Genomic DNA, 56,017 nt, shown 5'->3' on the forward strand with positions numbered 1-56,017 from the left:
TCCGGTTGGAGTCATCTTGGCCCGCTGCAGCCTGGGGCGCGGGTGCAGGTGCTCCTTCACCATTGGACTCACCAGCCGCCGAACCGGATACTGTGCGGCCGGGCTGGATGTTCAGCACGGCGGAGACCAGCTCTGACAGCCGGGCCGCCTCTGAGTACTGGGCTTCGTAAACAAATCCGCGCCGCGCTTCGGACCGCGCTGCGGCGCGATCAAGATCCTGGGCGATGGACAGCGCGTGTTGCGCCCCCTCGCGGGTCAACGAGAAGATCAGCAGCTGGTTGGTCTGGCGCACGGGCAGAAGCGTGATGGCGCGCATCGCGTTGGTGTTACTGGCGACCATAAGGCCTTCAGCCGTCATGATCTCCTGCATCGTTGTGACCAGCTCTGTCACGACCCAGTTTCGCGGCTCGAACTGAATGACGTCAGTACCGGCAAAGCGCGGCCGGTCCATTTGCTCGACAATCGCCAGCGCCGCGTCCACATCGCCCGGAAGACCGAGCAGGGTCAGGTAATTGTGCCGGCGGTTGGCGGTGATGGAGACCGCCTCGCGATCGGGCAAGGCCAGCTGAATGATTTGCTGCATATCAGCAGCATCAATGGCGTAAAGCTCAACAAACTGGATAACCGGCCGCATGCTGGCCGGTGTCGCGCGCCGTGCGCGGCTTGTGATGAGCTGGGGCAGCTGGCTGCGCAGCTCGCTGCGCGTGGTGACGGAGAACCGTCCATCCCGGTGGGTTATGGCAAGTCCATAACCGTCCAGTGCATCGCGAACCATGTCGAGAAAGACGGTGCGGTCCATTTCCTGCACGGTTCTGAGCGAGATCATGGCCTCCATTTCGGCAACGCCCGGACCGAGCACGAAAGGCTGCTCGAGAACTTCTCCGAACACGACGTTGATGAAGGCTGGTACCGACAGGGGCGGCACGGTCACGCTGACAGGCGAGCCCTCCAGCAGGGGCATTTGAGCGCCACCCTGATCAAACGGGCGCCCGGATGCCGCTGTTCCCACGGCGGGACGGCGGCTGACCCGGCCCGTCTGCTCAGGCTCTGTGATGGTGGGGAGGGACTCGGTGCGGTCATCCCAGTTCATGGCACCGGTCACGCGTTCACGTGGCGCGTCAACATCGCCGAACTCTTCCCAGAACGTGTTGGGAGAAGACGTGCTACAGCCTGCGAGCAGGACAATTGCCGGCAAGATGGTCCGCAGATGCGTGCGTCTCATATCAATCGTCCAATGTTGGGAAAACCGGTAGTTCGCGGGTTTCGTCACCCCGTCTCAGCAGCACATTGACTGAGGTGATATTCGCAACCAGCCAACCGCCCTGCAGCTCATCCCCGCGCTGCAGCTTTGTGAAGCGACTATTATCGGCAAAGAGCAGGATTGTCCATTCTCCGCCTTCGCCTACAAGCGCCGCCAGGCGGGGGTCGGAGAGCGCGGTTTCGATCTGATCCACGCTCATCGGCCGGGAGGCGGACAGCCCGGCTCCTTGCGTGATGTCGGCATCGGGAAACAACCCGGCAGCGAAAATCCGCCTGACATAGCTGCCCACATCACTGCTACCCTCCAACTCGAAGGTGGCCGCGTTGCTCAGGTTATCGCGGGACGTCAGGCCGGAGGTGCTTTCACCCGTCGTCAACCCGGCAACAAACGCAATGCTGGCCAGAAAAATAGCAATCAGTAGACGCAAGGACGATGTCATGGCACTTGCCCCGCCTCAGTTTCCAGGATGGCTGGTGCCAGCAGCTGGATGCGGATCGTGCCATTGGCGCGCTGCCACTCCACCCCGGATGGCACCAACAGGTTCTCGTAGGTGGCGAGATTGTCAAACAGCGCCAGGAACTGCCCATTCCGGTCTTCCCCGGTCAGGCGGAGCTCGAAATACACCGCCTCGTCGCCCAGCGGCAACGGATCGGGACGGATTTCGACATTCACCCTTTCGAGACCCGAGGCGATGGCGAGGCGCGTGACCTCGCCCTGGAGTTGGGCCGAGACGATGCCGGGGGTGCGGCCCCGCCAGAATGCGGCCTGCGAGCGCTCCAGACTGCGGCTGATTTCTGCGGCCCGTTCAGCCCAGTTGCTCTCGGCCGCCAGTGCCCGATAGACGCGCAATTCACGCTGCATCTGCTGGGCCTCCACACGCTGGGTGGCGACATGCTCTGACAGATTGGCAATAGCCACCACCAACAGCAAAGCAGCCAGCATGGCGAGGCCAAGCCGCGCGCGCGGGGTCAGCCGGGCGGACAGGCGGGCACCTTGATCACGGGCCTGGGCGATGAGGTTCACCGGTTCGCTCCCTCGACATCAGCCTCGACGCGCCAGAGATTCTGCTGGCCGAGCGGCGCAAAGCGCACCCGTGACAGGGCAGGGTGGCTTTCGAGAAGTTCGACCAAGGCCGCCGGGCTCAGCGCCTCGCTGGACTGCAAAACCATCTCCAGCCTTGCGTCGGTGATGTTGGCGCGTTCCAGCTGGGTTTCGGCATCTTCCGCGGCCTCGGCGAAGACGGCCAGTATCTCCATCGGATGAGGCTTGCGCAGGACGTCGCTGTAGGCAGCTATCTGGCTGGCACCATAGCGCGCCTGTGTGCGGGCCTCGACCACCTCTCCGGTCACATCCTGAAGCGAGGCCAGTTCGCTGTTGGCGCGGTAGATCGAGGCTTGCAGATTGAGCGATTCCCCGCCCAGAAACAGAACCGGTAGCCCGAGCAGCAAGATCGCGAGCGCGGCAATATCCTTGCGCGCCGGCCGCTGGACCAGCTCAAGAAGGCGATAGGCCGCTGGCTGGGACGGGTTCACCGCAGCGGCGCGCATGGGTACAGGCACGTCTGTGGGATGCTCGCCTTTCAGGCCGCGTACAAAAGCCGTCCATTCGTGCGCCGCGGGCTGGTAGGGCCACCAGCGGCTGGCCAGAAGCTCTGAGTCATCCCAGAGCTGACCTTCGAACCCGTCCAGACAGGCGCGCAGAACCAGACCCTCGGCCGGGGCATGCAGCACGGTTTCCGGGATGGCGCGATACTCGCCGGTACCGACGGCGTCGAGCGTGGATTTCGACCAGCTCCAGACCCCGACCTGCGTCTTGCCCCAGACCAGATACATGTCGGCGTCGCGAAACGGGGTGCGAGCCTGCGCAGCCAGTTGGGCTGCCTTCACCGTGCGCGGCGAAATGGCGCCGGGCGGGCGGGTGACCAGTTCAAAATGCGTCAGCGCCCGGCTGATGATAACCCGCTCGCCCCGAATGAAGCGGTCGACGGGGCGGCCACCCCGTTCGACGCGCGAGTCCGCGAATACAACGGACCTAACCGGGCTCAGGAAGGCGCCTGGACGTTTCAGCATCGGGTACCTTGAGCGCATTGCGAACGTACTCTCCCCCAATACGGTATCTTGAGCGGATGACATAGGGTCTGGCGTCAGTCCCCGGCGTAAGCTCGAACGATGTGCGCCGGACCAGCACGCCATCCATGCCCTGCGTGATCAGGACGAACTGGTTCGACGGCGGGGAGGGCAGGTGGAACACATCCGTATGCACATCAAATTCCGGCCAGCCAATGGCACCAAAGCTCTCAATGATACCGTCCTCGCTTTCCCAGCCCTGGCGGCCAAGCACATCGGCCTGCCCGGCAAGCGCATCGAGCATGAAACGTGACACCACCCGGACATTCAGCTGGGAAGAAAACCGCGGCTCTGTGAGCAGCAGCAAGCGGCCCTCATCGGTGCAGATCTCCAGCCCGGCGAGGACAGGCGGCACGCACGCCTCCAGCGGCGACGTGATGATGCGGTTGGGCGGCAGACCCTCTTGCGCGTACGCATCTGATTCCGCGCCCCCCACCCGCGTCAGGTCATCCTCGTCCTGAAAATCGCCCAGTTGCGCGTAGACCGTGCGGTGCAAGGAACGGTCTATCCCCAGCACATCAAAGCGTGCCTCAAGATATACTGGCTCGGTTCCTGTCAGGTTGAGAAAAGCCTGTTGATCAAGATAGCGTAGCACGACGGGCGCGTCGCCGAACAATACAGGGACGCCATTTGCCGGGACAAGGGAGGCGCGCTCCGGCTCCAGCGAGGGCAAGGACAGATCTCCGCCAGGACCGCGCACGGCGCCGACTTCCAGCCCCTCAAAGCCGGCCGGCGAAGTGAGGGCCAGGTAGAGAAAAGTTTGCTCGGCAGAATGGAAGGCCCGGTGCGTAGTTTCCCGGCCGATCATGTCGGCCATGCGCGCATTGCCGAGCCTGACTTGCGTGGAGGCGATAGCGGTGACCAGCGTGATGAGGACAATTGCGGCCAGGACAAGCGGAAAGACATAGCCCTCGCGCACCCCTGCGCGCCCGCTTGGCTGGCTGGCGATCGCGCGCGTCTTCATATCTGCACCATGTCACTGGGCCGCGCCGGCGGGCACGCATTGGACGCGGGCGCCAGAATGAGTCCGTAAACCGGCTCGCCGGCGGCTTCCACGGTCAGGCGTATCGCGGCAGGCAGATAGGCGCAGAACGGATTGCGCCGCAAATCTGAAAGCCCGGGCGGGCCTGGCAATCCGGCGCTCACGCCTGGCTGTGTCAGTCCGGGGGTCATGCCAACGCCCCGCACGATGGGCCAGGTGTCCACCCACGCTCCGGTAAGGTCATCACGGTATTCAAACCGCGCGGCATCGGCTGGCCAGCTTCTGACATGCCAGCTGGTGTCTTCATCAGCTTCGCCGGCAAGCTCACGGTAGATGAGGGTGATGGTGCCCGAGCTGTGCGCAAGTTCAGCCGTGTAACGGGCCGAGCCCGCACTCCCCGGGAGGGCCGAGCGTGTCGTATAGCCGCTGAAGGAGTTTTCATCGCCACTGAAGGCATACGGGGTGTCGACATGTTCGGCGCGCGACGCACCGATTGCGTCGCGCAGAGCCAAGAGGTCTATGCGCGCGCCCAACTCGCTGCTGACAAACCGCTCGATCCGCACTGCGCCGGTGCCCGCCAGCCTGACAGCGTCCAGTACAAGGACGGCCACCAGGGCTGTAATTGCGAGGCAGACCAGGGCCTCCAGCAGGGTGAAGCCCTCTGTCAGGCGGATGTCCCGAGGCTGCGACCGTCCCTCCTGTTCCAGCACGCCTTGCATCCTACTGCCTGCGGAAAACCGCCATTTTTTGGTTGCGAGGATGATCCCAGTCGCCCATCCACTCGATCCGCCATCCTGACCTCGCCGCTGCAATGAGGTCGCGGGCGCGGTAATGGTAGGGGTCCTGATCGGGATGGGTGATCATGCCGCCGCGCTCATGGAGCAAAGGCTGGTCAAAATCATGCCAGGGCGGGCAGTCGAAATAAGTCGCAAAAAACAGGCCGCCCGGCTTCATTCGGCTCCGGATTTTCGTCAGGCATTGCTGCAGGTAACGCACCGGCAAATGGCTGAAGACCGACTGGGCGATGGCGTAGTCGAAGCGGACCCCGAATTGCTGGATGCCGAAATCATCTGAAACCTGCAGGTTGGCGGTCGGGAAGCGGGTATCCAGGCCGCGCTGAACAATTTCCCGCTCATAACCTGCAGTCATTATTTCGTTTGAAATATCAATACCATAGTAATTCCCCGGATTGAGATACTCAATAAATTTCACACCGCCGCGGAACGACCCGCACCCGATATCGACCAGGGTGTGGCCGGGCATCAGCCCGCAGCGTGTCAGAAAATCGAGTTGCAGCAGTCCGAGCACGTCCCACATGCCGCCGATGATTGACCGGTGCCCGTCATCACTGCCGGACAGGGCCAGTTCAACAAACGCCTTGTCATAATAGAAGGATGCTTCGGACATGAATCCATTTTTCTGCAAGTGGCCGTGCCGGGGCACCTCAACACGGCGTATCTTAATTAGCTGCGGGGGTCGTGTTAAGGCCGTTGGGTGTGCGCCGGTTTGGTTGTCACGGGCATCCGGCGCGCGGGCCGCACCTGTCGCCGTCCGGCATGACCGGGTCAGAGCCCGACACCAGCCGGGGGCCCAACGGGTCCCGGACCAACCGCCTCGTGTCATGAACTGAAATGTTTTGTCGACGTGCACGCTCTGGCACCGGGCGTGCAGGGCTGACTATAACCGGTCCGGGTCCGGACTGCGTTGGGAGGCGAATTTCGATGTGTGGCATTGTCGGTGTGTCGGGGCGGACGGATGCCGCAGACGTTCTGGTGGAGGGTCTGCGCCGGCTGGAGTATCGCGGTTATGATTCGGCCGGTGTATGTGTGGCCGGACCGGACGGCGTCCTGGCTGTCGAGCGTGCCGCCGGCAAGGTGGCCGCATTGTGCGACACGCTGACCGCGCGTGGCGGACTGACAGGCCTCAGCGGCATCGCCCACACGCGCTGGGCCACCCACGGCGCGGCGGAAGTGCGTAACGCCCACCCCCACCGTGCCGGACGGGTCGCACTGGTCCATAACGGCATTATCGAGAACCATGCCGTGCTCAAGGCCGAGCTGGCCGCGCAAGGCCGGGTGTTTCTCTCCGACACCGATTCAGAGGTCGTCGCCCATTTGTTCGACGCCGCGCTGGACGCCCATGACGATGCCCACATGGCCTGGCGCACGGTGGTCGAGCGGCTGCAGGGTGCCTTCGCGCTCGCCGCAGTCAGCGAAACCGCGCCGGACCTCGTGTTTGGCGCGCGCAAGGCCGCGCCCTTGCTGGCCGCACTGGGGCCGGCGGCGGGCTATGTTGCCTCGGATGCCATGGCGCTGCCTGAAGATGCGGCCACGCTGATCTACCTCGAGGACGGCGACACGGTCGTGGTGGGGCCGGGCACGGTGGATGTGCGTGACGCCGGGGGCCGGCCCGCCCAGCGCAAGCAGGCCGCCGGCCCCGGTGCATTCGGGCGCGTGGACAAGGGTCCGTTCCGCCACTTCATGGAAAAGGAAATCCATGAACAGCCCGAAGTCGTGGGCCGCACGGTCGCGGCGTATGTGAATCTCGCCGACGGTACAGTGAACCTGCCCGCCGCGGTGAATTTCAAAGCGATGAACCGGCTGCTGATCGTGGCGTGCGGCACCGCGGCCTATGCGGGCATGGTGGCGCGCTACTGGTTCGAGAGCCTCGCCGGGCTTGCCACTGAAGTCGATATCGCCTCGGAGTTCCGCTATCGCGACCCGGCGTTTTCGCCTGGCGATGCGGCCTTGTTCATTTCCCAGTCGGGCGAGACCGCCGACACGCTTGAAGCGCTGCGCCTGTGCAAGGCGGCGGGTATGGTCACCATCGCCCTGACCAATACCGCCCATTCCACCATGGCGCGCGAGGCCGATATCGTGCTGCCGACCCTGGCCGGGCCGGAGATCGGCGTGGCCTCCACCAAGGCCTTCACCTGTCAGCTTGCGGCGCTGGCGGCGCTCTCGGTGGCAGCGGGCACCCAGCGCGGCCGCATGGATCCGCCTGCGGTTCAGGCCGCTATCGCCGACCTGTCTGCGGCGCCGCGCCTGATGGGCGAGGCGTTGAGCCTGCGCCAGAGCGTGGACACGCTCGCGCTGGATCTGGCGCGCAGCGCGATTGTTCTGTTTCTGGGCCGCAACACGCTCTTCCCGCTGGCGCTGGAAGGCGCGCTGAAGCTCAAGGAAATCAGCTATATCCATGCCGAAGGCTATGCCGCCGGCGAGCTCAAGCATGGGCCGATCGCCCTGATCGAGGAGGGGGTGGCAGTGATCGTGCTGGCACCGATGGACGCGTTGTTTGACAAGACCCGTTCCTCCATCGAGCAGGTGCGCGCGCGCGGCGCGCGGGTGATCGCGGTGACCGATCCGGCGGGTGCCCAAGAACTGGCAGACCAGGGCGCGCTGACCCTGGTGACGCCGGCTGCAGGCCGCTTGGCCGCGCCCATTGTGATGGCGGTGGCTGTCCAGCTGATCGCCTATCTGACGGCGGTGCACAAAGGCACCGACGTGGACCAGCCGCGCAATCTCGCGAAGTCGGTGACTGTCGAATAGGGCAATGAAACGTGACTTAAGCGCGCGCGCGGGCCCGGCTATACGCCGCACCATGCCCCGCCTTGCAACAGGATGACGCCCCGCATGATTTCCTTCATTGATCTGGCCGCCCAGCGCGCCCGCATCCAGGACCGGCTCGACGCTGCTATCGCCAAGGTGATCGAGGAGGGCAAATACATTCTCGGGCCCGAGGTCACGGAACTGGAATCCCGGCTCAAGGTGTTTGGCGAGACGCGCCACGCGCTGACCTGCGCCAATGGCACCGATGCGATCCTGTTGCCGTTGATGGCGTGGAAGATCGGCAAGGGCGATGCGGTGTTCGTACCGAGCTTCACCTTCGCCTCCACCGCTGAAGTTGTGGCGCTTGTGGGCGGCACGGCCGTGTTCGTCGATATTGATCCGGACACGTACTGCATGGATCCGGCGAGCCTGGAGCGTGCGATTGACTGGGCCAAGCGCGAAGGCGGGCTGACGCCGCGCGTGGTGATTGCTGTGGATCTGTTCGGCCAGCCGGCGGACTATCCTGCGCTCAGCGCGATCGCCAGCGCCCATGGGCTGAAGCTGATCTCCGACAGCGCGCAAGGCTTTGGGTGCACGCTCAATGGCTATCACCCGGCGCGCTGGGCGGATGTGGCGACCATCAGTTTCTACCCGGCCAAGCCACTGGGCTGCTATGGCGATGGCGGGGCCGTGGTGACCAATGATGATGCGCTGGCGGCGCTGTTCGCCTCCCTGCGCAATCACGGACAGGGTGCCGAGCGCTATGCCTATGACCGCATTGGCCTGAACTCGCGCCTGGACACGATCCAGGCCGCGATCCTTCTGGAGAAGCTGGACATTTTCACCGACGAGATCATTCAGCGCAACGCTGCCGCCGACGCCTATGCTGCAGCGCTGTCCGATGTGGTGAAGGTGCCGGTGGTGATCGAGGGCGGAGTGTCGACCTGGGCGCAGTACACGATCGAGGTCGATGACCGTGAGGCGTTCCGCGCGGCATTGGCTGAAAAAGGCGTGCCCACGGCGGTGTATTATCCCGTGCCGATGCACGTGCAGGAACCTTATCAGCACTTCGCGCTGGCACCAGGCGGTCTGCCCGCGACCGAGCGGGCCATGGCGCGCGTGGTATCCCTGCCTATGGACGCCTATCTGGCCGGAGAGCGTCAGGAGCAGGTGATCCGGGCCGTGCGCGCCAGCGTGTAAAGCGCCATCTCGCCAGATGGCCAGCAAGCCGTTACAAACAGGGCTGATTTGACCTCTCGCAACGCGGAGCGGCCCGGTGCGTCATCTGCAGGCCAGCATCATCACCCGGCGCCTGAAACGGCCCTTTGTCATCGCCACCGGCGCGCGCACCGAGCAGGCCTCCGTGTCCGTTACCATCAGCCAGGGCTCGGATGTGGGCAATGGCGAGGCGGTGGGGGTCAGCTATCGCGCAGAGACCGCCCAGACCATGCTCTGGGAGATCGAAGCGGTGCGCAGCGCCATCGAGGCGGGTGCTGACCGCATGCGCCTCATGAGCCTCCTGCCGCCCGGCGGTGCGCGCGCGGCTCTGGATGCAGCGCTGTGGGATCTGGAAGCGCGCCGGGCCGACACCACCGTCGCCGCGCTGTGCGGGCTGACGGAGCCAGTCGGCGCGGTCGCCACTGCATTCACAATCTCTCTGGACACGCCCGGCGGCATGGAAGCGCAGGCGCGCGACGCCGCGCACCGCCCGGTGCTGAAGGTGAAACTCGGCCGGCGTGACGGGCTGGACGGTGCGCGCGCCGCTGCCGTGCGCCGGGGCGCGCCGGATGCGGTGCTGATCGCCGACGCCAATTGCGGCTGGACGCGCGAGGACCTGCCCCACCATGCCTATGAGCTGGCGGCGCTGGATTTCAAATTGCTCGAACAGCCCCTGCCGCCTGATCAGGATCATCAGCTGGATGATTTCCGCTCGCCTTTGCCTTTGTGCGGGGATGAAAGCTGTCAGTCCATGGCCGAGCTCGACACGGCTGCGCGGCGCTATGACATCATCAATATCAAGCTGGACAAGTGCGGCGGGCTTACCCATGCGCTGGAAATGCGCGCCCGGCTGCGCGCGTTGGGAAAGGGCGTGTTTGTGGGCTGCATGATCTGCGGGGTGCGCGCGATCGCGCCCGCGCTGATTCTGGCCCGGGACGCCGATTTCGTGGATGTGGACGGGCCGGTCTGGCTGGCTGAGGACATCGCCCCGATGGAGCTGGATGATCAGGGCCGGCTGTCGCCTGTGCCCGCCGGCGTATGGGGCGGCATGGGAGAGAGTGTGTCATGATTGCGCTGCCCTATCTTGTGTTTCTGGGCGATGCGGACCGCGAAGTCGGTGTGAAGACCGCCCAGGGCGTGCTGCACTGGCGCCCTGAACAGGTGGCGGGCCAGTTCCGTCTGCCGGGCTGCGAGCTGGATCTGGGCATTCCTGACATGGACTACGAGACGGCCGTGGCGGCGGGCGCGCGCACCGTGCTGATCGGCATAGCCAATCGCGGGGGGATTCTGCCCGAGCGCTGGATCGAGCCGCTGCGCCAGGCGCTGGAAGCCGGGCTCGACATCGCCAGCGGGCTGCATCAGCGCCTGAGCTCGTTTCCTGTTCTGAAGGAGACCGCCGACCGGCTGGGCCGCCAGCTCCACGATGTGCGCCACTGGTCCGGTCCTCCCATAAAGCTCGGCACCGGTGAGAAGCGGTCTGGCAAGCGCGTGCTGATGGCCGGCACCGACTGCAATATCGGCAAGAAATACACGGCGCTGGCGGTTGCACACGAGATGCAGGCCCGCGGTCTCAACGCCACCTTCCGCGCCACCGGCCAGACCGGGGTGCTGATCGCAGGCCAGGGCGTCGCCATTGATGCGATCCCGGCGGATTTCGTGTCCGGCGCGGTGGAGATGCTCAGCCCGGCCAATGCCGAAGACCACTGGGATGTGATCGAGGGGCAGGCGAGCGTGCTGCATCCCTTCTTCGGTCAGGTCACGCTGGGTCTGGTGCTCGGCGCCCAGCCCGATGTTCTGATCCTCTGCCACGAAGCGGGGCGGACCCATATTCGCGGCATGCCCCACCGGCCCTTGCCGGGCCTCACCGACACGCTGGAGGCTCATCTCGCCGCCGCGCGGATCAACAATCCGCACGTGCGCGCCGCAGCAGTGAGCGTGAATACAGGTGCGCTGTCTCCCGAAGCGGCAGAAGCGGCGCTGGACGCGGCAAGGCGCGAGACCGGCCTGCCGGCGACCGACCCGGTGCGTCATGGGGCCGGCGTGCTGGTGGACGCGATTGTGAGCTGACGCCGAGCCCTATTGGTCGTCCGCGCCCTCCACGTCCAGCAAGTCACCAGGGCGGCAGTCCAGCGCGGCGCAGAGCCGGGCCAGCGTGTCAAAGCGCACGCCCTTCACCTTGCCCGATCTGAGCAGCGACAGATTGGCCTCGGTGATTCCGATCACGGCGGCCAGATCCTTCGCCTTCATCTTGCGCCGCGCCAGCATGATATCCAGCGTCACCACGATGGCGGGCGGTTCGCCGCTTGGATCGGGCTCAGACAAAGGCATCATGCTCGCTCTGCAGGGCGTGGGCGCGCTGCATGGCGTAGGCCATGGCCGTGGTGAATATGCCCCCGGCGGCGAGCGCCAGTCCGGCGGCATCGATATTGAAATCGATCCCGCGCGATGCCCCGCTGATCCAGTCCAGCAGGGTCGGCTGGATCACGATCACCGCTGCCGCCGCCCAGGCCAGCGCCTCGCCGAAGCTGCGGATGCGCCTGGCGTTCTGGGCTGAGAACATCTCGCCGCGTCCGTAGGCCGCGCCGAGGGCAGCCATGGCCGCCAGCCCGGTGATCAGGAAGAGCAGCGGCATGGCATCCACAAAGCCGAGCAAGACAGCATTGAGCATGCCCAGCGGTCCCTCCGCCCCCACAGGACCGGCCGAGACCCGCTCGGCGAGATGCATGGCGGAATGAATGAGGCAGAGCATGAGGGCGAGATAGCCGCCCACCTCCATTGCCCGTCCGAGAGTGCGCATTCGATTGTCAGCGGTCATGTGTCATCTCCAAAAGACCATGCCGTCTTATAACAAGAAATTTCTGTATGACAATAATTTTTTATCGCAATTCAGTATTTTTCGTTAAGCCCCGGATTTCCTTGAACCCATTCGCCCAGCACCGCGCGCCAGCTTTCAGGCAGAGGTGCGGGCCGCCGGGTCTCGCGGTCGACATAGACATGGACGAAGAAGCCCTCAGCGATGGCCGTATCCTCACCGGCGCGGAAGATCGCCAGCTCGTAGCGCACCGAGCTTGTCCCGATGCGGGCCACCCTCACGCCAGCCTCCAGCGGCTCGGGGAAGGCGGCGGACGCGTGGTAGCGGCAGCCGGTCTCCACCACGAGGCCGATTGTCGCCCCGCCCGCGATATCGAGCAGGCCCGCCCGCGCCAGGCGCCGGTTCACCGCCGTGTCGAAGAAGGCGTAGAAGACCACGTTGTTCACATGGCCATAGGCGTCATTATCCGCCCAGCGCGTCTCGATGGGTTCGAAGACGGGGTAGTCGGCGCGGACGGGGCGGGCGGGACGCACGCTCATAGAATCTCCTCGAACATCGCCACGATGGACGCATAGTCCATGTCGCGCGGATTGTTGGGCAGCAGCCGGTCATTGGCCGCCACGTCTGCGGCCATGGCCGGGATATGATTGTGGCTGATGCCCAGCTCTGACAGGCGCCGTTCAATGCCCACCTCCGCCGCGATGCGGTCCATCTCCGCGATCAGGCCGTCGGAGGAGGCGTGCAGGCCCAGATGGGCGGCGATCTCTGCATAAAGCCGCTCCGCCGCTGGCGCATTGAAGCGTAGCACGGGCGGCAGCACGACGGCGTTCGACAGGCCATGGGGCACGTGGAACATCCCGCCCAGCGGATAGGCCATGGCATGCACGCCCGCGCACGGGCTGTTGGAGAAGGCCTGGCCGGCCAGCATGGCGCCCAGCAGCATGTCGCCGCGTGCTTCCCTGTCGGACCCGTCCGCGCAGGCGCGCAGGATTGAACCGTGCAGTTTCTTCAGCGCCGCCAGCGCCAGCGCGTCGGACACCGGGTTCTTGGCGCGCCGGTTGGTGAAGGCCTCGATGGCGTGGACCATGGCGTCAATGCCGGTATAGGCAGTGGGGTGGCGCGGCAGGCCCAGTGTCAGGTCCGGATCCAGAATCGCCATGTCGGCATAGAGCGGATCGGCCGCGATGCCGCGCTTGGATGTGGCGCCGGTGGTGAGGACGGCCACATTGGTCACCTCGCTGCCTGTACCCGCTGTGGTGGGCAGAAGGATCAGGGGCGGACGGCTCGCACGCACCTGCTGCACGCCATACATGTCCGACAGGGCCTGCTCACCCGACAGCAGCACGGCGACCACTTTGGCGGTGTCCATAGGGCTGCCGCCGCCAAAGCCGATCACCGCCTGGGCTCCGAAATCACGTCCGGCCTGAACCGCGTCAAACACCGTCTGCTCGGGCGGGTCGGGAATGATCTGGTCATGGACCAGCACGTCCAGCCCGGCCTCGGCCAGTCCCGCCAGCGCGCCGTCGCACAGGCCCGCGCTGCGCACGCCGGCATCGGTGACGAACAGAATGCGCCGGGCGCCCTTGAGTGCGGGGGCCGCGGTGTCAGCCAGGCGCGCGCTGGCACCGGGTTCAAACAGGATGTGCGGCACGGTCTTGAAGGCGAAGGCGGTGGTCATGGGGCGCTCCTGGCAACGGCGCCCGTTTCTGGCAGGCACCCGCGCGCCCATGCTAGAAGGAGGCGGATACGCAGGACAAGGTTCAAGCCATGGCCGACGACATCGCGCACCACGCGCGCGCCCAGTCCATTCCGGGCATGGGGGACGCATATTTCGATCCGCTGCTGCAGGATGCCGGCGAAGGGCTTGAGGGCCCCGGCGGTGCCATGCACCGCTATGCCAGGCGCCCTGATGGCTACACGCTGGGGGCTGACGACTTCGATACGGACAGCTGGCTGCTGGCCCGCCAGCCGCGCTATACCGACGCCGAACATCACCGCTGGCGGCTCCTGTTCGAGAACCAGCGCAAAATGCTGCCCGGCCGGGCCTGCAGCGACTTCATGAAGGGCTTCAATGCTCTTGAAGGGGCCATGAAGGACGGCATCCCCGAATTTGCGGCGCTGAACAAGGTGCTGGAGCCGGCCACGGGCTGGACCGTGGTGGCGGTGCCCGAACTGATCCCAGACAACGTCTTCTTCTGGCATCTGGAGAACCGGCGCTTTCCCGCCGGCACCTTCATCCGCGGCGGCAAGCCCAAGACATCCAGAGTGCGCAAAGCCAATGAGGGGCGCGCGCCCGAGCACATCGCCTATGAACGGGTGGAGGATGACCTCTTCTATCTGCAGGAGCCGGACATTTTCCACGACGTGTTCGGCCATGTACCCATGCTCATGGATCCGTTCTTCGCCGACTATATCGCCGCCTATGGCAAGGGCGGGCGGCGCGCCATCGAGCATAACCGGCTGAAGAATTTCGGTGCCATCTACTGGTACACGGTCGAGTTCGGCCTGATCCAGGAAGCTGACGGCCTGCGCATCTATGGCGCGGGCATTTTGTCCTCGCCGGACGAGACATTGTTCTCGCTCTACTCCGACAGCCCGCACCGCATTGCGCTCAATGTCGACCGGGTGATGCGCACCGACTATGTGATCAGCGATTTCCAGGACACGTATTTCGTCATCGACTCGCTTGAAGCCCTGCACAAGGCCACAGCCGGGCGCGATTTCGGGCCGATCTACCAGCGCCTGCCCGCCGGCTTCACCTACGCCACCACCGCGCTTCTGGACACCGATACCGTCGTCCATGCGGGCACGCAGGAATACAAGTTCAATGGCGGCAAGGGCAAACCGCGCGCCATGGAACACATGACCGCCCTGCGCGATGCGCACGGGCGCTGATCTGATCGATGGCCGAGCTTTACCTCCTCACCCCGCCGCGCATTGACGCCGGTTTTGAAATGCTGCTGACGCGCACCCTGGATGCCGGGCGTGTTGCGGCGCTGCAGATCCGGCTGAAAGATCATGCGCCGGGCGATATCCGGACCCTGGCCCCGGGCCTGATCGCGGCGGCGCGGGCGCGCGGCGTCACGGTGATCCTCAATGATGATCCTGCTCTGGCCGCCGAGCTGGGCTGTGACGGGGTACATGTGGGGCAGGAGGATGCCAGCTACGCACTGGCGCGCGCAGCCATGGGCCCGAAAGGGCTGGTGGGCGTGACCTGTCATGACAGCCGTCATCTGGCCATGGTCGCGGGCGAGCGCGGGGCCGACTATGTCGCCTTCGGCTCGGTCTACCCGACCGCCACGAAAACGCCCAAGACATCCGCACCTTTGGAGCTGATCAGCTGGTGGCGCGAGCTGTTCGAACTGCCCTGCGTCGCCATTGGCGGCATCACGCCAGACAACGCCGCCCCGGTTATCGATGCCGGTGCCGATTACATCGCAGTGTGCGCCGGAGTGTGGTCGCACCCGAAAGGACCTGAACACGCATGCGCGGCTGTCTCAAGATTGCTGGACTGATCCTGGCCACAGGCCTTGCTTGTGCGGGTGCTTCTTCTGCGCGGGGCGACGCGGCTCCGGCCTTGCCGCCGGGCCTGTCGGATCTGATCGAGCGCGACCGCAGCGCCGATCCGGTGGAGGGGCGCTCGCTCACCAATGACGCCATGGCCAGTGCCTCGGGCGCCTATATGATCGGCGATTACGATATGGCGCTCTTGCATGCCCAGCGGGCGGCGGCGGGCGGTGAACCGCGCGGGGCGACGCTGGCGGGTCATATTCTTCTGCACGGGCTCAGCGGCGAGCCGGACGAGGCGGGCGCGGTGCGCTGGCTGCGACGGGCGGCGGACCTGAACGAGCCGGATGCGCTGATCATCCTCGCGCGTCTGGCCGAAGCCGGCCGCGCAGGCCTGGCTCCCTGGCAGGCGCGCGAGTATTTCTCCCGCGCGGCTGAAGCCGGTGATGGCCGCGCCGCCCATGAATACGGCCTCTATCTGATGGAGCGCACCGATCCAGGCGCGGCCTCAACTGCGCTGGACTGGCTGCGCCTGGCTGCCGAAAGCGGGCACACCCAGTCCTATGCCGATTATGCCTACGCGCTGGGTGAATGGCCGCACGGGCCACGCGACCTCACGCAGGCGCGCCAATGGTATGAGCGAGCGGGCGAGGCGGGCCTGGCGTTCGGTTCCTTGATGGCCGGGACCATGCATCTGGCGGACGAAGGCGCGGATGCTGATCCCGAACGCGGGGCGCAGCTGGTGCGCGTAGCGGCCGAAAGCGGCCTGATCCCCGCCATGGGACAGTATGCGCTTTTGCTGTTCCAGGGTGCGCCGGGCCTGGCTGCCGACCCGGTCAATGCCGCCCACTGGGCGCACCAGGGCGCGCAGCGGGGCGATCCTGAAAGTCAGTTCCTCTACGCCTATGCGCTGGCTGTCGGCGACGGGACCGCGCGCGATCTGGAAGGCGCGTATGTCTGGGCGGTGCGCGCAGGGCTGACCCGCGACGGCGAGATGGCCGATGACCCTGACCGCGCGCAGCTGGAGGCGGCGCTGGCGCGGGCATTGGACCCAGAAACCATTGGACGCCTGCGGGTGCGCGCCGCCCTGCAGCCGGAGACCCGTCCGCGCTGAGGCGTCAGGGTGTTCACCCCGCCCGCCGCGCCTCCACAATCACGATTGCCGCGCGGATGGCTTCGTCCTGGGTGAGCTCGCTGGTGTCCAGTTCGACCGCGTCATCGGCTTTCATCATCGGGGCATCAGCGCGGCTGGCGTCGCGCGCGTCGCGCTGGCGCAACTGATCAAGCACCTGATCAAAGCCGATCTGCTCGCCGCGATTGATGAGCTCGGCATGGCGCCGGCCGGCGCGCACATCGGCGCTGGCGGTGACGAAGAGTTTCACATGGGCATGCGGCGCGATCACCGTGCCGATATCGCGCCCGTCCAGCACCGCGCCGCCGGGCTTGTCTGCGAACGTGCGTTGAAGGTCCAGAAGCGCCGCGCGCACGCCAGGATGGGCTGACACAATGCTGGCGCTGACCCCCGCCCCGGCGGTGCGGATGCGGGTCTCGTCAATGGCGTTGAAGTCCAGCGCGCGCGCCGCGGCTTCGGCGGCGGCGGCGTCCTCAGGCTGGGCGCCCGCATCGGCGACGGCCACCGCCACCGCGCGGTAGAGCGTGCCGGTGTCCAGATGAGGCAAACCGAAATGGGCCGCCAAGGCGCGGGCAATGGTGCCTTTGCCCGAGGCCAGCGGCCCGTCGACAGCGATGATCATGGCGTGAAGCCCCTCCAAAGGGACCGGTCAGGAGGCGAGCTTGTCCATCTCCGCATCGGAAATATCGAAATTGGCAAACACTTCGCTCACATCGTCGAGGTCTTCCAGCGCTTCCATGAGCTTCATCAGGGTGTCAGCCTTTTCGCCATCGACTTCGATGAGGTTTTGCGGCTTCCAGATGATATTGGCCGATTTGGCTTCGCCGAAGCTTGCCTGCAGCGCGGCCGAGACTTCGGCCAGATCCTCGCGGGCGCACAGAATAACGTGCTCGCGCCCCGGCTCGCCGTCATCATCGGTGACGTCTTCCTGGGTCACGTCCTCGGCGCCGGCCTCGATCGCGGCCTCCAGCATGGCGTCCTCGCCGGCCACCGAAGCCGGGAAGCGGATCTCGCCCAGCTGGTCGAACATGAAGGACACCGAGCCGGTTTCACCCAGATTGCCGCCATTGCGCGAAAACGCCGAGCGCACTTCCGAGGCCGCGCGGTTGCGGTTGTCGGTGGCGGCCTCGACGATGAGGCCGATCCCGCCAGGGCCGAAGCCCTCATAGCGGATTTCGAAATACTCCTCGACGTCGCCGCCCTGGCCCTTTTTGATTGCCCGCTCGATATTATCCTTAGGCATGGACTGGCCCTTGGCGTTGGCCACAGCCAGACGCAGGCGCGGGTTCATGTCCGGATCGGCCCCGCCCATTTTCGAGGCGATGGTGATTTCCTTGGACAGCTTGGTGAACAGCTTGGCGCGGGCCTTGTCCTGGCGGCCTTTGCGGTGCTGGATATTGGCCCATTTGGAGTGGCCGGCCATGAGAATGCCTCCGCAACAGAATGTCTGGCGCGCCGGGGCCGGGCCCGGACGCAAGACGCGCCTTCTAACCTATCCCCGGGCGTCCGGCAAAGGGGGCGGCGCCCTTGGCGGGGCAGCATGGTTCGTGGCAAGGACTGAAGCGCCTGTTTTGTGCACGAGGCCCCACCCATGTCCGTCATCGCCGTCATCCCCGCCCGCTACGGCTCGACCCGGTTTCCCGGCAAGCCGCTCCACGCGATTGCTGGCGTTCCCATGGTGGAGCGGGTGCGGCGGCTGGCTGACGCGGCTGGATCCGTGGACCGGGTGCTGGTTGCGACCGATGATGAGCGTATCGCCGACTCAGTCCACGGGTTCGGCGGCGAAGCGGTGATGACGCCCGAAGCCTGCCGCAATGGCACCGAGCGCGCCTATGAGGCGGTGAAGGCCTTCGCCAGGCCCGACGATGTGATTGTGAACCTTCAGGGTGATGCGCCACTGACCCCGCCCTGGGTGATCGAGGCGGCCGCTGCTGCCATGGCGGCGGAGCCCGGCCTTCAACTCGCCACGCCCGCCGTGGCGCTCAGCGATGGGGCGTATGACAAGCTCGCCGAGGCCAAGGCGCGCGGCGAGGTTGGCGGCACCAGTGTGGTGTTCGATCACGCCATGAATGCATTGTATTTCTCCAAGGCCATCATCCCCTTCCGGCGCCACCGCGACGCGGCGCGGATCTACAAGCATATCGGATTGTATGCCTATCGGTTCGCCGCACTGGAAAAACTGGTGGCGCTGGAGCCCGGCCCGCTGGAGCTGGCCGAGAGCCTGGAGCAGCTGCGCGCGCTGGAGAACGGGATTCCGATCCGCGTGGTGCTTACCGATTATCGTGGACGCACGCCCTGGTCCGTGGACTCGCCGCGCGACGCCGAGATCGCGGCGCAGATCATCGCGGCTGAAGGCGAGATCGTGTGATGCGGCTCATTCTTGCCCGGCATGGCAATACGTTTGACGCGGGCGAGACGCCGGTCTGGGTCGGCGCACGCGAAGACCTGCCGCTGACCGCCAGGGGCAAGGACCAGTCGCGCGCCGTCGGAGCGGCGCTGAGATCATCAGCGATTCTCCCGGCGCGGATTATCGCAGGCCCGCTCAAGCGTACCCGGGAGGGGGCGGCGCTGGCCGCGAAGGCGTGCGGGTTCTCTGGCGAGGTGGAGATCGACACCCGTCTCAGGGAAATCGACTACGGAACCTGGGGCGGGCGCAGCGATGCGGACATTGCCGCCGAGTGGGGCGCCGATGCCATCGACGCCTGGCGCGAGCGCAGCATCGTCCCCGATGGCGCAGGCTGGTCGCCAGACCCGGAGACACTTCAGTCCCATGCGCGCCACGTGCTGGACGCCATCGGTCACGATCCGCGCGGCGATGTTCTCGTGATCAGCTCCAATGGCGTGTTGCGCTATTTCCACCGCATGATCGCGGGCGCGCTTGCGCCGCCGGAGGACGCCAAGGTGAAGACCGGCCATATGGGCGTGGCGCGGCTGACCGCCGGGGTCTGGCAGCTTGAGTTCTGGAATCTCGCGCCGCAAGACGCGCGCGAGGCGCTACTGTCATGACCCTTGCCGCGCGCTACCGGTTGGGCGTGTTTTGGGTCTTCGCCGCACTCAGCATTTTCCTGATCGGGGCTGGCGGGCTTGGTCTGTCGTCTTCGGTCGGGTTTGTTGGCCTGTTGACCCTGCCACTGCTCGTGCTTCCTGCCTGGCAGGCGGCGCGCGCCGCGCCGCTGGCGGCGGGTCTGGCCACAGCGGCCATCGCCTGGTTCTGCATGACCTCTGCGTGGTCGGTTTATCCGCGCGCGGATGAGCTCTACAAGCTCGCTCTGCTGACGCCGCTCTATATCGCTGCGGTCTACGCCTGCATGCGCATGGGGGCCAGGGAAGTCAGGCTTGCAGCGCCGGTGCTGCTCACAGGGGCTTTGGCGCTGGGCGCGTTTTTTGCGATTGAAGCGCTCGCCGGCCTGCCCATCGCGGTAGCGTTCCAAGGCTGGCTTCACGGACTGACAGACCCGGAAGGTGCGCTGGGGATCGCCACGCGGCGCCTGTCGCGCGGCACTACAGCCTTCATCATGCTTGCCGGACCTGCCGGGCTCTGGTTCTGGCTGAAGGGCGGGTACGCCTGGCGTTCCGCAGCGCTGTTCCTGCTGGCCACCAGCGCCATCGCGGCGGCCAGCTTCGAGGTCGCGGCGAACATCATCGCGTTTGCCGGCGGGCTTGTGGCCCTCGCGTTCGCCCTGCGCTGGCCGCGCATGACCCTGCAGGTGATCCTGGCCGGCACCGCGCTGACGGTGCTCGTCGCGCCGCCGATCATGGGGGCTCTGGTGGCTTTCTTCCCCGACAGCCTGGCCGAGCGCCTGCCGCTTTCCTGGCATTGGCGGCTGGAGATCTGGGGCTTCGCCGTGGAGAGAATCGCAGAGCGGCCCTTGCTCGGTCACGGGCTAGGCGCGGGGCGTACGCTCTCCGAGACGGTCATGCTGCGGGGCATTGAGATCGATCGCATGCCCATTCACGCCCACAACGCCGGCCTTCACATCTGGATGGAGACCGGGGCGGTCGGCGCGCTCCTGTCGGCCTGGACACTGCTGGCGCTGGCGCGCAGTGCCGGGCGTGCGGTTCTGGGCGCACCCCTGAGCGCAGGCCTCGCCTGCGCCGGATCAGTCTGGCTGGTCAGCGTCATGCTCGGATATGGCGTCTGGCAGGAATGGCACCACGGTGCCCTGGCCTTCGCGGCGGGCTCCGCTTTTATCCTGTTGCGCGGCCGCAGCTGACCGCAAGCGCAATCCTGCCCGGCACGCGAAACAGACTGTTGGCCGTGAAGATGGAATTTTCTCTCAGCGCGCCCTGATCGCCCGGGCGCGGATGGTGCCGTCAATGGCGCGGATCCGGTCGAGGAAATCGCCGGGCAGATCACCTTCGAGATCGGCGACCGCATAGCCAAGCTCACCGTCAGTCTGCAGAAACTGCGCGGCGACGTTGGCACCGGCGTCCTCGGCCATGTTGTTGAGCTTGCGCAAGTATCCAGGCCGGTTCAGGTGCGGTGCCAGGATGCGCACGCGCCCTGGCTGCAGGGCACCGGGATCGACCTCGGGGAAGTTCACCGCCTGGGACGTGGCACCTTCAAACAGGAAACGGGCGAGCTTGGTCGCCGCATCCATGCCGATGGCGGCCTGGGCTTCCAGCGTCGAGCCGCCGATATGCGGGGTCAGGATGACATTGGGGCAGCCGATCAGCGGGCTCTCGAACCGCTCGTCCTTGCTCTTGGGCTCCACCGGGAACACGTCCACCGCCGCGCCGGCGAGATGGCCCGAACGCAGTGCCTGGGCAAGGGCATCGATATCCACCAGATCGCCGCGCGCCTGGTTGATCAGAAAGGCACCGGGCTTCATCGCGCGGATGCGTTCGGCGTTCATCAGATTGCGGGTGCGCGCTGTGGACGGCACATGGACCGTGACCACGTCGCATTCGGCGATCAGCGCGTCCAGGCTCTCCACGGGCCGGGCATTGCCATGGGCGAGCTTGGGCTCGATGTCGTAGAAATACACGTGCATGCCCAGCGCCGAGGCGATCACCGAGAGCTGGGCGCCGATATTGCCGTAGCCGATAATGCCCAGCTTCTTCTTGCGCACCTCGTTGCAGCCATCGGCGCTTTTCAGCCACTCGCCGCGCTCGATGGCGACCATCTTCTCCGGAACGCGGCGCATCAGCATGATGACGCTGGCCATGGTCAGTTCCGCTACTGAGCGCGTGTTGGCGAAGGGGGCGTTGAACACCGGAATACCGCGCGCCGCGGCGGCGGTCAGATCCACCTGGTTGGTGCCGATGCAGAAGCACCCCACCGCCAACAGCTCCGGCGCAGCGTCCAGCAATGCCGGATCGACCTGGGTGCGCGAGCGGATGCCCAGCACCTGGGCGCGGGCAATCTCGCTGCGCAGCACCTCGGGCGAAGGCGAGCCGGCCAGCCGGCGGATTGCGACCGGTCCGTACTGGGTCAGCGCGCTGTCGGCGTCGGGATGGACGTTTTCGACCAGAAGGGCGTCAAAGGCGGGCTGGGTCATCGGGCGGGTCCGCGTCGGGGGTCAGGGCCGTGTTGCGCTGCACACAATGGCGCCCGCCCACACAATTGCAAGCCGCTCTGAAGTGGCCCCGGCACACCGCAGACTAGCGCTTGCCTGCGCCCCCGCGGCGCTTTTTGCGCGTGGCGCGGCGCGGGGCGAAGACCACCACGAACCAGAAGGCGGCGGCGAAGATGATCCCGGCGATAAAGCCCTGCAGCCAGCCGCCGAGCACCAGCCACATGATCAGCCCGGTGATCACCGCCAGCGACACGATCATGCTGATGACATTGGCCGGCGGCAACCAGCCGGGGCGCGGCCTGCTCATCGCGTGGCATCCCTGTACAGCGTGGCGGTCATGCGCTCTGTGGTGATGAAGCGCCAGTTCCAGTCTTCGTGGAAGGGTGCCAGCGGCGCGGCCGCAATCACCTCTTGCAGGGTCAGGCCCCGGGCGGCCAGTTCGGCGACTGCGTCACGCGCCGCCGTCAGCATGTCGATGCTGGCGACCAGGTCCTCACGGGTGGACAGCGGGCCATGACCGGGAATGATCACGGTGTCAGCCCCTGCCGCGTCCGCGATCGCCTGCATGCCGGCGATCATGCCCTCCACATCACCGCCATTGTCCAGATCAATGAAGGGAAACAGGCCTGAGAACAGGAGGTCGCCGGCATGGATGATGTCGGCTTCGACAAAATGCACCCACAGATCGCCGTCGGTATGGGCGTCCGGGGCATAATGTATGCGCGCCGTGAGTCCGTTCAGGACGATCTCGCTCTGGCCTGGAATGCCGATCACGGGCAGGAAGCCGCCCGACAGGGGCTCGGGCGTGTTGCCGGTCACGGCATTGGGCGCGGGCGACTGAAGCCGTGCGCGTACGCTGGTGTGGGCCATGATCAGCGCACCGCGTTCGGCAAAATAGGCATTACCCAGCACATGATCGCCGTGCAGATGCGTGTTGAGCACCAGGCGCACCTCGCCGCCATCCGAGACCGCTTTTTGGGCCGCGTCTAGCGCCGGGGCGATGGGGGCCATCTGGGTGTCGATCATCCAGACCCCGTCCGCGCCGACACTGACCGCCACATTGCCCGCCACGCCGGTGGACAGCATGTAAATGCCGTTCCCCAGATCAGTGGTGTCCACAGCCGGGCCGTCCTGGGCGGCGGCGACCGGCGCCAGGCAAAGGGCGGCGGCCGCAAACAGGGTGCGCTGGATCATGATTTGAGCTCCTTGGCAGGTCTGGATCGCTGCGACCATGAAGGGGAAGCTCGGCCGCGTCCAGTATCTCAGCGCCTTAACCCGGCCTTCACCGTGGCGGCGCAGTTTCACACCATGCTTCGTACCGCGCTCGCCATGCTCATCGCCGCCAGTTTTGCTGCGCCTGCGCTGGCGCAGGACTGCGATACATTTTCCGGCCTGGCGACGCCGCGCTTCGTCACGCTGAAAGGCGATGACGCCATCGGACGCACCGGTCCCTCGCTCCAGCATCCCGCACAATGGCGCTACCGGCGCGCCGGACTGCCGGTGCTGATCGTGGCCGAGACCCCGCTCTGGCGCCGGGTGGAGGACCCGGACGGGGCGCAGGTGTGGATGCATCACGCCTTGCTGACCGGACGCCGGTCGGTGATTGCGCGCCTCGGGACCGATTTGCGCGCCAGGGCCGATGCGGACGCCAATCTGATCGCGCGCATCGAGCCGGGGGCCATCCTGTCGCTGGAGCGGTGCCGGGCCGGCTGGTGCCGGATGAGCGCTGACGGGCGGCGCGGCTGGGCGCAGGCGGGTGCGTTCTGGGGCGTGTATGCCGATGAGGCCGGTGCCAGTGGCGCGCTTGAGGGCGCGCAGGACCCGTGCTACCGCTCGCTTCCGGAGCCAGCGGCGCTGGCCGCCCGCGACGCGACAGCGCCCGACGGGCCGGCCCGCTGATCATATCAGTCCCGCGCCGCGCATGGGCCTTGCCCTGCCCGCCGCCAGAGCAGACCGTTGCCGGGAACGTCATGTCCCGGCCGGCCCCGAGGACCCATGACCGCTCAAAGCAACAGCTATGATTATGACGCCCTGATCGCCTGCGGGCGGGGCGAGCTTTTCGGGCCGGGCAATGCCCAGCTGCCCCTGCCGCCCATGTTGATGTTCGACCGTATCACCCGCATAGCCGCCGAGGGCGGTGCCTATAACAAGGGCGAGGTCATCGCCGAGCTCGATGTGAAGCCGGACCTGTGGTTCTTCGACTGCCATTTCCAGGGCGACCCGGTGATGCCGGGCTGTCTGGGGCTGGACGCCATGTGGCAGCTGGTCGGCTTCTTCCTGGGCTGGACCGGCGCACCGGGCAAGGGCCGGGCGCTGGGCGTGGGCGAGGTGAAATTCACCGGCCAGGTGCCGCCGACAGTCAAAGCCGTGCGTTACATCATCGACCTCAAGCGCGTCATCAACCGCAAGCTTGTGCTCGGCATTGCTGACGGACGCGTGGAGGCGGACGGCCAGCTGATCTATGTGGCGAAGGATTTGCGGGTCGGCCTGTTCCGCCCCGAAGACCTCAATAGCGGAGGCGCTCAATGAGACGTGTCGTCGTCACCGGCATCGGTATCGTATCCTCCATAGGCGACAATGCCGACGAGGTCGCCGCCTCGCTGAAAGCGGGACGCTGCGGCGTCGGCGCGGCACCCGAATATGCCGAGCTGAACTTCAAGTGCCAGGTGCATGCGCGCCCGAAAGCCAATCCGGCTGACCATGTGGACAAGCGCGCCTGGCGCTTCATGGGTGATGGGGCGGGCTGGGCCTACATGGCCATGGAACAGGCCATCGCCGATGCCGGCCTGAGCCCCGAAGAGGTCTCCCACGAACGCACCGGCCTGATTGTCGGCACCGGCGGGCCCAGCGTGGAGGCCATCGTGGCCGCCGCCGATATCACCCGCGACAAGGGTCCGCGCCGCATCGGGCCGTTCGCCGTGCCCAAGGCGATGTGCTCCACCGGCTCGGCCACGCTGGCCACACCGTTCAAGATCAAGGGTCTGAACTACTCCATCAGTTCGGCCTGCACGACCTCGCTGCACTGCATCGGCGCGGCAGCCGAGCAGATCCAGTTCGGTAAGCAGGATGTGATGTTCGCCGGCGGCGGCGAAGAGCTGCACTGGGCGCTGTCCAACTTGTTCGACGCCATGGGTGCCATGAGCTCGAACTATAACGATACACCCCAGAAAGCCTCGCGCGCGTTCGACAAGGACCGCGACGGCTTCGTGATCGCGGGCGGTGCCGGCATCGTGGTGCTGGAAGACTATGAGCGGGCGAAGGCGCGCGGTGCCACCATCTGGGCTGAAGTGCTCGGCTATGGCGCCACGTCGGACGGCCATGACATGGTCCAGCCCTCGGGCGAGGGCGCGGCGCGCTGCATGCGCATGGCGCTGGCTCAGGCCGGGGGGCGCCAGATCGACTATATCAACCCTCACGCCACCTCCACCCCGGTGGGCGACATCAAGGAGGCCGAAGCCCTGCGCGCGGTGTTCGGCCAGACCATCCCGGCCCTGTCAGGCACCAAGTCCATGTCCGGCCACTCGCTCGGCGCGGCGGGCGTGCAGGAGGCGATCTACTGCCTCCTGATGATGAAGCATGGCTTCATCGCGCCCTCCATCAACGTGGACACCGTGGACCCGGAGCTGGCCGACCTGCCCATCGTGACCAAAACCCAACAGGCCGAGCTCAACACCATCCTGTCCAACTCCTTCGGTTTTGGCGGCACCAACGGCACGCTGATCATGGGACGGCCTGACTAATTCACTCCCTTTTCTGGCCGCAATGTCCGGTGCACCATCGCGCATCTCGGGACAGGGAGAGGGACATGATCAGATGCAGATTGGGCGGATTGGCCGGGGTACTGGCGTGCGCGATGCTGGCGGGGTGTGGCGCCGATGGCGGGCCGGAGCCGGGGCAGGCGGGCTATCCGCAGAGCGACACGGTGTCGGTGGCCGGCTCGCGCATGGCCGCTGCACCGCCGCCGCCGGCTATGACCGAGCAGGCGATGGACCCCGGCGCCGGCGCATCACAGGCGCCGGCTGAAGCCGGCGAGCCCGTATCCTATCTGGCGTATCGCTATGATTACTCTGTGCGCCTGCCCGGCGAGGGCCTGGCGGCGCTGCACGGCGCCCATGTGGCGGCGTGCGAGGCGGCGGGGCTGAACCAGTGCCAGGTCATCCACGCCTCCACCCAGAATGCCGGGACGGAGAACGCCCGCGCCCATCTGCGCTTGCGCGCGGCACCGGCCTGGATTGCGCGTTTCCGCGAGGGCCTGGCCGCCGAGCTTGAGGGTGCCGGCGGGACAGTGATTTCGGAGCAGACCGGCGTTGAGGACCTCACCACCCAGATCGTGGACGGCGAGGCGCGCCTGCGCGCCCGCATCGCCCTGCGTGACCGGCTGCAGGCCATGCTGGAGCAGCGCGAGGCGCGCCTTGAGGAGCTGATCCAGGTGGAGCGCGAGCTGGCGCGCGTCCAGGCCGATATCGAATCGCGCGAGAGCGTGATCGCGGCCCTGCGCCTGCGCGTGTCCATGTCAGAGCTGAGCGTGAATTACCAGCCCCAGCTGACCCCGGCCTCGGCGTCGAATTTCGAGCCGGTGAGCGAGGCCATCGAGTCCATGAGCCGCGTTTTCGCCGAATCGCTCGCCACGATGATCGGATTCCTGGCCGGACTCCTGCCCTGGCTGGTGCTGATCATTCCTGGCGCCTGGCTGATCCGGCGGTGGGTGCGCAAGGGGCTGGAGCGCCGCCGTGCGCGCAAGGCGGCGCCGGCTGGCTAGAGCGCAATCCGAAAAGTGGGAACCGATTTTCGGATAAATTGCGCGCGAAAGCAGAGGGCTAGAGCGTGCGGCCTGACGCAGTCAGGTCGGATCACGCTCTAGAGCCCGGCCGGCCCGAGAAGACCGCGTGCGGCCTGCGAGAGCCTAGCTCCGCAGCCGTGCTCCCGCCTTCTCTGCCGCCGCAATGATCGTTTTCGATGCCGCGTCGATCTCGGCGTCGGTCAGCGTCTTGTCGGTGGGTTGCAGCGTCACTTCCATGGCCAGGCTCACATGACCCTCGGGCACGCCCTGACCGGCATAGCGGTCGAACAGGGCGGCGTCGGTAATGAGCGCCTTGTCCGCGCCGCGCACCGCGCGCAACAGATCGCCTGCGGCCAGACTGTCCGGCACCAGGAAGGCGAAATCGCGCCGCACGGGCATCAGGTCTGAAAGGGCTAGCGCCGGGCGGGCTTTGAGCGCCTTCTTGCGCGCCGCCGGGATCGCATCCAGCACAATCTCGAACGCGACAACGCGGCCCTCAATGTCGAGGGCTTTGAGAACGCGCGGGTGAATCTCGCCGAACTCGGCGATCATGTTGCGGCCCAGACGCAGGACGCCCGACCGGCCGGGATGCCACCAGTCGCGCGCATCCGCCGTGATCTGCAGATTGTCCACCGGTGCCTCGGCGGCGGCCAGCGCGGCCAGCGCGTCAGCCTTGATGTCGAACACGTCCGGCGCATCGCCGCCGCGCCAGTCGCGCGCCGCGATGACCCGTCGGGCCGCTGCGACGACCGTGCGCTGGCCGTCGGGCTGGTCATTGAGATAGATCGGCCCGGCCTCGAAGAAGCGCGCATCCGCGAGGCCCCGGCGCGCATTGGCTTCCAACGCCGTGATCAGGTGGATGAGCGCGCTGGGGCGCATCACGTCCAGTTCCGAACTGATCGGATTGGCCAGCGTCAGCCCCGTCCCGGCGCCGCCGAACAGCGAAGCCTGATCATGATGACAGAAGGACCAGGTCACCGCTTCCTGATAGCCGCGCTGGGCCACAGCCCGGCGGGCCGCGCGTACGCGGTTCTGCAGGGGCGTGGCAGGCGCTTCCAGCCGGCCATCGGGGCGGGAAAGGCGCGTCGCGGGCAGTTTGTCATAGCCTTCGATGCGGGCGATTTCCTCGATCAGGTCGGCCGCCTCGCGGCAATCGCGCCGCCAGCTGGGGGGCGTGACGGTCCACACCGGACCGCGTGTAACCTTGAAGCCCAGCGCGGTGAGGATGGCCTCAATGCGCGGCGCGGGCAGGTCGAGACCCAGCAGCTTCTTGACCCGGGCAACATCCAGCTCGATGGCTGGCAGGCGCGCGGGTGCCTGGCCCGCCACGCGCACTTCGCTGGGCTCGCCGCCGCCGTGTTTCAGGATCAGCGCCGTGGCGAGCTCCAGCCCGTCCATCACGCTTTCAGGGTCCACCCCGCGCTCGAACCGGTATTTGGCGTCGCTGTCGATGCCGGTCTCGCGCCCTGTCACGCGGGTGATGGCCGGATCAAACCAGGCGCTCTCGATGAACACGTCTGTGGTCGCATCCGTGCAGCCCGAATGCTCGCCGCCCATGATGCCGCCCAGGCCCAGGCAGCGCGCATCATCGGCGATGACGCAGTGATGGGCCGCCGGATCATACTCGCGCCCGTCCAACGCCTCGAACCGGTCGGCCTCCCCGGCACCGCGCCGGGCGCGGATCACCTTGCCGATCTTGGAAAGATCATAGACATGCAGCGGCCGCGCGCGGTCGTAGGACACGAAATTGGTCACATCGACCAGAAGATTGATCGGGCGCAGGCCCACGGCTTTCAGCCAGCGCTGCAGCCAGTCGGGCGAGGGGTCGTTCCTGACGCCTTTGATCACCCGTCCGGCGAACACCGGACAGGCTTCGGGCCAGTCGGTCTCTATGGTTACGGGGCAGGGGAAGAGGCCCGCGACGATTTCCACCGGCGCGTCCTTGAAATTCCCGGCGCCCGCGGCGGCGAGATCGCGCGCAATGCCGTGCACGCCCAGCCAGTCGGGGCGGTTGGGCGTCACTTCAAAATCAATCACCGGATCGTTGAGGCCCAGAGCGTCAGCCGCGGGCGTACCCACCGGCCAGTCGCCGGTGAGGTCCGCGATACCGTCATGGTCCTCGCCCGCTTCCAGCTCCTTGGTGGAGCACAGCATGCCATGGCTCTCCACGCCGCGAATCTTGCGCGGCTTGGCGTCAAGCGCGAAGTCGAGGCCCGGAATATGGCTGCCCAGCGGGGCGTAGATGGCGGTCATGCCCGCGCGTGCGTTCGGCGCGCCGCACACGATCTGCTTCTCGCCATCCTTCGTCTCAACCCGGCAGACCCTGAGCTTGTCAGCATCGGGATGGGGTTCAGCCGCGATCACGCGCGCGGTGGTGAAGGGGGCAAGACGCGCCGCCGGGTCTTCGACATGCTCGATCTCCAGACCCGCCATGGTCATGGCGTCGGCCAGGGCCGGCGTGTCCAGATCGGTGTCCAGGTGGGTTTTGAGCCAGGAAAGGGAGAATTTCATCGGTCTTGTGTCCTGGAACGCTTAGCTGAGGCCGGTGGCCAGATTGGCCTGCAGAAGCGGGCTGAAGCCGTAATGGGCCAGCCAGCGCGAATCCGGTTCGAAGAAGGGGCGCAGATCCGGCATGCCGTATTTCAGCATGGCCAGGCGATCCACCCCCATGCCGAAGGCGAAGCCCTGATACTCCTCCGGATCAAGGCCGCAGGCGCGGATGACATTGGGATGCACCATGCCGCAGCCCAGAATCTCCATCCACTTGTCCCCGGACCCGACCTTCACCGCATCGCCCACGCGCTCATAGCGCACGTCCATCTCCGCGCTGGGCTCGGTGAAGGGGAAGTGGTGCGGACGCAGGCGCGCCTCCACCTGGTCGGTCTCGAAGAAGGCGGCCAGGAAATCGAGAAGGCAGCCCTTCAGATGACCCATATGGGTGTCGCGGTCGATCACCAGTCCTTCCACCTGATGGAACATCGGCGTGTGGGTCTGGTCCCAGTCACAGCGATACACCCGGCCGGGCGCAATGATGCGGATCGGGGGCTTGTCCTTCATCAGCGTGCGAATCTGTACCGGCGAGGTATGGGTGCGCAGCAGTTTGGCCACGCCGCTCTCGTCAGCGGACATGAAAAACGTGTCGTGCATGTCACGCGCCGGGTGGCCGGCGGGGAAGTTGAGGGCGGTGAAGTTATGGAAATCGTCCTCCACATCCGGCCCTTCAGCCACGGCGAAGCCCATATCGGCAAAGATCGCGGCCAGCTCCTCCATCACCTGGGCGACGGGATGCAAACTGCCCTGCGGTTCGCGGCGCGCAGGCAGGGTGATGTCGACGCGCTCTGACGCCAGCGCCGCATTAAGCGCTGCGTCTTCAAGCACTTGCTTGCGCGCATCAATGGCCTCGCCCAGCCGGTCGCGCAGACCGTTGAGGGCCGGGCCCATCACCTGCCGCTCGTCCGGGCTCATACCGCCCAGTTCGCGCATTTTCAGCGACACTTCGCCCTTCTTCCCCAAGGCGGCGACACGGATGTCGTCCAGCGCCTTGAGGTCCTTGGCGGCGGCAATGTCGGCGGTGAAGCGCGCTTCCAGCGCCTCAAGGTCTGCTGTCTGGCTCATGGTCCCGGCGGTGTCCGTTTCAGGTCTGGCGCGGTGTCTAGCGTGTTTTCTTGGAGAGGGGCGCCCGGTTTGTGCGATTGGCGGCCGTCAAACGCAAACGCCCGCCTGGCGTGGCCAGGCGGGCGCTGTACGAAACGGTGTGAGAGCGTGAACTCTTACGCCAGCGCCTGCTTGGCCTGCTCGGCCAGCGACGTAAACGCTTCAGGCTCGTGGATGGCGATGTCGGACAGCACTTTGCGGTCCAGCTCGATGCCGGCCTTGTTCAGGCCGTTGATGAAGCTGGCATAGGTCAGACCGTTGAGACGGGCCGCCGCATTGATGCGCTGGATCCAGAGCGCGCGGAACACGCGCTTCTTGGCGCGGCGGTCGCGATAGGCGTACTGGCCGGCCTTTTCGACAGCCTGACGGGCGATGCGGATGGTGTTCTTGCGGCGGCCGTAAAAGCCTTTCGCCTGCTCAAGAACTTTTTTTCTCCGGGCGAGACGCGCCGGACCGGTGGAAACGCGGGACATGGGATGATCTCCTGAACGTCGCTAAATCTGGTGAGTCCCGGCCGCCTAGCGGCTGTACGGGAAGTAGGAACGCTTGACGATCTTCGCGTCCGGTGCCGAGAGGGCGACGGTGCCGCGTTTCTGGCGGATCTGTTTCGGGGTCCGCTTGATCATGCCGTGGCGCTTGCCAGACTGAGCGGCCAGGATCTTGCCTGTGGCCGTGACCTTGAAGCGCTTTTTGGCGCCGCTTTTGGTCTTCATCTTCGACATTTTGCTCTCCTTGAGGTGCGGTCTGGCGCGAAGCGCTGAACGCGGTCTGCGGCCGCCCGGCATGTCGATTGGGCCGGGTAGGCCTGTTTTTACGAAGCGGCGGTTATACGCGCGCGCGCCCAAAACGCAAGGGCTGGCGCGCATGGGCGATCAGCATACTGGCATGGATGAAAATGAAAGGCGCGCCCGGCATGTCCCGGACGCGCCTTCTGTCAGCATTTTGCGATCTGGACGGCCTAGTTCGCCCAGCCCGGGGTGATCTCGGAGATCCTCACGCGCGCCGGCGTGCCGGCATTGTCCGACCGGTATGTGCCCACATAGATGTCGTAGCGTCCCGACAGGGCTTCATCGAAAGCCAGACCCGGGTTCAGATTGCCCGCGCCGTCATCGTTACACGCCCAGCTGCCGTCGGGCAGGTTGATCGCGATCGTGGTGTCCACCTCGCTCTCGGCCCAGACATAGAGCGGGCCGCCTTGACCGTCCCAGAACAGATTGGCGGTCGGTTCGCGGGTGATATGGCCTGCACACCACAGATCATCGCCGGAGAACCCGGCATCGCTCGCGGCGATGGAGCCGCCCGCCTCGACATTGAGGTCATGCGGGTCCGGCAGGAAGCCGGCGGCCAGAGTCACAGCGCCGAACAGCGGATCGGCGTTGATATCGACCTGGCTGGACATGGGGTCGGCACCGCCGCCAATTTCGGAGATGAACAGCGTGGCCGGGGTGGTTTCGCTGCCGAATGTGCCGGCATAGATGTCATAGACGCCTGCTTCCGCGTCGCTGAAGCGTACGACGGGATCGAGCCCGAGCGTGTCGTCATTGCAGTACCAGGCACCATCGGGCGAATTGACCGCCAGCGTGGTGTCAGCCTCCGACGTCAGCGAGATGAAAAGTGGGCCCATCGGGTCATCGAGACGCAGCCGGTAGCTCGGCTCGCGGGTGGCATTGCCCACGCACCAGCCATCGGCGATCACGCCGCCGGTGGTGCCCATGTCCAGATCCGCCGGGCCGCCGGCCGTCAGTTGCACCGAGACGGGGTCAGGCAGGAACCCGCCGCGCAGCCGCTGCTCGCCATGGCGCGGGCGCGCGGCGACATCCAGGCGGCTGTCCACCCCGTCAAAGCCCAGTTCGGAGATGACCAGTGAGGCGGACTCAGCGGGCAGGGCACCATTGAGCAGGCCGGTCCAGATCAGATAGCGTCCGCTTTCCGGTTCGCCGAACGCCACACCGGGATCAAGGCCGATACGGTCGTCATTGCAATGCATCGTCCCGTCAGGAGCGCGCACAGCCAGCGTGCCGTCATTGTCAGAGCGCATGAACACATACAGCGGCAGATCGCCCGCCTGATAGTCGAGCGCCAGGGCTGCTGCCTGGCCGGACTGCCCCACGCACGACCAGTCGAGCGCGCCCAGATCGCCGTCACCGCCGGCCATCACGTCGACACGCCGCGGATCATTGCGGAAGCCTGCGCGCAGGCTCAGCGTCTGCAGCGGGGCCACGTCGGCAGACGGTGCCGTGCTGTACGGATTGCTGGTGATGAAGGCGTCAGTGGCCACGTGGACCACCGCGTCGGGATAGCCGACGCCCGGAGAAAAACTGCCCACCCACACATCATAGCGGCCCGACGCCGCGTTATCGAGCGCGACACCGGGATTGAACAGGCCGGCACTATCGTCATCGCAGGTGATGCTTCCGTCAGGCGCGCGCACGATCATGGTCGTGTCGGTGTCGCTGGCGGCTGCGAAGCGGACATTGCCGCGGCTGCGCACAATCACGGATATGGAAGGCTGCTCTGAGATATAGCCCCAGCAATCGGGCGACAGGCGCTCGGCGGAGATGGCTCCCGCGGCGCGGATTCGCAGGCTGACCGGCTCGGAGCCGGGCGCATAATCCAGTTCGCCATAGACGGGCGCGCCCGTAAAGGATTGCGCCAGCGAAGGGGCAGACAGGCCCAGCGCGCACAGGGGCACCAGGCAGAGTGACTGAATGAGTTTGCGAGTACGCATGAGCGCTTCCTTGGCAGCGGCGTCGAAAAGACGAAGGATCAAACCAAAATCGGCCCCGCCCGGGAGGGCGGGGCCGGGGCTTTGGTTTTACTGGCTGCTGATTTCCGAGATGTAGAGCCCGGCAGATTGCAGCGAGCCGGACGAGAACGTCCCGACCCAGATGTCATACTGGCCCGATTGCGGGTTGTTGAAGCGGATGGAGGCGTTAAAGCCCTGGCCGCTATCGTCGTCACAGTACCAGGAGCCGTCCGGACCATTGATCACCAGCGTGGTGTCGGCCGAAGACCTGGTGGAGATGATCAGCGGCAGGCTGCCAGCCGAAAACTGAAGGCGCACATCCGGCGCATCAGCGATGAAACCGGCGCAGCTGGACGAGACGTTGCGTGCCGAAATGCTGCCGCCTGCCTGCAGGTTGACGACGCGCGGATCAGGCGTGAAGCCGCCCGACAGCGAGATAGTGCCGTAGGCCGGGTTCAGCGAAAAGTTCTGCGCTGAAGCCACACCAGCCAGAGCGGTTACGGCGAACGCCGCAGTCACGAGAGTGCGAATCATTGAAGTGGTTCCCATAAGCCCCGCCATTCCCCCCCCACCAGCCGGGGCGAAAGCCGGCGGCGGCGATTCACTGCTGGTCTCCTGGAGAGCAGCAGGCCGTGCGAGCATCATGAACACAGGCTGTACCGGAGATGAACGCCGGGACGCTGTGCTTATGGGGCCTCCATCCTTCCCGCCTCGCGTGCGCCACTGGCACCGTCCGGGAGAATTAGGTTTCCAAAGCCCAAAGCTCGATCAATGCTTTAGCCTGAAATAATCGGCCGCGCCACTTGAATCACGGGAGCCAGGTCAGGCGACTAGCCGCCTTCGATTTCCTCGCGCAGCATTTCCAGCTCCAGCCAGCGATCCTCTTTCTCCGCTTTTTTCTTGGTCAGGCGCTCCAGCTCTGCGCTGGCCGCTTCAAAGCGGGCATGGTCGCAGGTGAACAAGCCTGAATCGGCCAGTTCGCTCTCCAGGGCAGTGATGCGGCCGGTCAGGGTCTCGATCTCGACGGGCAGGGATTCCAGAGCGTGCTTGTCCTTGAATGACAGCTTGGCGCGGTTCTGGGGTTTGGAGCGCACGCCCTGCTGGGGCGCGGCGTCGCGCGCGGTGACCGGGTTCGAGGCTGCGCGGGCGGTGACGCCGCTGCCGCGCTGGGTGGACATGTCCGAATAGCCCCCGGCGAACAGCCGCCAGACGCCATCGCTTTCATAAGCCAGTGTGGCCGTGGCCGTCCGGTCGATGAAATCGCGGTCGTGGCTCACCAGAATCACCGTTCCGGCATAGTCGCCGATCAGCTCTTCCAGCAGGTCCAGCGTCTCCAGATCGAGGTCGTTGGTCGGCTCGTCAAGCACGAGCAGATTGGATGGCAGGGCCAGTGCGCGCGCCAGCATCAGCCGGGCGCGTTCGCCGCCTGACAGGGCCCGCACGGGCGTGCGCGCCTGTTCGGGCTGGAACAGAAAGTCCTTCATATAGGCGGCCACGTGCTTGCTCACGCCGCCCACCTCGACCCGCTCACCGCCGCCGGGTGCGATGGCTTCGGTCACCGTCCAGTCAGGCTGCAGGGCGGCGCGGCTCTGGTCCAGCGCGGCAATATCGAGATTGGCACCCAGCCGGACCTGGCCTTTGTCGGGCGGCATCTGGCCTGTCAGCATGCGGATCAGCGTGGTCTTGCCCGCGCCATTGGGTCCGATCAGCGCCAGCCGGTCGCCGCGGGCGATACGCAAGGACAGGTCCTGCACGATCACCCGGTCTTCAAACCGCTTGGACAGGCCTTCAGCCTCGATCACCAGCTTGCCTGAGCGGTCTGCATCGCTCAGTGACATGGCCGCCGCCCCTTGCGGGCCGCGCCAGGCCTTGAGCTGCGCCTTCATGGCCTGGAACTCGCCGACCCGGCGCATGTTGCGCGTGCGCCGTGCGGTCACGCCATAGCGCATCCAGTGTTCTTCACGTGCGATCTGGCGCGACAGCTTGTGGCGCTCGGCCTCCTCGGCGGCGAAGACCTCATCGCGCCAGGCCTCGAAATGGGCAAAGCCCTTGTCCATGCGGCGGGTCACGCCGCGGTCAATCCACACCACGGCGCGTGTCAGCGTCTCCAGAAAGCGCCGGTCGTGACTGATCAGAACCAGCGCCCCGCGCCAGCTTTTCAGCTCGCCTTCCAGCCATTCGATCGCCGGAAGATCCAGATGGTTGGTCGGCTCGTCTAGCAGCAGGATGTCCGGCTGCGGTGCCAGGCAGCGTGCCAGAGCAGCCCGCCTGGCTTCGCCGCCCGAAAGGCTTGCCGGCGCGGCGTCAGGATCAAGGCTGAGATGCTCGCACAGATAGTCGGCGCGGTAGGCGTCATCGCCATCGGTGAGCCCGGCGCGGATATAGTCGATGACACTGGCATGTCCGCCCAGATCGGGTTCCTGGGGCAGATAGCGCAGGGTCGATCCGGGGTGGACGAAGCGGTCCCCGCTATCGGCCTCGATCAGGCCGGCGGCGATTTTCAGGAAGGAGGATTTCCCCGATCCGTTACGCCCGACCAGCCCGATGCGCTCGCCGGCACCGACAATCATGTCGGCTCCGGTCAACAGGGGCGTCGCACCAAAGGTCAGGCGGATGCCGGCGAGGGTCAGGAGGGGAGGAGCGGCCATGGCGCAGGTCTATGCAGGCCAGCGCCCGCTCCGGCAAGGGGCGCGCTACAGGCGCGCCTCGCGCCGGGCCATACGGGCTCGCAATTCCTCACGGGCCGTGTGCAGCTGGAAATCTTCACCGGTCTCCCAGTCTTCGGGCGGCTGGCGGATATCCTCGAATTGGAAGGGCGGCTCGGACTCTTCTGCCTCGTTGGCCAGCGCATTGCGCAGGTCCGCCTCTCCCGACATGATCCGCGTCTCGGGCGTGATCTGGCGCGGCGCAACCAGAATGTCAGGGATGACGCCCTGGCCCTGGATCGAGCGCCCCGCCGGGGTGTAGTAGCGCGCGGTGGTCAGGCGCAGGGCACCATCGCGGCCCCCGCGCAGCGGCACCACGGTCTGCATGGACCCTTTGCCGAAGCTCGGCAGGCCAAGCACGGTCGCGCGCTGGCGGTCCTGCAGGGCGCCCGCGACGATTTCCGATGCGCTCGCCGAGCCGGCATTGACCAGAACTACAATCGGCGCGCCCGCCAGCATGTCGCCTGCTTCGGCGTTGTAGCGGCGCGTATCGCGCGGGTCGCGTCCGCGCGTGGACACCACTTCCCCGCGGTCCAGGAACAGGCCAGCAACCGTCACCGATTGCTCCAGCAGGCCGCCGGGGTTGGACCGAACGTCCAGGATCAGGCCGGGCAGCGGCCCGCCTTGCGCAGTCGTCATGTCGCGCAGGGCGGCGACCACGCGCTCGGTCGTGTTCTCGTTGAAAGTGGTGATGCGCAAGTATGGCAGGTCTTCGTCCATATTGTAGACCACCGAGCGCACCTCGACGGCGGCGCGCACAACGGTAACCTCGAACGGCTCCTGGCCTTCGCGCCCGATCGTCAGCGTGACCGGCTCTCCGGCAGGTCCGCGAATGCGGTCCACGGCGGCGTCCATGCCGGCCCCGACCATGTTCTCACCATCCACAGCCAGGATCACGTCATTGGCTTCCAGGCCGGCCTCTTCACCGGGAGTGCCGGCCATGGGCGACACGATGGTCACCATGTCATTGCGGAAGGTCACCTCGATGCCGATGCCGAAATATTCGCCGCGCGTCGTGGTCTGCATGTCCTGGAAGGCTTCGGGCGGCAGGTAGCGCGAATGGGGATCCAGCGAGCCGAGCATGCCGTTGATGGCCGCTTCGATCAGCGCTGCCTTGTCGGTCTCGACCACGAAGTCGGACTCGACCCGGCTGAGCACATCGCCGAACAGCTCCAGCTGGCGGAACATCTCGGCCCGCTCGCGGTCCGGCGTCTCCTGCGACATGCCCAGCGTGGCAGCCCCGATGCCGAACAGGACGGCGGAAGCAATGATCAGAAGGCGCATGCGGGTCATCCTTGTTCGGCGTCGTCAGGCACGGTGCGTTCAGGCCAGAGGCTCAGCCCCTGCGAAATTCAGGCCGCAGCCATTGTTCAGGGTCCACGGCGTCGTCTGTGCTGCGGCGGATCTCAAGATAGAGCATCGGCACCGGATTGACACGCTCGCCCATGAGTCCGACCGGCTCACCAGTCAGCAGCGACTGTCCCTCCGTAGCATAGATCAACGCAAGCCCGCCTAACACAATCGTGTAGCCGTCAGGCGTGTTGATCATGACGACGCCGTCAAAGCCCTGAAACGGACCGGCATAGACGGTGACCCCGTCAAACGGTGCCGTGACCGTGGCGCGTGGCGGGGTCTCAAACCAGATTCCATCCCGGCGCACACCGTCGGGTCCCGGCTGGCCGGCGCGGATGGCGAGGCGTCCGTTGACGGGCGGCCGCAGGGCGCCCCGGGCGTCGGCCAGCCTCAGGGTCTCGATCGGCCCGGCCAGGGGGCGGGCGTCGACCAGACCGCCAAGCGTGCCCGCCGCCCCGCTGCGCACGGCTGATTCAGCCTCCGCCAGCAGTGCGCCCAGATCAGCGTCTTCCCGGTCTGCAGGCTCTGACGGGATCGGCACCGGGTCCGGACGCAGGCGCGGCGCGGGTATCGGCTGCGCGGCGCTGGCCGGGTCAGGCAGGGCCTGCGGTCCCGGCTCGGGAAGCGGTGCCAGGCGCGGTTCGGCGGCGGCGAAGCGGCGGATGTCCGCCAGCAGATCGCGCAGTGACCCGGCTTCACGCGCGATGCGCGCTGCTTGCGCCGACAGATCATCGGCTTCTGCCCGCAAGCGGCGTTCGGCATCACGGCGCTGGGCGATCAGCGCATCCACCTCGGCACGGGTCTGTGACAACGCCTCGCGCGCTTCGCCCACGGTTTCAGCCTGGGCGGACAGGCGCAGTTCCAGGGTTTCAATCTCGGCTAGGCGCGTGCGCACCGCCGTGGCGCGCGCTTCCAGCTGAGGGGCCAGCGCCGCCAGCAGCCCGGCTGCGCGCGCGGCTTCGGCCGCGTCGCCCGGCGTGACGGCAAGCGCAGGCGGATCGGCCATGGCGATGCGCTGCAGCGCGGCCAGCACGCGCGCCAGCCCGCTACGGTCCTCTGCCAGGCGCCGGCCCAGCTCCTGCCGCTCGGCTTCCAGCGATTCCAGTGTGCGCACGGCAGCTTCGGCCTCGGTCTCGCGGGCGCGCACGTCTTCACCGGCGGCGGCAAGGCGGCGCTGCAACAAGGCGATCTCGGCGCTCGCGGCTTCTGCCTCCAGCCGGCGCGCTTCGGCCGCTTCGCGCAGCGCGTCAGCTTCGCTGTCCAGTGACTCCACCTGTTCGGGATCGGGCGTGGCCACGGGGGCGGGCACCGCCTGGGCCAAAGCGGCGGCAAGGATGAGGGCGGTGAACATCATCCCTCCCGGTGATAAGGCGCGCCGGCGATCAGGGATGCGGCGCGGTAGAGCTGCTCGGCCAGCATGACGCGCACCAGCTTGTGCGGCCAGGTCGCGGTGCCATAGCTGATCAGCTGGACGCCGGGCGGCAGCAGGGCGCGCTCATGCCCGTCCGCCCCGCCGATCAGGAAAACCGCGTTGCGCACGCCATCATCGCGCGCCCGCGCGATACGGTCGGCAAAGCCCATGGAGCTCACGGTCTTGCCGGTTTCGTCCAGCGCGATCACCAGCGTACCGGTCTCCAGCCCGTCCAGAAGCGCGGCGGTCTCGGCCGCCTTGTCCTTCAGGCGGCGCGGATCGATCTCGTGGTCTGTGAAAGGGCCCAGGCCGCAGGGACGGCCCGTGGCGGTGGCTCGGGCAAGATAGTCGTCGACCATCTCGCGTTCAGGGCCGGCTTTGAGCCGGCCTACAGCCCGGATTTCCGCACGCATGGCCGTGCTCCGTGCGTGATGCGCCGGCGGGTCAGGCCGTCCCGCCGGGCGGGGCTGACCACATCTTCTCCAGATCATAGAAGACGCGCACTTCGGGACGGAACACGTGGACGATCACATCGCCGGCGTCGATCAGCACCCAGTCAGCGCTTTTCAGGCCTTCAGCCCGCACGCCATCCACACCCGCGTCCTTGAGCTTGCGCAGAAGGTGGTCGGAGATCGCGCCCACATGCCGGTTGGACCGGCCCGAGGCGATGATCACGATGTCGGCGACAGAGGATTTGCCGTCGAGGTCGATGGCGACAATGTCTTCGGCCTTGTCGTCCTCGAGGGCGGCGATGACGAGCGCTTCAAGCGCTTGGGGTCCGTTCGCGTCTAGGGCCGCGGGGCCGTCCGGCGCGCGGTGTTGCAGGTCAGTGGACAGAGTCCTTACTCCCATGGCTGTCAGACCCGGCTGCGTCCGGGCGGGTCGTACCGTATCATGCTTCGCCCGGGCATTCGAGCCAGTGTATGGAGAAGGGCTCGTCGCCCCCCTGCCAGGCGTGGACCGGCACCAGACCGGCTGACCGGGCGAGGTCGCGGAAGGTGTCCAGCGTGAATTTGTGGGAGTTCTCGGTGTGTATCGTCTCGCTTTCGCGCAGCACGAATGCGCGCCCCGCCACTGTGAAATGCTGATCCTTCACTGCCTGCAGATACATCTCCATGCGTGAGCGGTACGGATTCCAGAAGGCGCGATAGCGCAGGCCCTCAGGGTCCAGCGTGCCGCCCAGTTCGGTATTGATGCGCCGGACCAGATTGAAATTGAAATCCGCTGTGGCACCGCCCGCATCGTCATAGGCGGCTTCCAGAACCCGCGCGTCCTTGCGCAGATCGGCACCGATCAGCAGTGCATCGCCGGGCCGCAGCCAGGCGGCCAGTGTCTGCAACAGGGCGCGCGCATCAATCAGCTCGAAATTGCCGATGGTGGAGCCGGGAAAGAATACGATCCGGCGGCCCGGCGGCAGCGGCAGGGCGGACAGATCGATGGGACGGGTGAAATCATGGCAAACCGCCCCGATCACCATATCGGGATGATCGCTGGCGATGTCGGCGCAGGCCGCCTTCACATGCTCGCCGGAAATATCCATGCCGGCATAGGCGGAAGGCGCGTCCAGCGCATCGATGAGCTTGCGCACTTTCACACTGGAGCCTGCCCCCGGCTCCAGCACCACTGCGCCGGGGCCCGCCAGGGCGCGCAGCTCCGGCCCGATGGCATCCAGCAAGGCCAGCTCGGTGCGGGTGGGATAGTATTCCGGTGCCTGCGTGATCCGGTCGAAAATCCGCGATCCTTCCGCATCGTAGAAATATTTCGCCGGAATGGCCTTTTGCGGCTTGGCCAGACCGGCCAGTACGTCGGCGCGGAAATCGCCGGCGGGCGGACGCAAATCTTCAAAGAAGGCGAGCGCAGGCGCGCCGGGGAGGGGCTGGGTTGAGGTCATGGCGCCAGTGGGGCTGCTGCACGGTCAGCCGCGCATTAGGCGCGACGCATGGGGATGTAAACGCTCGGTCAGATATGTCCACCCGGGCGCGCCCCTGTTCACAAGGGTGTGCGCCTGGCGATCCGGGATTTGCGTCTGTCCGGGCGCCCGCGCGGCGGGACTGAAGCGGGCGGCGAGGCCGGTGCCGGGACGGGCGATGACCGCCAGCGGCGTGCGCGCCACAATCTCGCGCCAGGCCTTCCAGCGATGCAGCTCGGCCAGGCCGTCCGCGCCCATGATCCACACGAAACGCACGCCGCGATGGCGCGCCTGCAGAAAGGCGATCACATCCACCGTGCGATGGCTGGGCAGGCGCGCCTCCAGCGCACTGACGACATGACGCGGTCCGGGCACCAGCGCGCGCACGCCATCCAAGCGTTCTGCCAGGGGCGCGGGTGGATTGTCCTTGAACGGATTGCCCGGACTGACCAGCCACCAGACCCGGTCCAGCTGCAGGCGTTTGAGCGCCGTGCTGGCGACATGCCGATGGCCGTCATGAGGCGGATCGAACGTCCCGCCATACAAACCCACCCTCATGCCGGGGGCGAGCAGCTCGCTTTTCAGCGCGGCCATGATCCGCGCACCTGACCTGTGCCGCGCACGATGTATTTGCCGGTGGTCAGCTGGGCCGCGCCCACCGGTCCGCGTGCGTGAAGCCGGCCCGTCGCGATGCCGATCTCGCCGCCATAACCGAACTCGGCCCCGTCGGAAAACCCGGTCGCGGCATTATGCAGCGCCACGGCCGAATCCACCTGGCTCAGGAAGCGCGCGGCGGCGCTTTCGTCCTCGGTGACGATGGCGTCGGTATGGCCCGACCCGTGCGCGGCGACATGGTCGAGTGCGCTTTCCATCCCGTCGACCACGCGCACGGACAAAATCGCGTCGAGATATTCGGTGTCCCAGTCTTCTTCAGTGGCCGCCTTCATGCCCGGGACCAGTTTGCGCGCAGCATCATCGCCGCGCAGCGCGCACCCTGCGCCTGCCAGCGCTCCGGCGATGACGGGCAACAGGTCCGGCGCGCAGGCAGAATCGATCAGCAGCGTTTCGGCGGCGTTGCACACGCCGGTGCGCCGCATTTTGGAATCCAGCGTAATGCGCAGCGCTTTCTCCGGATCGGCATCCGCGTGGACATAGACATGGCACACCCCGTCCAGATGGCTGAGCACCGGAACGCGCGCGTGCTGGCGCACATGAGCGACCAGGCTTTTGCCCCCGCGCGGGATCACCAGATCGCACCCGCCCTCGTCCAGGCTCAGCATCGCCGTCACCCAGGCGCGGTCGGAATCGGGCGGGGTCTGGACCGCATCCTCGGGCAGGCCCGCAGTGCGCAGCCCGGCACGCATGGCGTCCACCAGCGCGGCGCTGGTACCCGTGGTCTCCGATCCGCCGCGCAGAATGACGGCGTTGCCGGCGCGCACGCAAAGGGCTGCCGCGTCGGCGGTGACATTGGGCCGGCTTTCGAAAATCACGCCGATCAGGCCGATGGGAACCGAGACTTCGGCGATTTCCAGCCCGTTGGGCCGGGTCCAGCGGCGGCGCTCGCTGCCGACCGGGTCGGGCAGGTCCGCCACCGCCTCCACACCGGCGGCAATGGCCTCCAGGCGCTCGGGGTCCAGGGTCAGGCGATCCAGGAAGGCCCCGGTCTGGCCACGCTCACGGGCGGCTTCGGTCTCTTTGGCATTGACGTCCAGGATGGCTTTGGCGCGCGCACGGATTTCCGCAGCGCTGGCCCGCAGGGCCGCGCTGCGGGCGTCCGGACCGGCGGCTTCCAGCGCGCGCCGGGCGGCGCGTCCGTTGGCGGCCAGGGCGGCAAAGCTCTCAAGATGGGTCAATGGGCGTCCTCACTATCCAGTACGATATCGCCAGCATGCACCAGCGCGGCCCCGCGGCGGTAACCCAGGGTCGCTTCCACGGCTTTGGAGCGCAGGCCGGCGATGCGCCGCGCCTCCTCGCCGTTATATCCGGCGATCCCGGTGGCGAAGCCGCGCCCTTCGGCATCGGCGATGCGCACGGTGTCACCGCGCCGGAACACGCCCTCCACCCGGGTCACGCCGGCGGGCAGAAGGCTGCGCCCTGCAATGATGGCGCGGCAGGCACCGGCGTCCAGATGCAGCGTGCCGCTGGGCGACAGGGCACCCTGGATCCAGGCGCGCCGGGCGGTCTCGGGCGAGCCGTGGGCGGCGAACCAGCTGGCGCGTGCGCCGTCGCGCAGGGCTTCCAGCGGCCGGGCCGGAGCGCCCGATGTGATCACCACAGCGCAGCCTGCCGACATGGCGATGCGCGCGGCCGATATCTTGCTGGCCATGCCGCCTGTTCCGGCACCCGGGCGGGGCGGGCCGGCCAGCGCTTCGATCTCCGGCGTGATGGCCGCGATCTCAGGCATGTGCCGGGCACCGGGTTCGGACGGATCGCGGTCATACAGCCCGTCCACATCCGACAAAATGACCAGAAGCTGGGCGCTGCACAGCTGAGCGGTGCGCGCGGCCAGCTTGTCATTGTCGCCAAATCGCAATTTCTCGGTGGCGACGGTATCGTTCTCGTTGATCACAGGGACTGCGCCGAAGCTCAATAGAGCCTCGATCGTGTTGCGGGCATTGAGCCAGCGCGGGCGCGCCTCGGTGTCGGCCGGCGACAGAAGCGCCTGGGCGGCGGGGAAGCCATGGAAGGCGAAGGCCTGGTCCCACATCTGGATCAGCAGGGCCTGACCGGCGGCGGCGGCGGCCTGCTTGTGCTCAAGGCTGAGCCGTTGACGCGGGCCGAGGCCGAGGCGCGGGCGCCCCAGCGCCACAGCACCCGATGACACCAGCACGGTTTCCTGACCCCGCCCGCGCAAGTCGGCGATGTCGGCGGCGAGGGCGGCGAACCGGTCCGCGCGCGGCGCGCCGGTCTGCGGATCGATCATCTGGGCCGAACCGATTTTGATCACCAACCGGCGCGCGGAAGCGAGGCGCTCGCCAGCATTCATGGTGTCCATCCTGATTCAGCCTTTTCCGCGGCCTGCGCGGCGGCGGCCGCTGCCTGGCGTTCGGCGGCCTGGCGCCCCTGGACCGCCTCCCAGACCTTGAACATCAGAGGGCGCACGCCGTCCTGAGTGGCACCGGAGAGGCGCAGCACGTCGCGCCCGCTGACCTCACGCAAGGCCGCCTCGGCGGCGTCCAGGGTCTCGCCGTCCACGGCGTCGATCTTGTTGAGCACGACGATTTCCGCCTTGTCCTCAAGCCCGGCACCATAGGCTTCCAGTTCGCCGCGCACGATGGAATAGGCCCCCGCCGGGTCTTCGCCGGAGGCATCGACCAGATGCACCAGCAGGGCGCAGCGCTCCACATGACCCAGGAAGCGGTCGCCAATCCCCGCACCCTCATGGGCGCCTTCGATCAGGCCTGGAATATCGGCGATCACGAAGCGTGCGCCGGGTGCCAGATCGACCACACCCAGATTGGGATGCAGGGTGGTAAAGGGATAATCGGCGATTTTCGGCGTGGCCGCGCTGACCACCGACAGAAGCGTTGACTTGCCCGCATTGGGCAGGCCGATCAGGCCGGCGTCCGCAATCAGCTTCAGGCGCAGCCAGACCCAGCGCTCTTCCGCCTCTTCACCAGGCTGCGCGATGCGCGGGGCCTGATTGCGGCTGGTGGTGAAGTGGGCATTGCCCTTGCCGCCGCGCCCGCCCTTGGCCAGCAGCACGCGCTGACCGGCCTCGGCCAGATCGGCGAGGATCGTTTCATTGTCCTCATCGAGAATCTGTGTGCCCACCGGCACTTTCAGGATCACGTCCGGTCCGTCTGGTCCGGTGCGGTTGCGCCCCGAGCCATGCACGCCGCGCCCGGCCTTGAAGTGCTGCTGGTAGCGGTAGTCGATCAGGGTGTTTAGCCCCTCCACCGCTTCCGCCCAGACATCGCCCCCGGCACCGCCATCGCCGCCATCGGGACCACCGAACTCGATGTATTTTTCGCGCCGGAAGGAGACACAGCCCTGACCGCCCTGGCCGGACTTGATGTAGACGCGTGCTTGGTCGAGGAATTTCATGAGCGAAGCTCTATCCGGTCTGAGGTCCAATGTGTAGGGCCATGGCCCGGTGCGGCGCGCGCGCCAAACGGCCCATGGAAAACATGAAAGTCTCGGCACCGCCATCACTGTAGCCGAATCCGAGCTTTGTCAGCACCCGCGCCGAGGCCGGGTTGTCGCTGAAATGGCCTGCGATCAGGCGCTCGATGCCGCGGATGCGCGCATCCGCGATCATGGCCGCGCCGGCCTCGGTGGCGATGCCGCGGCCCCAGGCTGACATCGCCAGCCAGTAGCCCAGCTCCCAAACGCCATGGCCGTGGGGATGCAGGCCGATGACGCCCAGCGGCACCTGGTCTGCTCGCTGCGTGATGAGCCGGACCCTGTCGCCGCGCGAGGCTTCCGCGGCGCGCGCTGCCAGTATGAAGAGTTCGGACGCCAGCGGCGGGCAGAGCGAGGGGATCCGCGCCACCATGCGGGCCACGCCGGGCCGCCCGCCTTCGTGCGCCAGGAAAGGCGCATCGTCCAGGCGCAGCTGGCGCAGGGCGAGCCGCGCCGTGATCAGGTCCGCAGGCACGGCCTCCACACCATCACTGCTGCCAACGCAGGGGGCTCCACGCATATCCGGCCTCCAACAGGCCTGTGCGCCGGGGAGAGCGCAAGAAAAAAGGGGAGGCGGGCGACCCGTCTCCCCTTTTTCAGCATGTCTGCCGGACCGGATCGCCCCTGTTGGGTGAGGCGGTCCGCGTCCTGTCGCGCCGCCCTATTCAGCCGCCTCGGCAAGCGGGGCGACGCTCACGAAAGTGCGCTGGTTGGCCTTGGTGCGGAACTCCACCCGGCCCTCGGTCAGGGCGAACAGGGTGTGATCCTTGCCCATGCCGACATTGACGCCGGGATAATATTTCGTGCCGCGCTGGCGCACGATGATATTGCCCGCGATGACCGCCTGGCCGCCGGATTTCTTGACACCCAGGCGACGGCCTGCGGAGTCGCGGCCGTTGCGTGAGGAGCCGCCTGCTTTTTTGTGAGCCATATCCGCTCTCCTTTAATCCTGCCGCTGACGCGTTACGCGCCGGCCAGTTCTTTCGCCTGGGCGATCCATTCGCCCGATTCTGCCTTCGCCTTGAGGCCGGCGATTTCGCCGTCCAGACGCTCGATCTCTGCCTCGGTCCATGCCGCGACCTGCGCAAACGTCGTCACGCCCGCCTCGGCCAGCTTCTTGGCGTAGGCCGGGCCGACGCCGTTGAGCTGGGTCAGGTCATCGCCGCCCGCCGCCTTGGGCTTCGCGGCTGCTTTCGCCGGCTTGGCCGGAGCGGCGTCTGCAACCGGCTCCTGCGCCGGCTTGGCTGCTTTTTTCTTGCCGCCGAGCGCGGATTTCGTGCCGGGCTTGAGGATTTCGGCGATCGAGATCACCGTGATCCACTGGCGGTGGCCGCGTTTGCGGCGGTAATTCTGCCGGCGGCGCTTCTTGAAGATGATGACTTTCTTGTCTTTGCGCTCGTCGAGCACTTCAGCCGTCACCGAGGCGCCATCCACGCCGGGCGCGCCCACCAGGGGGTCGCCCTCGCCGCCGATCATGAGGACCTGGTCAAACGTGACCACGTCGCCCGCTTCGGCGTCGAGCTTTTCCACGCGCAGGACGTCGCCTTGCGCGACCCGGTACTGCTTGCCGCCGGTTTTGATGACCGCGTACATATGTCTCTTCCTTTTGATCCGATACCGTGACCGCGTGCGCCTCGACTGAGGCGGCCTTCCCGCGGGCCGGGATCCTTTTTCTTCGCCGGTTCTGATCCGATCCGGCGTTGTGAACAGGCCAAACGCACCCGGCGCGCAAGCCCGTTGAGCCTGCCCGCCGCAGCGCGAGCGCGCGATATAGGCGCCCGGAGCCGCTTGAGTCAACGCTCGAGGCGCTGCTGAAGCGGCGGCATAAACGGTGATGCCGGTGTCCCGCCGTCTTCAGGCGCGCAGCCTACGGCTCGCCGGGGCCGCGCGGTCCGCCGGTGGGAAGGCCGACCTGACTGTTCGCGCGGTCCGTGGCGACCTGCTGGGCATTGGCCTCGATATCGTCCCATTCGCGCTGGGACAGACAAATCCGCTCGGACATGCGGCTGCCGGTGGGGCGGATCGTGCGGCACCGCACGCGGTCGCCCTCGGACGTGACACCCGTGAGCTGGCCGGCGTCGACCATCTCCTGGCGCTCTGTCTGGGCGTTTGTGGCGCAGGCACCGACCGTGAGTGTGGCCAGAGAGGCCGACACAAGCAGACAGCGGATCACAGGAACCTCCTCACAGGTGATTGGTCGGCCACGCTATTCGACCCGCTGGGCTCTGTCGAGCGCGCCAAAGCCTTTCCGCTTGATTTCCGCGCCGCTCTTTGTCAAACCAGCCCGCGCTGCTCGGAGAGGTGCCGGAGTGGTCGATCGGGGCGGTCTCGAAAACCGTTGAGCGTGCAAGCGTTCCGAGGGTTCGAATCCCTCCCTCTCCGCCACTTGCCCTCGCGAAAGCGTTCTCCTGATCCGGCTCCGGCCGGATTTTTCCGTTGTTTTCGAGGGTTATGCGGGAGGGGCTGTTAACCGGCCCACGCGCCGTGAGGCCGGGACGCGTTCTCTCAGGGCCGATATTCTCCGGACCTCATGACTGCGCCGATTTGGTGAATAGCTTGTAAGGCTATGAAATCGCACTGCTTCTCGCAGGGCAAGGCTGAACACTTCGATGTCAGTGGCATTCGCAAGATGGAACATAGATCGAACTCTCACCGTCAGAATAGCTCGGTGCTACCGTCGTCACGGATGCGGACAGCATATCCCGCGCGCGCATAGGCGGTCGATCCGTCCGCAAATCTGTTGCGAAGACCCTGAGCGTGTTCGAAGTCCAAGAGGGTGAATGCAGCAGACTCAGTGGGACCCGCTGCAGATAGGCCCGCGCCAATCATAATGCCGCCCAACTCTGTCAGAACGAAGCGGTCGTGGAAGTCTTCACCGCCCCTGATCTCCAACCACGCATATAGCTCCAAGCAGTAGCCTGGTGGCAGTCGTCCTTTGATCTGGACGGCCCCGTCTCGAGCAACGAGTTCCGGCGGGGGGCGAGAACCATGATCGCGGAAGTGAACTCTGATAACTTTTGGCGGCCAAGGCCCTCCTCCAAGTCGATCAAGCAGAGATACAAGTGGGGCGAGATAGTTGCCCTCAGCTGGCCGAAGATCGAAGTAGGGATCGACGATGTCGACCTCTGTAGACACTGCAGCAAAGGTATTCAGGGCGTCGGCAATTTCGTCTGCGGTTCTCCTCACGCTGCAGCTTCTCACTGCGCTAAAGAGCGCATGCCCATCGGAGCAATCGTCTGGATGCATTGCCTCTGCGCAGGTTGCCTTGCCAGCGTCGCATATGATTGCTTTGAAAGGTCGCGCGGCATGCTCGCGCAGGGCGTTGTCCATCCAGTCTGCCTCATGTTCATAGACTCGATTGAAATCGACGACCTTATGCTTCGAGTCGCGCAAACGCTCGACGATGCTGGACATGCGAACATCCGGCACGCCAGCCTCTTTTGCTGCTTGGATGACCTTCTTCTCCCACTTGGTCGGGAGACGTGAAATCAGCCGACCCTTGTCGGCGCCGAACCGGTCGATCAGGTCCTTGAAGGTTCGCCAGTCCGCGCCGATGGCTGCAGGCTCTATCGCGTATTCCGACAGCATCAGAACAGTTCCTCGGCCCGTTCCGCGAAGAAGCCGTTTGGCCATCGGTCTGCGAAATCACCGTCTGGGCTCACGCGGAGGGGACGGAAGCGGACCCCCTCGACCGAAGACTCGACGTAGATCACAGAGAGGTCATCGGGCGTCAGTCCGAGCACGCCGGGAGGAACCTCACCGTCAGTCTGCTCCCGCACACGGCGAAGCAGCCGCAGCATGATGTGCTCGCTGTGCGTCTCAATGAGCAGGGTCTTTCCCGAGGTAAGCTTGTTCTCGCCGCCGGTCGCAGCCTTGATGAACAGGTCGCCCATGCCGACCTGGATGGCGGGATGGACATGGAGCTCCGGCTGCTCGATTCCGAGCACGCCGTCCTGCTTGCGCAATGAGGCGACGATCACCGGGACCATCTGCGAAATGCCGACGCCCACGTCGCCCGGTGCAACCAGGATGCCCTTTTCGAAGTCCCGCAGGGCGATCTCCGTCCGCGTGGCGAGGCTCAAGTAGAGCTCCTGCAACTCGCCGATATCGTCCTCGTTGAGACCCCGCTCGAACATCTGGTGCATGGCGCTGGGAACCGGGATTTCTTTGAACTCCACCCGCTCCAGCCTGTAAGTCGTTCTCAGCCGCTCCTCGCCGGAGAGCCAGACGTTGACCTCGTCCATGAGGTCGCCGCGGCGGTCGTTGTAGAGCAGATCCCAGGCAGCGAGCCCGTGGGCCCAGCGGGCCTCGTCCGGTGAGGCTTGCGGGCGATAGCTACGCGTGGGGATGTCGCGCAGCGGGCCGATGTAGGTCATCTGCATCAGGTGATCTCGGACCAGACGTACCGGGCCGAGGATCATTTCGGAGAGAAGCGCCCGAAGGCCGTTGACGCGCGGTGTCCGCTCCTCCAGTTCGGCCTTCTTCACGTCCGGGTCGCGGATATCGAGGATGAGGTCGCGGTCCAGCCGAGGCAGTGCGCCCAGCTCGGTGCCGACGGCGATCCGCAGCTGATCATCTGGAGTGTTCGGCGTCGAACGGTCGGCCGCGACTTCACGCGACAGTTCCCAGATCGCAGTGAAGAATACCTCGGAGTGGTCGTCCGCTATGCCTAGCTCCTCAGCCGATTGCATGCCCATCTCTTCGGCTTCGTCTTCCGTCACGTAGTCGTCCGGATGAACGGCCTGCTGCAGTAGCGGATGCTTGAAGTTGAAGTCGGTCAGTTGCGCCCGGCCTTCTGATGGTGGCGACACGATGGCTGCGAGCGGTTCTCCGTCCAGTTCGATGGCGAGGCGCGAGACGTAAGGCGCCTGCTCCAGCGCGCTCCAGCGGATGTCGACTGCCAGTCCGATGTTCTGCACGATCGCATAGTCGCGATACTCGTCGCTTTCTCCGACCAGGTATCGAACGAGCAGTTCTGCGAACTCGGGCTCGCCGATCGATAGACCAGCGTTCAGTGACAGGCCCTCTGAGCCCTGTTCATCCGAGAGGTCAAGGACGACTTTCAGGGTCACAGTTCGGTCGAGCTCATGGTTGTGGACCAGCGTTGCGAAGCCTCCAAGGTCAATTAGGCCGCCAGCGATCGTCCGGTCCGGGTCGACATTTCCACGCTCAAGGATTTCGCGCAGGTAGTGCAGCGCCTGGAGGATCGTGCTCTTGCCTGCGCTGTTCGGGCCGAAGAGCAGCGTTATGGGCCGCAGGTCGATACGCTGCCGCGAGCCGATGCCTTTGAAGTTCTCAATTTCGATCCGGGTCAAGCGCATGGCGGCACCTCAAAGCTCCCCGCGAAAAGCGCGCTGTGAAAGGGATTGAAAAAGATCCTCACCAGAGCCTTCTGGTGTCTGCGAACTCGCCTCGATAGCTCGGGCTTTCCGCAGCATCGCGACAAACCGGAGCTGATCCTCTATCGGAGGCAGGTTGATCTCGAGCTTTCGGATGATTCCGAGGTTCAATCCGTCCATGATCGCGCCCTTATTGAAGGACTTGATCTGGCGAATGATCAGCGGATCGGAATGGATCGCGAAGGAGAGTACTTCCGGGTGGATCAGTTCCTTATTGCAGGTGATTGTCGCGAGGTGCTTGGTCGTGATGGCTTCGGGGATGTCGTCCGGCACGACGGCGGAGCGACCGGTGGTGCCCATGATCGTGACAATCACGTCGCCCGGGAAAACCTTGTAGCGACGCAGTTCCTCGTACTTTGACGGCGTGATGAAGCGCCGTTCGGCCCAGGCGAACTTGTTCTGCACCGCGTTGTCGATACCTAGGACCGCGATGCCCTCATCCACGAATTCGCCGTGGCGTAGCGCACTGCCAAATGGTCCCGAGCGGATCGCGCCCTTCCGATCAACGGCAAGCGCCTCGAACGTGAACGGCTCCCAGTCGCCATGTCTAGGGTTGAGGTGTCCGACTATATGCAGATAAGCAGACCTGACGAAATCACCGTTCGCTTTCAATAACTTCTGGCGCTTGCGCCGAATGCCATCAGCTCTTGCGAGGATGGAGGCAATCCGCTGTTGCTCGGATCGATCAATCCGAGGCAGTTCAATCTCTTCCAGCTTTGATTTATCGACGTGCGGGATCGTGGCTCCACGAGCCTGTGCCTCGTCATTAAGTTGGCGAAATCGACTCTGAAGAAGTCTGCCAACGAACTCTGTGTCCCATTCCTCTGGCGACTTGATACGCATTCTGGCTACGGTGCTGCCAATCATGCCATCGACGCCGTATCCGACGGTGCCAGCATTCGCGCCGTCCCAGACAATGCATAGATCGGCCGACGTTACTGCCACGCCCTTTGCATCAGAAGCATATTTCTGGGGCGTAGCCCCACGCACTTCATCGATCTGGATGTAAGGCTTGGCACCGTTGACGCGCTGGTCATGAACTTCTGTGGCTTTCTTGCCTTTTCGAAGCTGAATGATGTCGCCCAATTGAACAGCATGCGTCATCCGAGCATTTCCTCAAGCTCAGCCAAGTCGTCGGCAATCTCGTGGTTGAGTGCTTTCATCCTACTAAGGATCACATGGGGCGGGTCATAGTCCTCCTCCTTGTAGACGCGTTCCTTGTACCGGCTGAGAGATAGGTCGTAACCGGCCTCTTTGATCTCGGCGGCTGAGACAAAGAACGCCTTTGAGGTCCGGTCTTGGTCCGCAGCCGGATCGCGGGAGCGCCAGCGGGCCAGGCAGTCAGGCAGATCGTCCTCGGCCACGGGCTCCCGCTTATCGTCGAGCGATAGACCATCGGCCTCGACGTCATAGAAGAAGACATTGTCGGTGCGTCCGCCCTTGGTGAAGACCAAGATGCCGGTGGACACGCCCGCATAGGGCCTGAACACGCCGCTGGGCAGCGAAATCACGGCTTCCAGCTGGTTCTGGTCCACCAGGAGCTGACGCAGCTGACGATGCGCGCCCGAGGAGCCGAACAGCACGCCATCGGGCACGATGGTCGCGGACCGGCCGCCGGTGCTCAGCATGCGCAGGATCAGCGCGAGAAACAGCAGCTCGGTCTTCTTCGTCTTGACCTGGCGCAGGAGGCCCGAGTGTACGTCCTCGAAATCAAGGCTGCCCTTGAAGGGCGGATTGGCGAGGATCACGTCGAAGCCCTCGCTCGCCTGCTTCGGGAACTTGTCTGTGAAGCCGGTGCTGAGCGTGTCCTGATAGTGGATGTCAGGATCGTCGACTCCGTGCAGCATGAGGTTCATTGCCGCGATCCGCAGCATGGTCGCGTCGAAGTCGAAGCCGTGGAACATCCTGCTGCGGATGTGGTCGCGGTGCTCTTCGAGCAAGTCGCCAGTGAAGATCTTCTCGACCGCGCCGGTCTCGGGGTCCTTCTCCTCGATCACAGCCTCGGGCGAGGTGTAGGTCTCGAGCAGGTATTCCATGACGCTGACGAGGAAGCCGCCGGTGCCGCAGGCCGGGTCGCCGATGACGTCGGTCGGCTTGGGCTCCAGCATGTCGACCATCAGCCGAATGATGTGTCGCGGCGTGCGGAACTGCCCGTTGATGCCAGCCGTCGTCAGTTTGCTGAGCAGATACTCGTAGAGGTCGCCCTTGGTGTCGCCCTCTGTCAGTGGCAATTCGTGGATCATGTTCACGGCCTTCACCAGAAGCCCCGGCTTCTGGATCATCAGCTGCGCGTCCTTCATGAACTCCGCGAAAGCCGTGCCGCTGGCCACCGTGGAGCGGAAATGCGGAAAGACCTTGTCCCGCACCAGGGGCAGCATCTGGTCGGATCCCAGGTGCCGGAACTGCGACCAGCGGAGGTGCTGCTCGTCCTCCTTGAAGCGGCGCTGGAACGGCTTGCCCGTCCGCTTTTGGCGGTTCTCGTCACGCGCCTCGTTGATGTCGAGAAGGCGCGCGTACATCAGGAACGTGATCTGCTCGATCACCGTCAGCGGGTTGGTGATCCCGCCCTGCCAGAATTCCGTCCAGAGCGCGTCGACGCGGCGCTTGAGTTCACCCGTGACCATTTATGATTTCCTCTCGTTCGGGTTGTCGTCGGGGCGTTCCTCGGCCAGGGGGCCGAAGGAGCGCACTATGTTGATGAGATCGGTGAGGTCAGCCTCGTCCTCGAACACGCCGTCCGGTCCGTCGGCATCGACCACAGTGAAGGGGTCGTCGTAGAGCCGCTCGACCTCAATCGTGCCGTAGCGCGCGATGTGGTTCTGCAGCATCGCTAGAAAGCGCGTCTGCTTCGCGCTCAGCTTCGGATGCTTCTGGACGAAGGCAGTGAATTTCTCCCGCACCGCCTCGGGATCCATGCCCACGATCATTCGGATCGCGAGGTAGAGCGGACCAGCGGTCTCGCTGAAGAACTCCTCAAGATGCTCTCGCCGGACATCCGGATGCTGGGTCAGGACAAGCGCCACGAGCGAATCGATTTCGCGGTCGGTCACGGCTTCGCCGGCACGGATCTTCTTCAGGACCGGGTTGGTCTCGAAGTGCTTCTTGAGTTCCGCTTCGACGATCTGCTGGTACGCTTTCATGTCTACGGATTTCAGGCTTGCCGAGCGACGGGCGATCTTCATCTGCCCGGCATCCTCGGTAATATCGACCACCTTCGGAGGCAGGCCCTGCGAGCCACCTTTGGCGCGGTGATGCATGATCTCGCGAAGTTGGAGGCGTGCGTTCTCCAGGTCGGCGACCACTACATTTTTCCAGAAGCTGTCGGATCTCACGCTCTTGATGATTTCCGCCTTCTCGCGCACCGGGTTCAGGTGCATCTGAAGGGATGCCAAGCGATCAAGGAGCTCGATTTTCAGGTCGGCAATCTCTCCCGAGCCACGAAGCACGGCGATCTGCATCCGCGCTATGAGAAGGTCGAGCGCAAGGGCGTCGCTGAAGCCACGGATGTTTCGCCACTGCATCAGAGGTGCGATCTCTTGGCGTAGTCTGGCGACAGTCGTCGGCGCGAACGCCTTCAAAACCTCGGGGCGCGATAGCGCGCGCTTCTCTTTCCATTTCTCCCGAACGGCAATGGACTCTTCCGGCAAGGCATTGATGTCCTTTGTCACTAGATCGATGACGGCGTCGAAAGCCGCGATTTCGCTCTTCTGGAGGGCGATCTCGGCAACATTCAGCCGCTCCTCGAAAACCTGCTGAGCAAGCGGTTTGCTCTGCATGGGCTCGGCAGGGCGATAGCCCATTTCAAAGCGGGCAAAATTGCCCCAATGGTCAAAGATGCGGAAAACACTCTTGTGCTGGCCGGGTCCGAAGAGGTCCGGACAGAGACGCGTGCCGCGGCCGATCATTTGCCAGAACTTTACTGGCGATTTGACAGGCCTCGCAAAAACCAGGTTCACGATCTCCGGTATGTCGATCCCAGTATCGAGCATGTCGACCGAGATCGCGATGGTCAGATCGTTGTTGGTGCCGTCGCCCTTGAAATCGTCGATCAGCTGCTCGGCTCGGGGATCGTAGTTGTCGATCACCTGGCAGAATTTCCCGGCGTACTGCGGATACATTTCATCGAAGAGCTGACGCATCAGCATCGCGTGCTGATGGTTTCGCGCGAAAATGATGCTCTTTCCAAGTATTTGTCCGGTCGCATCCTTGATCCCGTTTTCCATCAGGTTTCGGAGGATCGCGCGGTTGGTGTCCTTGTTGTAGATGACCTTGTCGATCTGCTCCGAAGAAAAATCATACTGCGCCGGATCCTCCCCCTGGTCTTCGAGTTCCTGGATCTGCTGGGGCGACAGGCCATCGAGGGTGATGCCGTCGCGGAGAAACTGCGTAGTGTGCTCATAAACCTCGAATGGGGTCAGGTAGCCCTCCTGAACCGCCAGCGCGAGATCGTAATTCGACGTTGGAAGCTGACCTTCACACCCAAAGAGGCGGAAGGTGCTGCGCGTGACGAAGTCGACTGGCGTCGCGGTAAGCCCAACCTGATGACAGTCGAAATAGTGAAAAATGTCTCCGTATACGTTGTAGATGCTTCGATGAGACTCATCCGCGATGATGAGGTCGAAGAAGCCGGGATCGAAAGACTGGAAGACCTTTTGCATAGCGGGATAGGTCGCAAGGAAGACGCGCTCACTGGCATTCGTCTTGACGCGCGACGTGATGATCCGCGTGGGCTCCGAAAGGAAATCGTTGAATGCGTTCTTGGCCTGCTTCCGGAGTTCCTTCCGGTCACAAAGGAACAGGACCCGCTTGACCCAACCGGCCCGGATCAGAAGGTCCGTCAGCGCTATCGCGACGCGAGTCTTGCCTGTGCCGGTTGCCTGAACCACTAGCGCCCGACGGTGCTTCTGCGAAAAACGCTCGGAAACCCTTTTGATCGCTTCGAGCTGGTACAGGCGATCCACGATCTGATCGCTGATCGCGACTGTGTCGAGAGGCTGTTTATTTTGCCTCTGGTAGTTGGCCAGATGCTGAAGGCTGTCCTTCGAGTAGAAGCCATAGAGCTTCCGCGGAGGGAATTCCTGCGCGTCGTCCCAGATCCAGATGTCGAAGCCATTCGTGTAGAAAATGACAGGGCGGTGGCCATATCGCTTTTCAAGGCTATCGGAATAGAGTTTTGCCTGATGCCGACCAAGCTCGGCATCAGTCGAGGTCTTCTTCGCCTCGATAACGGCCAGAGGGTTCCCGTTGTCATCCCAGAGCACGTAATCGGCGTAACCGATGCCCGTGGTCGTAGGTTGGCCGTCGACCTCTACTTCCTTGCCCACCTGCGTCGTGCTCTTGACGCCGTCTGCGATATCCCAGCCGACGCTCGCCAACATGCTATCGATGAGGCGCGTTCGGGTCTCTGCCTCGCTGAACTGCAGCTCATCGGCTGCTGCCTGTGCTGAGCTTGCAAGCTGTTTGAGCTCAGCCGCTTCCTTCTGAGCAACGGTTGCTTTCGCGCGGGCTTCCTCGAGTTCCGAAAGCAACGCATCCATCTGCGCTTCTTGAGCCGCGAGCTTTTCGAGGACTTGGCGCCGTTCCCGCTCCTCGACCTGACCTGGAATGGCTGGCTGCTGGAAGGCGGGAAGCTGGTCCGCTTTCGCCTGCCCGTATCGGACACACATCCAGCGGGCCAGATCGTATGCTTCCTTGATGAGCCAGAGCGCATGTTGGGTTCTCACGGGTTCGCCATGCGCGGCCTTGTTGCCGTGCATCCGCAACGCGTGAAGTTTGTCGAGGATGACCTTCGGAGTGATCGCGATGAAGGCGTCGTTCTTCAAGAGATCGA

Annotated in this window: 54 protein-coding genes, 1 tRNA gene and 2 pseudogenes (2 of these 57 running past the window's edge); 15 read left to right on the forward strand and 42 right to left on the reverse strand. The window is 65.5% G+C overall.

Annotated features, from left to right (window positions below; translation table 11 throughout):
* The 7 genes in view from L2D00_13160 to L2D00_13190 are tightly spaced (at most 10 nt apart) and all read right to left on the reverse strand, a layout consistent with a single transcriptional unit that may run on beyond the window.
* A protein-coding gene (locus L2D00_13160; protein ID WBQ12786.1) for a hypothetical protein crosses the window boundary here: on the reverse strand, positions 1-1,222 show its 5' portion. 950 nt of this gene lie to the left of the window's left edge; the window shows 1,222 of its 2,172 coding nt (coding positions 1-1,222); its start codon is at positions 1,220-1,222; its stop codon lies off the left edge, out of view.
* Position 1,223: 1 nt separating this feature from the next.
* On the reverse strand, positions 1,224-1,700 hold the full coding sequence (locus L2D00_13165) for a hypothetical protein (GenBank protein ID WBQ12787.1): 477 nt from the start codon (positions 1,698-1,700) through the stop codon (positions 1,224-1,226).
* Entirely contained in the window at positions 1,697-2,284 is a 588-nt protein-coding gene (locus L2D00_13170) for a hypothetical protein (GenBank protein WBQ12788.1), read from the reverse strand. Before L2D00_13170 ends, L2D00_13165 begins: the two co-directional genes overlap by 4 nt.
* On the reverse strand, positions 2,281-3,330 hold the full coding sequence (locus L2D00_13175; GenBank protein WBQ12789.1) for a hypothetical protein: 1,050 nt from the start codon (positions 3,328-3,330) through the stop codon (positions 2,281-2,283). The genes L2D00_13170 and L2D00_13175 overlap by 4 nt, the downstream gene beginning before the upstream one ends.
* A complete protein-coding gene (locus L2D00_13180) occupies positions 3,293-4,351 on the reverse strand; it encodes a general secretion pathway protein GspK (protein WBQ12790.1) in 1,059 nt (352 codons plus the stop codon). Before L2D00_13180 ends, L2D00_13175 begins: the two co-directional genes overlap by 38 nt.
* Positions 4,348-5,079 carry a prepilin-type N-terminal cleavage/methylation domain-containing protein gene (locus L2D00_13185; GenBank protein ID WBQ12791.1) on the reverse strand — a complete coding sequence of 244 codons (732 nt, stop codon included), beginning with the start codon at positions 5,077-5,079 and terminating at the stop codon, positions 4,348-4,350. The genes L2D00_13180 and L2D00_13185 overlap by 4 nt, the downstream gene beginning before the upstream one ends.
* Before the next feature lie 10 nt (positions 5,080-5,089).
* Positions 5,090-5,776 carry a class I SAM-dependent methyltransferase gene (locus L2D00_13190; protein WBQ12792.1) on the reverse strand — a complete coding sequence of 229 codons (687 nt, stop codon included), beginning with the start codon at positions 5,774-5,776 and terminating at the stop codon, positions 5,090-5,092.
* A gap of 314 nt (positions 5,777-6,090) precedes the next feature.
* On the opposite strand from L2D00_13190, the gene glmS reads away from it, so the two are divergent.
* The 4 genes from glmS (at position 6,091) to L2D00_13210 (ending at position 11,202) form a co-directional block, all read left to right on the forward strand.
* On the forward strand, positions 6,091-7,917 hold the full coding sequence (glmS, locus tag L2D00_13195) for a glutamine--fructose-6-phosphate transaminase (isomerizing) (protein ID WBQ12793.1): 1,827 nt from the start codon (positions 6,091-6,093) through the stop codon (positions 7,915-7,917).
* An 84-nt stretch (positions 7,918-8,001) separates the two neighbouring features.
* On the forward strand, positions 8,002-9,117 hold the full coding sequence (locus L2D00_13200; GenBank protein ID WBQ12794.1) for a DegT/DnrJ/EryC1/StrS aminotransferase family protein: 1,116 nt from the start codon (positions 8,002-8,004) through the stop codon (positions 9,115-9,117).
* A gap of 76 nt (positions 9,118-9,193) precedes the next feature.
* Complete coding sequence (locus L2D00_13205) at positions 9,194-10,204, forward strand: dipeptide epimerase (protein WBQ12795.1); 1,011 nt, start codon at positions 9,194-9,196, stop codon at positions 10,202-10,204.
* Positions 10,201-11,202, forward strand: coding sequence for a DUF1611 domain-containing protein (locus tag L2D00_13210; GenBank protein ID WBQ12796.1), 1,002 nt, complete (start codon positions 10,201-10,203; stop codon positions 11,200-11,202). Before L2D00_13205 ends, L2D00_13210 begins: the two co-directional genes overlap by 4 nt.
* 9 nt (positions 11,203-11,211) lie before the next feature.
* On the opposite strand, the gene L2D00_13215 is transcribed toward L2D00_13210, so the two are convergent.
* The 4 genes from L2D00_13215 to L2D00_13230 all read right to left on the reverse strand — a co-directional run bounded on the left by L2D00_13215 (position 11,212) and on the right by L2D00_13230 (position 13,625).
* The gene (locus L2D00_13215; GenBank protein WBQ12797.1) at positions 11,212-11,466 is read right to left on the reverse strand and encodes a helix-turn-helix transcriptional regulator; all 255 of its coding nucleotides are present in this window, start codon (positions 11,464-11,466) and stop codon (positions 11,212-11,214) included.
* Positions 11,450-11,950 (reverse strand): DUF2975 domain-containing protein, encoded by a 501-nt coding sequence (locus tag L2D00_13220; GenBank protein ID WBQ12798.1) that lies wholly within the window; start codon positions 11,948-11,950, stop codon positions 11,450-11,452. Before L2D00_13220 ends, L2D00_13215 begins: the two co-directional genes overlap by 17 nt.
* 71 nt (positions 11,951-12,021) lie before the next feature.
* Entirely contained in the window at positions 12,022-12,486 is a 465-nt protein-coding gene (locus tag L2D00_13225; GenBank protein WBQ12799.1) for an acyl-CoA thioesterase, read from the reverse strand.
* Positions 12,483-13,625, reverse strand: a complete 1,143-nt coding sequence (locus L2D00_13230) for an iron-containing alcohol dehydrogenase (GenBank protein ID WBQ12800.1) — start codon at positions 13,623-13,625, stop codon at positions 12,483-12,485. Before L2D00_13230 ends, L2D00_13225 begins: the two co-directional genes overlap by 4 nt.
* Before the next feature lie 89 nt (positions 13,626-13,714).
* Here L2D00_13230 and L2D00_13235 point away from each other — a divergent pair, with 89 nt between their 5' ends.
* Genes L2D00_13235 through L2D00_13245 form a run of 3 tightly spaced genes read left to right on the forward strand, consistent with a single transcriptional unit; the run spans position 13,715 to position 16,568 of the window.
* On the forward strand, positions 13,715-14,842 hold the full coding sequence (locus L2D00_13235; protein WBQ12801.1) for a phenylalanine 4-monooxygenase: 1,128 nt from the start codon (positions 13,715-13,717) through the stop codon (positions 14,840-14,842).
* Positions 14,843-14,850: 8 nt separating this feature from the next.
* Complete coding sequence (thiE, locus tag L2D00_13240) at positions 14,851-15,462, forward strand: thiamine phosphate synthase (protein WBQ12802.1); 612 nt, start codon at positions 14,851-14,853, stop codon at positions 15,460-15,462.
* Positions 15,432-16,568, forward strand: coding sequence for a sel1 repeat family protein (locus L2D00_13245; GenBank protein ID WBQ12803.1), 1,137 nt, complete (start codon positions 15,432-15,434; stop codon positions 16,566-16,568). The genes thiE and L2D00_13245 overlap by 31 nt, the downstream gene beginning before the upstream one ends.
* Before the next feature lie 13 nt (positions 16,569-16,581).
* Here the strand turns inward: L2D00_13245 and cmk are convergent, their stop codons facing one another.
* Both cmk and L2D00_13255 read right to left on the reverse strand, forming a co-directional pair.
* Positions 16,582-17,208 (reverse strand): (d)CMP kinase, encoded by a 627-nt coding sequence (cmk, locus tag L2D00_13250; GenBank protein WBQ12804.1) that lies wholly within the window; start codon positions 17,206-17,208, stop codon positions 16,582-16,584.
* 27 nt (positions 17,209-17,235) lie between these two features.
* The gene (locus L2D00_13255) at positions 17,236-18,009 is read right to left on the reverse strand and encodes a YebC/PmpR family DNA-binding transcriptional regulator (GenBank protein ID WBQ12805.1); all 774 of its coding nucleotides are present in this window, start codon (positions 18,007-18,009) and stop codon (positions 17,236-17,238) included.
* 168 nt (positions 18,010-18,177) lie between these two features.
* Between L2D00_13255 and kdsB the strand changes: the two genes are divergently transcribed.
* From kdsB to L2D00_13270, 3 genes are read left to right on the forward strand one after another with little or no spacing between them, the layout of a single operon-like run.
* Positions 18,178-18,954, forward strand: a complete 777-nt coding sequence (gene kdsB, locus L2D00_13260; protein ID WBQ12806.1) for a 3-deoxy-manno-octulosonate cytidylyltransferase — start codon at positions 18,178-18,180, stop codon at positions 18,952-18,954.
* Positions 18,954-19,592 carry a histidine phosphatase family protein gene (locus L2D00_13265; GenBank protein ID WBQ12807.1) on the forward strand — a complete coding sequence of 213 codons (639 nt, stop codon included), beginning with the start codon at positions 18,954-18,956 and terminating at the stop codon, positions 19,590-19,592. The genes kdsB and L2D00_13265 overlap by 1 nt, the downstream gene beginning before the upstream one ends.
* Entirely contained in the window at positions 19,589-20,800 is a 1,212-nt protein-coding gene (locus tag L2D00_13270; GenBank protein ID WBQ12808.1) for a hypothetical protein, read from the forward strand. The genes L2D00_13265 and L2D00_13270 overlap by 4 nt, the downstream gene beginning before the upstream one ends.
* A 63-nt stretch (positions 20,801-20,863) precedes the next feature.
* Here the strand turns inward: L2D00_13270 and serA are convergent, their stop codons facing one another.
* From serA to L2D00_13285, 3 genes are all read right to left on the reverse strand, one after another.
* Positions 20,864-22,087 carry a phosphoglycerate dehydrogenase gene (gene serA, locus L2D00_13275; GenBank protein WBQ12809.1) on the reverse strand — a complete coding sequence of 408 codons (1,224 nt, stop codon included), beginning with the start codon at positions 22,085-22,087 and terminating at the stop codon, positions 20,864-20,866.
* Positions 22,088-22,190: 103 nt separating this feature from the next.
* Positions 22,191-22,412: a hypothetical protein gene (locus tag L2D00_13280; protein WBQ12810.1), complete on the reverse strand. Its 222-nt coding sequence runs from the start codon at positions 22,410-22,412 to the stop codon at positions 22,191-22,193.
* Positions 22,409-23,299, reverse strand: coding sequence for an MBL fold metallo-hydrolase (locus L2D00_13285; GenBank protein ID WBQ12811.1), 891 nt, complete (start codon positions 23,297-23,299; stop codon positions 22,409-22,411). The genes L2D00_13280 and L2D00_13285 overlap by 4 nt, the downstream gene beginning before the upstream one ends.
* A gap of 114 nt (positions 23,300-23,413) precedes the next feature.
* Between L2D00_13285 and L2D00_13290 the strand changes: the two genes are divergently transcribed.
* The 4 genes from L2D00_13290 to L2D00_13305 all read left to right on the forward strand — a co-directional run bounded on the left by L2D00_13290 (position 23,414) and on the right by L2D00_13305 (position 26,864).
* On the forward strand, positions 23,414-24,004 hold the full coding sequence (locus L2D00_13290) for a hypothetical protein (protein WBQ12812.1): 591 nt from the start codon (positions 23,414-23,416) through the stop codon (positions 24,002-24,004).
* Positions 24,005-24,100: 96 nt separating this feature from the next.
* Positions 24,101-24,634, forward strand: a complete 534-nt coding sequence (gene fabA / locus L2D00_13295; GenBank protein WBQ12813.1) for a 3-hydroxyacyl-[acyl-carrier-protein] dehydratase FabA — start codon at positions 24,101-24,103, stop codon at positions 24,632-24,634.
* Entirely contained in the window at positions 24,631-25,845 is a 1,215-nt protein-coding gene (gene fabB / locus L2D00_13300; GenBank protein ID WBQ12814.1) for a beta-ketoacyl-ACP synthase I, read from the forward strand. Before fabA ends, fabB begins: the two co-directional genes overlap by 4 nt.
* A 65-nt stretch (positions 25,846-25,910) precedes the next feature.
* Positions 25,911-26,864 (forward strand): DUF4349 domain-containing protein, encoded by a 954-nt coding sequence (locus L2D00_13305; protein WBQ12815.1) that lies wholly within the window; start codon positions 25,911-25,913, stop codon positions 26,862-26,864.
* A 144-nt stretch (positions 26,865-27,008) separates the two neighbouring features.
* Here the strand turns inward: L2D00_13305 and pheT are convergent, their stop codons facing one another.
* The 21 genes and pseudogenes from pheT to L2D00_13410 form a co-directional block, all read right to left on the reverse strand.
* Entirely contained in the window at positions 27,009-29,396 is a 2,388-nt protein-coding gene (gene pheT, locus L2D00_13310; protein ID WBQ12816.1) for a phenylalanine--tRNA ligase subunit beta, read from the reverse strand.
* A 21-nt stretch (positions 29,397-29,417) separates the two neighbouring features.
* Positions 29,418-30,500 (reverse strand): phenylalanine--tRNA ligase subunit alpha, encoded by a 1,083-nt coding sequence (gene pheS / locus L2D00_13315; GenBank protein ID WBQ12817.1) that lies wholly within the window; start codon positions 30,498-30,500, stop codon positions 29,418-29,420.
* A 155-nt stretch (positions 30,501-30,655) separates the two neighbouring features.
* On the reverse strand, positions 30,656-31,012 hold the full coding sequence (gene rplT, locus L2D00_13320; GenBank protein ID WBQ12818.1) for a 50S ribosomal protein L20: 357 nt from the start codon (positions 31,010-31,012) through the stop codon (positions 30,656-30,658).
* A 45-nt stretch (positions 31,013-31,057) separates the two neighbouring features.
* The gene (rpmI, locus tag L2D00_13325; GenBank protein WBQ12819.1) at positions 31,058-31,261 is read right to left on the reverse strand and encodes a 50S ribosomal protein L35; all 204 of its coding nucleotides are present in this window, start codon (positions 31,259-31,261) and stop codon (positions 31,058-31,060) included.
* A gap of 236 nt (positions 31,262-31,497) precedes the next feature.
* On the reverse strand, positions 31,498-33,267 hold the full coding sequence (locus L2D00_13330; GenBank protein WBQ12820.1) for a hypothetical protein: 1,770 nt from the start codon (positions 33,265-33,267) through the stop codon (positions 31,498-31,500).
* An 87-nt stretch (positions 33,268-33,354) separates the two neighbouring features.
* Positions 33,355-33,819 (reverse strand): peptidase S1, encoded by a 465-nt coding sequence (locus L2D00_13335; GenBank protein ID WBQ12821.1) that lies wholly within the window; start codon positions 33,817-33,819, stop codon positions 33,355-33,357.
* A gap of 296 nt (positions 33,820-34,115) precedes the next feature.
* Complete coding sequence (locus L2D00_13340) at positions 34,116-35,933, reverse strand: ATP-binding cassette domain-containing protein (protein WBQ12822.1); 1,818 nt, start codon at positions 35,931-35,933, stop codon at positions 34,116-34,118.
* A gap of 45 nt (positions 35,934-35,978) precedes the next feature.
* Positions 35,979-37,274, reverse strand: coding sequence for a S41 family peptidase (locus tag L2D00_13345; protein ID WBQ12823.1), 1,296 nt, complete (start codon positions 37,272-37,274; stop codon positions 35,979-35,981).
* A gap of 52 nt (positions 37,275-37,326) precedes the next feature.
* Positions 37,327-38,694, reverse strand: a complete 1,368-nt coding sequence (locus L2D00_13350) for a peptidoglycan DD-metalloendopeptidase family protein (protein ID WBQ12824.1) — start codon at positions 38,692-38,694, stop codon at positions 37,327-37,329.
* Positions 38,694-38,789 (reverse strand): annotated as a pseudogene (locus L2D00_13355) (23S rRNA (pseudouridine(1915)-N(3))-methyltransferase RlmH). Before L2D00_13355 ends, L2D00_13350 begins: the two are co-directional and overlap by 1 nt.
* Positions 38,763-39,113, reverse strand: a pseudogene (locus L2D00_13360) (23S rRNA (pseudouridine(1915)-N(3))-methyltransferase RlmH). The pseudogenes L2D00_13355 and L2D00_13360 overlap by 27 nt, the downstream one beginning before the upstream one ends.
* An 85-nt stretch (positions 39,114-39,198) precedes the next feature.
* Positions 39,199-39,606: a ribosome silencing factor gene (gene rsfS / locus L2D00_13365; protein ID WBQ12825.1), complete on the reverse strand. Its 408-nt coding sequence runs from the start codon at positions 39,604-39,606 to the stop codon at positions 39,199-39,201.
* Positions 39,607-39,646: 40 nt separating this feature from the next.
* Positions 39,647-40,645, reverse strand: coding sequence for an L-histidine N(alpha)-methyltransferase (gene egtD / locus L2D00_13370; GenBank protein ID WBQ12826.1), 999 nt, complete (start codon positions 40,643-40,645; stop codon positions 39,647-39,649).
* A 24-nt stretch (positions 40,646-40,669) separates the two neighbouring features.
* A complete protein-coding gene (locus L2D00_13375; protein ID WBQ12827.1) occupies positions 40,670-41,257 on the reverse strand; it encodes a nicotinate-nicotinamide nucleotide adenylyltransferase in 588 nt (195 codons plus the stop codon).
* Positions 41,245-42,516, reverse strand: coding sequence for a glutamate-5-semialdehyde dehydrogenase (locus L2D00_13380; protein WBQ12828.1), 1,272 nt, complete (start codon positions 42,514-42,516; stop codon positions 41,245-41,247). Before L2D00_13380 ends, L2D00_13375 begins: the two co-directional genes overlap by 13 nt.
* Positions 42,513-43,658 carry a glutamate 5-kinase gene (gene proB, locus L2D00_13385; protein WBQ12829.1) on the reverse strand — a complete coding sequence of 382 codons (1,146 nt, stop codon included), beginning with the start codon at positions 43,656-43,658 and terminating at the stop codon, positions 42,513-42,515. Before proB ends, L2D00_13380 begins: the two co-directional genes overlap by 4 nt.
* Positions 43,646-44,710 carry a GTPase ObgE gene (gene obgE / locus L2D00_13390; GenBank protein WBQ12830.1) on the reverse strand — a complete coding sequence of 355 codons (1,065 nt, stop codon included), beginning with the start codon at positions 44,708-44,710 and terminating at the stop codon, positions 43,646-43,648. Before obgE ends, proB begins: the two co-directional genes overlap by 13 nt.
* Before the next feature lie 10 nt (positions 44,711-44,720).
* Positions 44,721-45,308, reverse strand: coding sequence for a GNAT family N-acetyltransferase (locus L2D00_13395; protein WBQ12831.1), 588 nt, complete (start codon positions 45,306-45,308; stop codon positions 44,721-44,723).
* Positions 45,309-45,449: 141 nt separating this feature from the next.
* Complete coding sequence (rpmA, locus tag L2D00_13400) at positions 45,450-45,719, reverse strand: 50S ribosomal protein L27 (protein WBQ12832.1); 270 nt, start codon at positions 45,717-45,719, stop codon at positions 45,450-45,452.
* A gap of 32 nt (positions 45,720-45,751) precedes the next feature.
* Positions 45,752-46,381, reverse strand: a complete 630-nt coding sequence (locus L2D00_13405) for a 50S ribosomal protein L21 (protein WBQ12833.1) — start codon at positions 46,379-46,381, stop codon at positions 45,752-45,754.
* A 274-nt stretch (positions 46,382-46,655) separates the two neighbouring features.
* Positions 46,656-46,961 carry a hypothetical protein gene (locus L2D00_13410; protein WBQ12834.1) on the reverse strand — a complete coding sequence of 102 codons (306 nt, stop codon included), beginning with the start codon at positions 46,959-46,961 and terminating at the stop codon, positions 46,656-46,658.
* A gap of 122 nt (positions 46,962-47,083) precedes the next feature.
* On the opposite strand from L2D00_13410, the gene L2D00_13415 reads away from it, so the two are divergent.
* Positions 47,084-47,173: transfer RNA gene (locus L2D00_13415), tRNA-Ser, on the forward strand.
* Between the two features lie 270 nt (positions 47,174-47,443).
* Here L2D00_13415 and L2D00_13420 read toward each other — a convergent pair.
* The 5 genes in view from L2D00_13420 to L2D00_13440 are tightly spaced (at most 15 nt apart) and all read right to left on the reverse strand, a layout consistent with a single transcriptional unit that may run on beyond the window.
* A complete protein-coding gene (locus L2D00_13420; protein ID WBQ12835.1) occupies positions 47,444-48,376 on the reverse strand; it encodes a hypothetical protein in 933 nt (310 codons plus the stop codon).
* The gene (locus L2D00_13425; GenBank protein ID WBQ12836.1) at positions 48,376-50,103 is read right to left on the reverse strand and encodes an AAA family ATPase; all 1,728 of its coding nucleotides are present in this window, start codon (positions 50,101-50,103) and stop codon (positions 48,376-48,378) included. The genes L2D00_13420 and L2D00_13425 overlap by 1 nt, the downstream gene beginning before the upstream one ends.
* A 15-nt stretch (positions 50,104-50,118) precedes the next feature.
* A complete protein-coding gene (locus L2D00_13430; protein WBQ12837.1) occupies positions 50,119-51,291 on the reverse strand; it encodes a restriction endonuclease subunit S in 1,173 nt (390 codons plus the stop codon).
* The gene (locus L2D00_13435; protein ID WBQ12838.1) at positions 51,288-52,811 is read right to left on the reverse strand and encodes a type I restriction-modification system subunit M; all 1,524 of its coding nucleotides are present in this window, start codon (positions 52,809-52,811) and stop codon (positions 51,288-51,290) included. Before L2D00_13435 ends, L2D00_13430 begins: the two co-directional genes overlap by 4 nt.
* A protein-coding gene (locus tag L2D00_13440; protein WBQ12839.1) for a DEAD/DEAH box helicase family protein crosses the window boundary here: on the reverse strand, positions 52,812-56,017 show its 3' portion. 190 nt of this gene lie beyond the right edge of the window; only the last 3,206 of its 3,396 coding nucleotides appear in the window; the start codon falls outside the window, past its right edge — the gene reads right to left on this strand; the stop codon is at positions 52,812-52,814.

The sequence above is a fragment of the Hyphomonadaceae bacterium BL14 genome, assembly GCA_027627705.1.
Taxonomy (GTDB): Bacteria; Pseudomonadota; Alphaproteobacteria; order Caulobacterales; family Maricaulaceae; genus Oceanicaulis.

Coding starts and splice junctions, on each gene's coding strand:
- L2D00_13165 (WBQ12787.1), bottom strand. CDS start 1,700: ATGACATCGTCCTTGCGTCTACTGATTGCTATTTTTCTGGCCAGCATT.
- L2D00_13175 (WBQ12789.1), bottom strand. CDS start 3,330: ATGCTGAAACGTCCAGGCGCCTTCCTGAGCCCGGTTAGGTCCGTTGTA.
- L2D00_13180 (WBQ12790.1), bottom strand. CDS start 4,351: ATGAAGACGCGCGCGATCGCCAGCCAGCCAAGCGGGCGCGCAGGGGTG.
- L2D00_13190 (WBQ12792.1), bottom strand. CDS start 5,776: ATGTCCGAAGCATCCTTCTATTATGACAAGGCGTTTGTTGAACTGGCC.
- glmS (WBQ12793.1), top strand. CDS start 6,091: ATGTGTGGCATTGTCGGTGTGTCGGGGCGGACGGATGCCGCAGACGTT.
- L2D00_13200 (WBQ12794.1), top strand. CDS start 8,002: ATGATTTCCTTCATTGATCTGGCCGCCCAGCGCGCCCGCATCCAGGAC.
- L2D00_13210 (WBQ12796.1), top strand. CDS start 10,201: ATGATTGCGCTGCCCTATCTTGTGTTTCTGGGCGATGCGGACCGCGAA.
- L2D00_13215 (WBQ12797.1), bottom strand. CDS start 11,466: ATGATGCCTTTGTCTGAGCCCGATCCAAGCGGCGAACCGCCCGCCATC.
- L2D00_13220 (WBQ12798.1), bottom strand. CDS start 11,950: ATGACCGCTGACAATCGAATGCGCACTCTCGGACGGGCAATGGAGGTG.
- L2D00_13225 (WBQ12799.1), bottom strand. CDS start 12,486: ATGAGCGTGCGTCCCGCCCGCCCCGTCCGCGCCGACTACCCCGTCTTC.
- L2D00_13230 (WBQ12800.1), bottom strand. CDS start 13,625: ATGACCACCGCCTTCGCCTTCAAGACCGTGCCGCACATCCTGTTTGAA.
- L2D00_13235 (WBQ12801.1), top strand. CDS start 13,715: ATGGCCGACGACATCGCGCACCACGCGCGCGCCCAGTCCATTCCGGGC.
- thiE (WBQ12802.1), top strand. CDS start 14,851: ATGGCCGAGCTTTACCTCCTCACCCCGCCGCGCATTGACGCCGGTTTT.
- L2D00_13245 (WBQ12803.1), top strand. CDS start 15,432: ATGCGCGGCTGTCTCAAGATTGCTGGACTGATCCTGGCCACAGGCCTT.
- cmk (WBQ12804.1), bottom strand. CDS start 17,208: ATGATCATCGCTGTCGACGGGCCGCTGGCCTCGGGCAAAGGCACCATT.
- L2D00_13255 (WBQ12805.1), bottom strand. CDS start 18,009: ATGGCCGGCCACTCCAAATGGGCCAATATCCAGCACCGCAAAGGCCGC.
- kdsB (WBQ12806.1), top strand. CDS start 18,178: ATGTCCGTCATCGCCGTCATCCCCGCCCGCTACGGCTCGACCCGGTTT.
- L2D00_13265 (WBQ12807.1), top strand. CDS start 18,954: ATGCGGCTCATTCTTGCCCGGCATGGCAATACGTTTGACGCGGGCGAG.
- L2D00_13270 (WBQ12808.1), top strand. CDS start 19,589: ATGACCCTTGCCGCGCGCTACCGGTTGGGCGTGTTTTGGGTCTTCGCC.
- serA (WBQ12809.1), bottom strand. CDS start 22,087: ATGACCCAGCCCGCCTTTGACGCCCTTCTGGTCGAAAACGTCCATCCC.
- L2D00_13280 (WBQ12810.1), bottom strand. CDS start 22,412: ATGAGCAGGCCGCGCCCCGGCTGGTTGCCGCCGGCCAATGTCATCAGC.
- L2D00_13285 (WBQ12811.1), bottom strand. CDS start 23,299: ATGATCCAGCGCACCCTGTTTGCGGCCGCCGCCCTTTGCCTGGCGCCG.
- L2D00_13290 (WBQ12812.1), top strand. CDS start 23,414: ATGCTTCGTACCGCGCTCGCCATGCTCATCGCCGCCAGTTTTGCTGCG.
- fabA (WBQ12813.1), top strand. CDS start 24,101: ATGACCGCTCAAAGCAACAGCTATGATTATGACGCCCTGATCGCCTGC.
- fabB (WBQ12814.1), top strand. CDS start 24,631: ATGAGACGTGTCGTCGTCACCGGCATCGGTATCGTATCCTCCATAGGC.
- L2D00_13305 (WBQ12815.1), top strand. CDS start 25,911: ATGATCAGATGCAGATTGGGCGGATTGGCCGGGGTACTGGCGTGCGCG.
- pheT (WBQ12816.1), bottom strand. CDS start 29,396: ATGAAATTCTCCCTTTCCTGGCTCAAAACCCACCTGGACACCGATCTG.
- pheS (WBQ12817.1), bottom strand. CDS start 30,500: ATGAGCCAGACAGCAGACCTTGAGGCGCTGGAAGCGCGCTTCACCGCC.
- rplT (WBQ12818.1), bottom strand. CDS start 31,012: ATGTCCCGCGTTTCCACCGGTCCGGCGCGTCTCGCCCGGAGAAAAAAA.
- rpmI (WBQ12819.1), bottom strand. CDS start 31,261: ATGTCGAAGATGAAGACCAAAAGCGGCGCCAAAAAGCGCTTCAAGGTC.
- L2D00_13330 (WBQ12820.1), bottom strand. CDS start 33,267: ATGCGTACTCGCAAACTCATTCAGTCACTCTGCCTGGTGCCCCTGTGC.
- L2D00_13335 (WBQ12821.1), bottom strand. CDS start 33,819: ATGATTCGCACTCTCGTGACTGCGGCGTTCGCCGTAACCGCTCTGGCT.
- L2D00_13340 (WBQ12822.1), bottom strand. CDS start 35,933: ATGGCCGCTCCTCCCCTCCTGACCCTCGCCGGCATCCGCCTGACCTTT.
- L2D00_13345 (WBQ12823.1), bottom strand. CDS start 37,274: ATGCGCCTTCTGATCATTGCTTCCGCCGTCCTGTTCGGCATCGGGGCT.
- L2D00_13350 (WBQ12824.1), bottom strand. CDS start 38,694: ATGTTCACCGCCCTCATCCTTGCCGCCGCTTTGGCCCAGGCGGTGCCC.
- rsfS (WBQ12825.1), bottom strand. CDS start 39,606: ATGGGAGTAAGGACTCTGTCCACTGACCTGCAACACCGCGCGCCGGAC.
- egtD (WBQ12826.1), bottom strand. CDS start 40,645: ATGACCTCAACCCAGCCCCTCCCCGGCGCGCCTGCGCTCGCCTTCTTT.
- L2D00_13375 (WBQ12827.1), bottom strand. CDS start 41,257: ATGGCCGCGCTGAAAAGCGAGCTGCTCGCCCCCGGCATGAGGGTGGGT.
- proB (WBQ12829.1), bottom strand. CDS start 43,658: ATGGACACCATGAATGCTGGCGAGCGCCTCGCTTCCGCGCGCCGGTTG.
- obgE (WBQ12830.1), bottom strand. CDS start 44,710: ATGAAATTCCTCGACCAAGCACGCGTCTACATCAAGTCCGGCCAGGGC.
- L2D00_13395 (WBQ12831.1), bottom strand. CDS start 45,308: ATGCGTGGAGCCCCCTGCGTTGGCAGCAGTGATGGTGTGGAGGCCGTG.
- rpmA (WBQ12832.1), bottom strand. CDS start 45,719: ATGGCTCACAAAAAAGCAGGCGGCTCCTCACGCAACGGCCGCGACTCC.
- L2D00_13405 (WBQ12833.1), bottom strand. CDS start 46,381: ATGTACGCGGTCATCAAAACCGGCGGCAAGCAGTACCGGGTCGCGCAA.
- L2D00_13420 (WBQ12835.1), bottom strand. CDS start 48,376: ATGCTGTCGGAATACGCGATAGAGCCTGCAGCCATCGGCGCGGACTGG.
- L2D00_13430 (WBQ12837.1), bottom strand. CDS start 51,291: ATGACGCATGCTGTTCAATTGGGCGACATCATTCAGCTTCGAAAAGGC.
- L2D00_13435 (WBQ12838.1), bottom strand. CDS start 52,811: ATGGTCACGGGTGAACTCAAGCGCCGCGTCGACGCGCTCTGGACGGAA.